The sequence below is a fragment of the Paenibacillus faecis genome (genome assembly GCF_008084145.1).
GTDB lineage: Bacteria > Bacillota > Bacilli > Paenibacillales > Paenibacillaceae > Fontibacillus > Fontibacillus faecis.
In genome coordinates, this window is sequence record NZ_VSDO01000003.1 from 461,374 (window position 1) to 519,044 (window position 57,671).

A 57,671-nucleotide genomic window follows, 5' to 3' on the forward strand; every position below is an offset into this window, starting at 1 on the left:
CTTTCGTTTGCCTACGATGATGTGGATCAGCGCCCCGACGTATGCCTGACCCTGCTGCGAATGGTAATAGCCCGGCTGCAACCCGTCCAAGAACCTGCCAAGCGTGCTCTATTCGCCGAAAAAGAGTTGATCCGCCTGGCGGTGCATTTGGACGGCGAGATTCGGCCGAAGGACGTGGAGCGCCACTTCACCGTGGATCACAAAACCGCGGTACGCATGCTCCGCAAGCTGTGCGACAAAGGCTGGCTACATCCCTGCGCCCGCGGAACCGGCCAACGGCTGGTGCGGTACGGCCTCGTACGCGGGATGCTGGAATACCTGGATTAGGTATTGCGCGAAGGGGCAAACCGCAATTAGCGGGACAAAATCCCGCTAATTTACCCGCCAGGCGCCCCTGAGGGCCAATTAGCTGGAATTTCTCCAGCTAAATTTGCCTCAAAGGAGCGCCTGGGCCGATGGCGAGCTTAAATAACGGGAGATTTTCCCGTTATTTGAGCCCGCAACGGCTTAGGCGCGAAATTAACGGGAGGAAATCCCGTTAATTTCGCTGCCGGCAAGAGCTGCGCGGGGCGGGCGGGCTTCTCCCGCGCAGCATCCGGTGCCGCACGGGCGGGCGGCCAGGCCGGACGCGGTCAGAGCAGGAAGATGGCGACCAACGTGGTCGCCGCCAGCCCGGTCAGCACCGGCACCAGGTTGCGCCGGGCGAGCTCGAACGGGCTGACGCCGCAGATCGCGGCGGCCGGGATCAGCGCCCACGGGATCAGCGTGCCGCCGCCGACCCAGATGGCGGCGATCTGGCCGAGCGCCGTCAGTGTGGCGGCGTCGGTTTGCGTCGCGACCGCGAACAGCTGCGCGACCGACCCGGCCAGGGAGATGCCGGAGAAGCCGGAGCCGTCGAGGCCGGTGATCGCCCCGACCGCCGCCAGGGTGACGGCGCCGGCGGCGCCGTTCAGGGGGACGCTCCCGGCCAGCGCGGCCCCCAGGTCGTTGACGATCCCGTGCGAGCCCGCCGGGAGCGTCTCCCCGAACAGGTCCGTAAACGCGGAATCGCCGAGATAAAAAAACGCGGCGATCGGGATGACCGGACCGAACACCTTAAAACCGAAGACGAAGCCGTCGATGAGGTAGGACGTCGTCTTTTCAAGCCCCCTGCCGCGGTGCGCCAACAGGGCGACCGCGATCAGGATCAGCACGGCGGTGCCGCCAACAAGCGCCGTGGCCTGCCCGCCCTGCAGATCCAGCCAAAACATCGCCACCACATCGGCGAGAAAAAGAAGCGGGATCAGCAGGGCGAGCGTTTTTTTCACGGGTCCCGAAAGCGAGACCTGCTCCGCCTCCTGCCGTTGCCCGCGCTCTCCCTCCCCGCTCCCGGCTTCTCCGCCGCTCAATCCGCCTGCCGCCCCGGGCTCCGCGATCTGTCCGTCGCGCCACGTCCCCCGCTTCTGGTCGCGGCGCATCAGCCAGTAGGCCATGACCGTGGTCACCACGCCCATCACCGCCACCAGCGGCACGCTCGCCGCCATGACCTCGCCGGCCGACAGTCCCGCCGCGTCCGCCGTCAGCTTCGGGGCCCCCTGAATGATGTAGTCCCCCGACAGCGCAATGCCGTGGCCGAACAGATTCATCGCCACCGCGGCCCCCAGCGCGGGGAGGCCGACCCGCAGCGCGACCGGCAGCAGCACGGCCCCGATTAAGGCAACCGCCGGGGAGGGCCAGAAGAAGAACGAAGTGATCATCATGATTAGGCCAATTCCCCAGAACGCGACGGCGGGCGTGCGGATGAAGCGCATCAAGGGCCCCAGCATCGTTTCGTTAATCCCCGTCCGAATCAGCACCCGGCTCATCGCTACCACGATCGAGATAATCATGATCGTTCCCATCAATTCTTTTGTCGCATAAATGAAAGCATCAAAGATCCCGGAAACCGAACCGCCCAGCGTCCCCGTCGCCAACAACCCCAAGAGAAAAATCCCGGCCACGCAGATGATCGTCGTATCCCTTCGCCGAATCAACAGGGCCAATATGCCGGCAATACAAGCCAAATATACGTAGTGAATCGCCGTGAGCTGAATCCCCATCCCGAACCCCATCCCTTCCCGCTCGTCGACTGGTTTTATATGCTATGCAATGGCCCGTTGGCGGGTTCGAAACGCCCGTGGCAACGCCTTAAATTTTCTTATTTAATTTTTAAAGAAAAATAATTACAAACCCAAGGTCATCCATTATGATATAAGTAAATTTTTTCGGAGTTATAACCGGAGAGATCATTCGATGTATAAGGGGAATGGGACAAGGGATGAAAAAGAAATCACTTACCAAGGTCATGACCACCGCCGCTCTGATGAGCGCGCTGTCGCTTCCGGCCTCCGCGGCGGCCGCCACGTTGAGCGACATTAACGGCTCCTTCGCCAAAGATGCGATTTTGGAGCTGGCGGAGAAAGGGATTATCAACGGAAAGGGGGACGGGAAATTCGATCCTACCGGCAACATATCACGCCAGGATTTCGCGATCATTCTCGCCAAAGCCATGAACCTTGATCTGAGCACCGCTCCCGCCACGGCTACCTTCAGCGATGTTCCAAGCTCTCATTACGCCTTTGCGGCCGTGGAAGCCGCGGTCAAAGCCGGATTAATCAAAGGTACGGGCAACGGGGAGTTCGGATTCGGACAGAACCTTTCGCGCCAGGACATGGCGGTTCTTTTCGTTCGGGCCTTGGGCCAGGAAGCCTTCGCAGCGGGGAAAGGATCGGGGCTTAAATTCAGCGATGCCCATCAAATCTCCGATTACGCCAAGGACGCCGTGGCCGCCGCCGTTGAGCTGCGCTTGCTCAATGGGACTCCGAACGGAATGTTTAACCCCACCGGATCGGCGGAACGGCAGCAGGTCGCTTTGGTCGCCTCCAAGTTCCTGAAGAAATCGGACGAGTTGAAAAATCAAACCCCGGCAACTCCTTCACCGGAGGGGACAAAAAATCCGCCCTCGGCCCAACCTCAAACCCCAGAAGCGCCGAAGCCCCAAACACCGGTATCCACCTCGGGAGGATCGAGCAGCGGAGGCAGCAGCGGGGGCGGAACCACGAACCCGGACCCCGTGACCACGGAGATGGCGCAGCCTGCCGTTTCTTTTGCCGATGGCAAAACGATCGTTCTGGCTTACGGCGAAACGCTGGATAGCCGTTATGTTCCGGCAGCGGAAGACTTTCAAATCACCCGCAGCCTGGAGGGGCAAACATCTCCGGTCGGTCTCAAAAACATCCTGATCAAGGATAAGTCCGTGATCCTAACCACGGACACCATCCTGCCGCTCGACCAATCCGCGCAGTTGACATACCGTTCCTTGTCGACCGGACGGACGATTCGCAGCGCTGCCGATAAGGTATCGCCAGCGATTTCCGCCAAGACCGTCACTTACACGGTTGCGGATCCGTCCGCTGTACTGCGGGAGCTCGTTGACAAGGCCAACGCCTTGTTGGATGGAGCTGACGGAAAGTATCCCCAATATGAAATCCAACATCTTTGGACGGCCGCTCAGGAGGCCGATGCCGAGCTGAGAGGACCCGTGACTAGACCGGAAATGGTCAAAAACTACGTGTACACGTTACAAGTTGTCATTGACCGGTTTGAAAGCTCCAAGTTCCAGCCGTTAACGGCGACCCTAAACCCTGAAGTTCCCTTTGTGCTGAACCCCGGCATCATGGGAATGGAGTATGCAATCTATCTGGCGGACGACAACGTTATAGGAAACGATCCGGCAACTTATAAATTGCGTAATATCAACGATTTTCTCAAAGTGTCGCGGGGAACCGATTCGCCAACCGCCCATCTGGTTTTCGACGAAGCGGCCGATAGCGGTCATTTCAAGATCATAATCGATGACTTTGCAGTCGGAAGTGTGAAGATCGAGTCCACCGATCCGAATATTCAAATCAGCAAAGAATCGGACCGGGTCAGACTGAGGTTATTGGCGGCCGACACCGTGACCCAGCCTTCACTCCGGTTTAACATTTACGAAACCGGCAATCCGGAGCCCGTGCAGGTACTCGAGCTTCCGATGACGCTGGATAACACGCCGCCGGCTTTCTCCGTCACCGAGAGTACGTATGGCGACGGCGTGATTACGCTCGTGGCGGACGAGCCGATTTGGGGCCCGGATCCGAACGTGACCCTGCAATATATTCCGGACAGCCTCAACGAAAGCGAATCCGCCGGACATCCTGTTCCATTCGATCGGGTGAATGACTTCACCCATAATTATCCGGCCGGCGGCAACCGGCTCATTCTCACCTTGACGGAGAACGGCAACGCGAAAGTCTCCAACCTGACATCCGGCAAATTTAAAATCGGCGTGAGCGGAATTACGGACTTTGCCAAAAACGGGAAGGATACCTATACCATCGAAATCCCCGTTCTTTCTTTCCCGCCTCGCATCTATAATTAATCGTTTATCGGAGAACGGCCCGTGAAAATTCGGGCCGTTCTTTTTGATGTCCGGACCTCTCGCGCGTTGACATTGATTTCATCGACATATATAGTTATATACATGACTATATAACTATAGAATGTTGGAAGGAGGTGACTCCGCATGAACGGCTCTTTTGACAGCGGTAAACCCTTGTTTTTGCAAATTCGCGACCGGATCGAGGATCAGATCGTCAACGGACAACTCAGAGAGCACGAGCAGATTCCTTCCACGAACCAGCTGGTCCATTTTTATAAAATCAATCACATCACGGTGTCCAAAGGAATTAATTTGCTTGTCGATTCGGGCGTTGTTTACAAAAAAAGGGGGATCGGCTTGTTCGTCGCCGAAGGTGCCCGGGATCAACTGCTGACGCAGCGCAAATCGGCCTTCGCCGAGCAATATGTGTACCCGATGCTGCAGGAAGCCGGCAAATTGGGAGTAACCGAGGAAGACCTCCTCCAAATGATCCGAGAATACAAAGGGATGTGATTGATGTGATATGGGATGTCAAATTTGATCAGGTTTACGTAAAATACGGGGGCTTTGCCGCGCTGGATAACCTCTCTTTTTCCTTGGAAGGCGGTAAAATCTACGGGCTGATCGGGCGGAACGGTGCCGGGAAAACCACGCTCCTCTCCCTGCTCGCCTCTTATATAGAGCCGACGTCGGGCACCGTGTTGGTTGGCGGGGAAGTCCCGTTTGAAAACGAGACGGTGATGGAGCAGGTGACGTTTGTCCACGAGACGGATTACCGCAATGAGACGGATACGGTAAAAGACATGCTGGAAGGCTCCAAGCGCTACCGCCCGCACTTCGATGCGGACTACGCCGCCAAGCTGGTGGAGCGCTTCGGTCTCCCGCTGCACAAAAAGATCGGCCAGTTGTCCAAAGGCATGCAGAGTGCCCTGAGCGTGACGGTCGGTCTCGCGAACCGCTCCCCCGTGACCCTTTACGATGAAGCGTACCAGGGGATGGACGCGCCGACGCGCGAAATTTTTTACCGGGAACTGCTGGAGGACCAGGCGGCCCATCCCCGTACGATCCTGTTCTCTACCCACTTCGTTTCGGAGATGGATTACCTGTTCGACGAGGTGCTCATTTTGGACCGGGGCAAGCTGCTGCTGCAGGAAAGCTATGATTTACTGATTCACCGGGGCGTTTCGGTAACCGGCTCGGCGGAGTCCGTGGATGAATTTACCCGCGGTCTGCAGGTGCTGAATGTGCAGCGGCTGGGCGGTACGAAATCGGCCATGGTTTACGGCGAACTGGACGACGGGCAGCGGCGGGCCGCCAAACAGCTTGGCCTGGAGCTCGGGCCCGTACCGCTTCAGGATTTGTTTATCCATCTTACCCGCGGGGAGGAGGTTCCTCATGAAGACGAAAACCAGCATCTCTAAAATCGGCCTGGACTTGTACCTGAATCAAATGAAATGGACGCTTTGGTATTTTGCCTTCGCTCTCGTGCTCAATGCGGTTGCCCTGTTCGGCACCTCGAGCGAAGCACATGATCCGGTTCTTTTTGCATATCGGCCGACCAAAACCTATCTGCTCATCCTCGGCATCGTCGCCGCAACATCGTTTTTGACCTTTTATGTAAAATCCGGCGTCACCCGCAAAAAGTATTTCTGGGGCACCTTGTCCGCTGCTCTCGGCCTTACTCTGACCATCACGCTGGTGCTCACGGTCGCAACCTTGCTGCTGCAAGCTTTTCCCGGCCTGAACGGCGCGGGATTACAGTCATCACAGTACCTCCTGTTCCAGGAAAACAGCATCGATGCGATTATGACCGCTTGGATCAATCTCCTGACCTTTTATCTCGCCGGTTGGCTGATCAGCGCAGGTTTCTACCGATTTAAGGGCGTCGTCCGCATGGGCTTTATCGTGCTGGCGATCGTCACGATCGGCATCACCGACTTTTTATGGCAGTATGAGTTGCGGGGTCTGATTGACCGGGTCTTCCATTGGGAGCCCTCCCTGGTGCCTGGATACGCATCATTCCTGAGCTCCGCCGTGCTGCTGAGCCTCGTTCTGTGGCTCATCCGGGGAGTCACGAGAAGGGCTCCGGTGAAGCTTAAATAAATTTGGCCCCGACCGGTTGGGAAACCGTGCATTTTTTGTTACAATGATTGAAAATCGTTGAATGCAAAGGGGATCATTATGGAATTCATCAGCACTAGGGGGAAAGTGGCAGGCATCGGTTTCATCGACGCGGTCCTCATGGGATTGGGCGACGACGGCGGCCTGCTCGTTCCGAAGCATATCCCGCATATTTCGGAAGATACGCTGGCGAAGTGGCAGCAGCTCTCTTATCAGGAACTGGCGCTTGAAATTTTCAAGCTGTATATCGACGGAGAAATCCCGCATGACGACCTGAACAAGCTCGTTAACGACAGCTATGCGACGTTCCGCAGCCCGGAGGTAACCCCGCTTCGCCGCGTGAAGGACGGCCTCCACGTGCTGGAGCTGTTCCACGGGCCGACGTTCGCTTTTAAAGATATCGCCCTGCAGTTCCTTGGCAACCTGTACTCCTATATCGCCCGCGAGAGAAATGCGACCATTCATATTTTGGGCGCCACTTCCGGCGATACCGGAGCCTCGGCGATCGAGGGCGTACGCGGCAAGGAAGGGATCAAAATCTGCATTCTGTACCCGCACGGCAAAGTCAGCAAGGTACAGGAATTGCAGATGACCACCGTGGACGACGCCAATGTGCTGAACCTGTCCGTCGAAGGCAATTTCGACGACTGTCAGCGCATTATCAAGGAGCTGTTCGCGGACGTGGCGTTCAAGCAGGAGTCCCATCTGCGCGCGATCAACTCCATTAACATCGCGCGGCTTCTGCCGCAAACCGTCTACTACTTCTATGCCTACTTCCAGTTGGCCAAGCAAGGCCTGACGGCCGGCGCCCAGGTTAACTTCAGCGTGCCGACGGGGAATTTCGGGGATATTTTTGCGGGCTATCTGGCCAAAAAAATGGGCCTCCCGATCGGCAAGCTTATCCTCGCCACCAACGAGAACAACATTCTCGAGCGCTTCGTGAACGAAGGCCTCTACCAGCCGGGTGAATTCCATATGACGTACAGCCCGTCGATGGATATCCAGGTGGCGAGCAACTTCGAGCGCTATCTCTACTACTTGCTGGGCGAGAACGCGGCCGAAGTGGCGGCCCGAATGGACGGCTTCAAGCAGGAAGGCCGAATCGCGGTAACGGATGAACTGCGAGCCCAGGTGCAGCGCGATTTCGTCGCCGCGAGCGTCGAAAATGACGACTGCCTGGCGACGATCGGACAGGTGCATGACGACTTCGGCTACCTGCTGGACCCGCACACCGCTTGCGGCGTGGCCGCTGCGGACCGCCTGGCCGGCAAAGGCGAAGTGACCGTCGCTTTGGCCACGGCGCACCCGGCCAAGTTCAATGAGGCGATCGAGCTGATTCAAATCGAGCAATCGTTCCCGCCGCAAATCCAGGCGCTGTTCGACAAGCCGCAGCACCAAAAGCGGGTCGAAGGCTCGAACGAGGCCGTGAAGGCGGAGCTGCTGAAGTTTTTCTAGCGGCGACGCAATGCGATAAAGCCGGTGACTCCCCCTTCATCTCAGGATGACTGGGGGGCCGCCGGCTTTTTTGTATGACCTGGAGGGCGGAGGCCAGGTTCGCTGCGGGTGAGGGGCCAGAGTCGGTGGGGGGCTCGCCGGTAGGATGGCCAGCGTCGCATCCGCCGGGGGTGCGCGGAGAAATTAGCGGGAAAACCTCCCGTTAATCAAACATGGCCTAGCGGCCACCGCCAGTAATGAAAATGGTACGGTCATTCACCTACTTTTCTGTTACATTTAAAGTGTGAGTCATAGGTCGGCCAAATATTGGGGATCTACCCCGTCCGTTAATCGGACCAACTGCAGCCACGAGGATCGCCGAGTGTTGCCTTGAGCACGTGTATAAATTTTCTCCTCAAAAGGTTGCATGATTCACACCCATACTGCAACTGGAGGGATAATATGGACGCGATACGCGAATGTTGTGCTGGACTGGATGTCCACCAGGAAACTGTAGTAGCTTGCCTGCTGAGCGGGCCGCTTCATAAGAAGCCCAAGTCTGTTATTGAAACATTCGGTACCACTACACGAGAGCTCTTGCGGTTACAAGACTGGCTCGTAAAGCACGAATGCACAGAGGTTGCCATGGAAAGCACAGGAGTTTATTGGAAGCCGGTGTGGAACATACTTGAGGGCACCTGTACTTTAACCTTGGCAAATTCGCAACATATCAAAAACGTTCCTGGCAAGAAGACGGATGTAAACGATGCGGAATGGATTGCGGGATTACACCGTTGTGGGCTCATCGATGGTAGCTTCGTCCCGGATGAATCCATACGAGATTTGCGGGATCTTACTCGCTACCGTCGAAAACTCATTCAAAACCTTACTCAGGAAAAAAACCGAATCCACAAAATTCTTCAGGATGCAAATATCAAACTAACCACGTTCATCTCGGACCTGTTCGGTGTTTCTGGACGTGCCTTACTGGGATCCATCGTCAACGGGGAAGTCCTTGACGTACATGAGGTACGCAAAATGGTACACACCCGGCTGAAGATGAAGGTCCCGTTGCTGGTTGAAGCACTGAATGGTCGCCTGCGCTTGCATCACCGAAACATGATCAAGCGGCACTTGGAACATATACATTATTTAGAAAAGCAGATTCAGGAACTCGAGGCTGAGATTGAATCGGCAGTAGAGCCTCACATGAGGGAAATACAGTTGCTCGATACGATTCCGGGAATTGACTTCGATGCTGCGGCGAGCATCGTAGCGGAAATAGGTACCGATATGGCGCATTTCCCAAGTGAAGCTCACTTAGCCTCTTGGGCAGGCGTTTGTCCAGCCAACCATGAGAGTGCCGGTAAAAAAAAAGAAAAAAGAACAACCGCGGAAACAAGCATATAAAGTCCGTGTTATGCCAAGCGGCATGGGCAGCGATAAAAAAGAAGGATAGCCGGTTTACAGCAGTGTACTCCCGAATTGCAAAGAGGGCAGGCACACAGAAGGCTAACATGGCGATCGCCCATTTGATGATACGAATCATTTATGTAATGCTTCGTGATAAAGTGCCTTATGAAGAATTAGGGCGCGAGTATTTAGTTTCCGACAAAAAAGTAGCAGAGTCCCTTGTGAAGAAGCTACAAAAGCTAGGTTACCACGTCGAACTAACCGAGACTGCTTAAATATTAGTTTTTAAAAAAAGGCAAAAATCATTTAAGGGATGCTTTAAAGTCAATTTTAATTTCGCGCTGTGAAGCAACAAATTCATTTTCGTATAAATTTAGCTTAACGGGCTTGCGTGTAGCAATTAACTGGAAAACCTCCCGCTAATTTGTGGATGCCAGGGCGGTTTCCCCGTATTGGGCAAAATTAGCGGGAGAAATTCCAGCTAAATCGGGCTCCGGAGGGGAAATGGGCTGATTTAACGGGAGGTTTTCCCGTTATTCTCCCGTGCAGGCCGTGAGCAGGCCGGTTGCAGGCTCCGTTCGGGCTGACGGCCTGTCCGGCTTGCAGCCGGGCAACTGACCCTCACATAGCTCACAACCGCACAGCTCGTAACCATGCAGTTTGTAACTATGCAGTTTGTAGCCATACGGTTTGTAGCCATCAGCAGGCTGGCGGTCAAGCCAAGCTAGGATTTTTTTGCCGAATGGGATATGATGGATGGTATCATCTGTTATACAAACAAATGTTCGAGAGGAGTTGGCCTGACGTGACCGTAAATCCAACCGATGCCCTTACGCGCTGTGCCTGGGTGAACGCCGATCCCCTGTATATCGCCTATCATGATGAAGAGTGGGGACGGCCGCTGCGCGACGACCGGAAGCTGTTTGAGCTGTTGATGCTTGAAGGAATGCAGGCCGGGTTGAGCTGGTATACGATTCTGAAAAAACGCGAGAGCTTCCGGGAAGCCTTCGACGGCTTCGATCCGATGAAGATTGTGGAGTATGGACCGGATAAGGTCGAAGAACTGCTGCAGAACCCCGGCATTATCCGGAACCGGCTCAAAGTGCAGGGCGTCATCACCAATGCCCGGGTCTATCTCGACATCGTCAAGGAGCATGGCGGTTTTGCCGATTACTTATGGAGCTTCGTGGACGGTACACCGGTCGTCAACCAATGGGAGAGGATCGACCAGGTCCCCGCCTCCACCCCCCTGTCCGACGCCATGAGCAAAGCGCTGAAGAAGAAGGGCATGAAATTCGTGGGAACGACGATTATCTATGCCTTTATGCAAGCTTCGGGTATGGTGAACGACCACACGCTGAACTGTTTTTGCCGGAGCGGAAACTAAAATCCGATTCCTCCGACCAAACGCAAAAAGAAAGAGGTCGCTCCGAGCGCGGTATCATGTCCGCCCGGAAACAACCTCTTTTTTTATTGGAATTCCCACGCACTGAGGCTCAGGGTTCCCCATTGATAGCTCTGATGCAGCCGCCGGGCCTTTCGCCCGGCATCGCCCGCCCCCATCGCCAGCAGCAGCGGGATGAAGTGTTCGCTGGTCGGCACGGACTGAGCCGCAAAAGGAGCCAATTCACGGTAACGGAACAGTTCGTCCGTGTTCCAGTTCTCCAGCCGACGGGCGATCCAGGCGTCAAATTCCCGCGGCCAGGCCTCCACATGATCCGGCCCGGCGTTCCAGTGAATTTGCCGCAAATTGTGCACGATGCCCCCGCTGCCTATAATCAACACGTCCTGCTTGCGCAATTCTCCTAACGCTTTGCCGATTTCGTACTGCTGTCCGTTGCTCAAAGCGCGGTTCACCGACATCGCGACGACCGGAATATCCGCCTCCGGAAAGAGCAGCTTCAATACCGCCCAGGCTCCGTGGTCCAATCCCCGCTCCGTGTCGCGTTCACTCGTGATTCCCGCGTCGGTGAGCAACGCGGCCACTTTGCCGCTTAATGCCGCATCCCCGGGAGCCGGGTACGTCATTTGGTACATTTCCTCCGGAAATCCGTAGAAGTCATGGATCGTATCGTAAGTGTCCACCAAACAGACCTGCTGCACAGGGGCTTCCCAATGGGCTGAGAATATCACGATTCCTTTGGGCCGACGCGGCAGCGTTTGGGCAAAGTCTTTAAGAAAACGGGTGTATCCGTGATCCTCCAATACCAACGAAGGCGCGCCATGCGCGAAAAAATACGCAGGGAGACTCATGCCCGTTCCCTTTTTCTTGCGGTCAACCAACGGTCCAACGACCAGCCCGCCGTATCCGCCAGCACGAAGAAGATCGCCATGGACAGCAGCGCCAGATCCAGTTCATATCCGTTCAAAAGGCCGGCGGACAGCTTGGCGGTAAAGATTGCCCCCAGCATCACAACGGCAAGCACCGCCGAAACGTACCGCGTAAACAACCCGACGATCAGAAGCAGCCCGCCGATGAGCTCGATCGGACCGACCAGATAAGCTGCAAAACCGGGAAGATGAATGCTCTCAAACCAGGCCGCCACATTGCCCAGTCCCATCTTCATCTTATCCATTCCGTGCGCCAGAAACACGACGCCCAGCACCAACCGCAGAATCGTCATTCCCCAAACTTGCTTCATCTATGTTTCCTCCTCAAAAAAATATTAGTAATATGAATATTTTATTCATGGGAATTAAATTACCTTAGTTCATCTGGATTGTCAACAAAAATATTGTTATTATTAAACTATGTTTTGTATTACTAATATCACATCGTATTAGCGGGCGCCCTGACTTTGAGATCGTTCGCAAGCAGGAGGGATATGCCTATGGATATCGGGTCCACCATCCGGTCGATCCGGAAACGCAAGAACATCACCATCGCTCAAATTTGTGAAAAAACCGGCCTTTCCCAAGGCTTTATGAGCCAGGTCGAGACCAACAAGACCTCGCCGTCCATCGCCACTTTGGAACATATCGCCGGAGCCTTGGACGTGCCCCTGGCCTATTTGCTGCTCAAAAAAGAGGAACGGATGCAAATCGTCCGCAAAGAAGAGCGTATTCTGACCTCGAGCGGACCCGAGCAATTGAGGGTCTTCCATCTCGGATCCACGCAGCATATGCGGATGATGATCGTGGAAATCCCCCCCGGCGCTTCTACCGGTGAAATGCCGCACGCCCATGAGGGAGAGGAAATACATCTCGTTCTGCAAGGTAAAATATATGCCGAACAAGGCGAGGACAGCGCGATCTTCGAGGAAGGGGATTCCTTCAGCTGGAACGCTTGCACCCCGCATCGGGTACGGAATGACGGCGAGCAACCGGCCCTGGTGCTGATCTCCGTTTACCACGACGCGCAGAAAGACACAGGCTGGATGGGGTAATCGATACGAAGATAAGAGATCTCCCGCTTCATTCCGGTCTACCCATTTTCCGGGTTCCCCGGCATTTACCCAGCCCGATCCGCCAATGCCGCATATGTTTAGTTAAAAAGGGAGATGTTCAGGTGAAGGTGAAAGCGAAGGAGAAACCACCGAAATCCCGGCTCACCATTATCCTCGAAAAAGGAAACCGGCGCATCATCACGCGCACCCCTTTACCGGGGGTGGATAAAGTCGTGGTGGTCGTCAACCGCCAGTTTACCAATGCGCCCAATACCACGCAGATCACCAGCGGAGCGGGCCGGAGCAGCGCATCCGGCAACAACGCGGCGATTTTATCGCCGCTGACCCGGCAGCAGCAAAGCGTGGGCGCCGGCGGCCTGGCCAAAAACCTCGAGGCCAAAGGCCGGCGAAAAGGCAAGCCCGCCGCTTCCGTGCTGCCGCTTTACCCCGGCGTCCCCGGCAAAGAGGTCGTGATCATCATCAACGACCAAATCGTCAAGCTGCCGAGGGGCTTTACGAACGCCTCGGCGACGCAGGTGGCCAGCGGAGCCGGGGCGTACAGCACGGGCGGAACGAACTCCGCCATCGAAAGCCCGGGCACCCGGCAGCAGCAGGCCGTAGGCGGAGGGCCGGGCAGCGCCGCGCTCAACAAATGGTTCGGCCGGGAAACCCGGCGGCAGCGAACCGGACGATCGCGGCGGCTCAAACGCAAGCCCTCCCGCGAAGCCAGGGGGCGCCGGCGTTAAGCGCACGACAAACCGCCGCCGGGGAGGAGGGTCCCCCGGCGGCGGTTTGCGTCGGGCGCTGCATCGCCCCGATTATTGCGGCCCCCGCTCCGAAAGCTGCTGCTGGGCTAAGCGGATCATTTCGCGGACCATGGTTCCGCCGATTTTGCCGCCAACCTGTCCGACCGATTCCGTGGTCAGGTTCCCGTTTTGCCCCGGCCGCAGCGGAACGCCCAGCTCCCGGGCGACCTCAAACTTCACGTCATCCGGCCGGTTCGGGTCAACGGCATATCCTTCGCGCCGCATCACTTCGGCCTTGAACCTCTGCATCCCTTGATCGGCTCCGGGCACCGCGTACTTCCGATTTCTTCTGGACAACGAGCTCCACCCCTTCGACTGGTTTTACCCTAAGATGCCCGGGGACAGCGGGAACTATCCCGGTGATGTTTTTACCAGTTGAACATCGTCGTAGCCCGCCCCGGTATTCAGCCAGCGCGCCGACCAGACACCGAGATTACAAAATGTACCTCTCTGTTATTATCGGGAGTCCGCCACCTGATGGACCGTCTAACGGAAACTATAGGCGCTATTTCTGTCAAAAGGGCTGATTTCAATCTCTAACGGAAATAATAGCCGCTATTTAACCGATCTACGATAATGCTCACCCCGAAGGAGCACAATAGGCGCTATTGTGTCCGTTAGAATTTTAAATGGGCGTTTATCACCGAAATAGCAGCTATGGCGTCCGTTAGAAGTTCGGTCCAATCGGTTTAACTTATTCCAGACGGTTCAATCGGTTGAAGAACGATTCAACCGTTGTTAATCCTCCCTATCCCCTTCCAACGTCAGGCTCACTTCAGCGGCCGGCCCGCCCTGCTTTCTGGTTTGCGACGGGGTCATGCCGATGTACCGTTTATACAGCCTCGTGAAATAGTTGGCGTTCCCGCATCCGACCCGAGCGGCGATCTCGGTGACCGACATCCCGCTTTCCTGCAGCAGCCGCCTCGCCTCGTTCATACGGCAAACATGGATGTATTCGACGAAGGTCCGGCCCGTCAATTGCTTGAACAGCCGACAAAAGTAAAAAGGCGTCAAATTCAGAAAACGGGCTGCCTCCTCCACCGACCAGGCCTCCCCCGGATACTCCTCGATCCGGCGGATCAACCGCTTAAAAGGCTCCCGGTTGGGGAAATAGGCCGCATGCGCTGTTTTTTCCGGCCCCTCCTCCATCCCCGCCCTCGCCAGCAGCGTGAAGTACAGATGGAGTTTTGAGGTAACGACCAATTGGTACCCCTGAGGTCTTGCCGACAATTCTTCCACCGCCTCCTCCAGCCAGGCCCGGCTCTGATCTCCCCGGCTAGGATCTTCCGGCTTGACCGGAAAGTGCCGCCGGCCCTCCAAATAGGGCACGATCAGTTGGTTATGAACCGGATCATGCATCCAAGGATTAAACAGCGACGGATTCAAAACGATGCAATCGAAATCCACGTCGCCTTCATCCAACGCATATCCGACATGCAAACTGCCGCCCGGAATCAGGATAATCTCTTCCGCCCCGGCTTCATATGGACGGCTGTCGATATGAAAAACGGCGCGGCCTCTCCGCATCAAAATGATCTCCATGTGCTCATGCCAATGTAAATACAGCACGCAATCCCCCGGATTGACCCGGGAGCACCGATTGGCAAAAAGCTGTACGGGATATATTTTTTGTTCCAGGTAAGTCTCTTCCCTAAGCTCTTTGGGATTGGTCATTGTAAACATCTCACCACCGCAAGATCGGACTAATATTGCACAAGATCGCATAGAGCAGCCGGCGATCCTCCTAGCTATAATGAAGCTGTTAGGACCACTATATGACAATATTGGAGGGATGGGAAGCATGGAACACTTCCTGCGCATCGGCACGTTGGTCGGGGGCGGCGACGCCGACCGCATCATTCCGCAAATCGTCCGGCATGGCTTCGAATCGTTTAATTTGACCTTTTGGCAGACCACCGGGAAAACGAACCTAGAGGAGTTGGCCAAACGGGTGCAAACCCTTGCCGAAGAACATGACTTTGTGATTTCAGCCCTAAGCATATTCGGCAACCCGTTGACCGGAGCAGGCGACAACGCCGATACACTGGCCAGTTGGGAACGGCTCATCGACCATGCCCATTTGTTCGGCACCGATTTGGTAACCGGTTTCACCGGAAGGCTTCCCGGACAGCCGATCGACGAATCGATCCCGAAATTCAAGGAAGTTTTCGGCGAACTATCGCGCCGGGCGGCGGACCGTGGCGTACGCCTCGCTTTTGAGAACTGCGATATGGGCGGGACCTGGCAGAACGGCGATTGGAACATCGCTCACAACCCTACCGCCTGGGAAATGATGTTCAACGCCGTACCGGCGGACAATATCGGACTGGAATGGGAGCCCTGCCACCAGATGGTCAGCCTGATCGATCCGATCCCGCAGCTGAGAAAGTGGGCGAAGAAGGTGTTTCACGTTCACGGCAAGGACGCCACCATCGCCTGGGACGTCGTCAAGGAATACGGGGTACACGGCAAACAGCCTTACGTCTGGCATCGGACGCCCGGTTTCGGAGACTGCAACTGGGCGGATATCATCACGATTTTGCGCCAGAACGGATACCGGGGAACGATCGATATTGAGGGATGGCATGATCCTGTTTACAAGGATGAGCTGGAAATGACCGGGCAGGTTCACGCTCTCCGCTATTTAAAATTTTGCCGGGGCGGCGACATCGTCCCCAACCCGGTTTAGAAAGGGGGCTTAGACGGCCATGATCGGTTTAACGAAAAAGCACCGTGTCCTCGTCGCCGGCTGCGGCGGCATGTCCCACATTTGGGTCGATTACGCGCTAAGCCGCAGCGATACGGAAATCGTGGGGCTTGTGGACCTGAGCCTCGAAGCCGCCGACGCGTTGGCTTCCCGGAAGGGGCTTTCCTGCCCGCGATTTACCGATCTCCGCGAAGCGATTCTCCAGACGGACGCTACCTTGGTATTTGATGTGACCATCCCCGCAAGCCACTATGTCATCGGCAAAACAGCGATGGAAATGGGCTGTCATGTCTTTGCGGAGAAGCCCCTGGCCGAGAACCTTGCGCAGTGCCTGGATCTGCTTGAGCTATCGCGGAAAAGCGGCAAAATCCATGCCGTCATGCAGAACCGCCGCTTTGACCCGAACATCCGCGCGCTCCGCCGCCTCGTCGGCGAGGAAACGATCGGGCGGCTCGGCTTTATCGGCGCGGACTTTTTTATCGGCCCGCATTTCGGCGGATTTCGCGATGCCATGGACAGCCCGCTTCTGCTCGATATGGCGATCCACACCTTCGATCAGGCCCGCTATATTCTGGGCGCCGACCCCGTCTCGGTGTACTGCCATGAGTTTAATCCACCCGGCTCCTGGTATGCCGGAAACGCGATGGCCGTCTGTATTTTTGAAATGTCCGACGGTTCGGTGTTCAACTATCGCGGCTCCTGGTGCGCCGAAGGGGCGTCCACTTCGTGGGAAAGCTCCTGGAGAATCACCGGCGAGTTCGGCACGGCCTTATGGGACGGACAAGGCGAGCCCTATGCGGAAATTGTGGCGGAGGGGAGCTCCGCCGACCGGTTTATCCGCGAAACGAAGCGCGTCGCCGCCGTTCCCGTGAACATGGCCCTGACCGGCCACCAGGCTTGTCTCGCGAACATGTTCGATGGGCTGGAGACCGGGGCCCGGCCGGAGACGGATTGCAGCGACAACATCCACAGTATCGCCATGGTATTAGGGGCGGTGGAGAGCGCCAGGTCGGGGAATAAGGTCCATTTTGCCGAGTTTATGAGAAATGGGTGGGCCTAGTGCCCCGGGCAGGCATCGAAATCGTATTTAGCCCATGGGGGTTAAGGGGCCCCGCGCGGCCTTCCTGCCCCCTCCCAACTCCAAAAAGATGCAAATCTGCAGGCTTTTAGATCGATTTCACGAGCGGATGCGAAAAAGGATGCAAATCTGCAGGTATTTCTAGCGATTTTAGAGTAACAAGCTGGTTTCGTCGAAAATTCCTGCAGATTTGCAGGAATTTTATATTACCAAGCTGGCTGATGGGCCTTATGAAGCAAAACCGCACTCTGCTCTATACCCGATAAGAACCAGGCCTGAGGCAGTGATAAAACTCTATTTTCCATATTTTTCTGCACAACTCTCATCTCCCAGACTCGTCCAACTAAGTGAGCTTTATAATTTATTTTAATTCTTGGGAGGATGACCTCATGAAAAAACCGAAAAAGAAACACGCCCTCCTGCTTCTGCTTAGCGCGGGACTTCTTACCACCGCGGTTCCGGCCTATGCCGCCGAGTCCGCAGCACAGGGTTCGGCACCGCAGCAGACGCCGCCGGTGAACATTGTGTTGGACGGGAAGCGGATCCAACCGGTCGCGGATCCAAAAATCGTGGACGGCGCTGTGCTCGTTCCAATGCGCGGTCTGTTTGAGGCGCAAGGCGCGAAGCTCGCTTGGGACGGCGCCACCAAAACGGTGACAGCCACCAAAGGGGATGCGAAGCTCACCTACCGGTTGGGCGAAAGCTTGGCCGAGCTGAACGGCCGGACGCTGCAGGTGGATGTTCCGGGGCAGGTGGCGGACGGCCACACGCTGGTTCCGCTGCGTATGGTAAGCGAAGCCCTGGGCAGCACCGTCGTTTGGGAAGAGGACGCCCGAACCGTCCGCATTACGTCTGCCGCCCTCATCGGCAAAGAGGCGTCGATCCGCTGGGGCGTGAATCTGCGGAGCGCTCCGGACGCGGAGAGTGAAGCCGCGGAGGAACTGCTTCCGGCCGGCGCCAAGGTCACGGTTCTCCGCGAAGCCTCGCCGTTCTGGCTGGAAGTCAGCACGGAGGACGGGCGGACCGGCTACATATCCGCAAAACCGAAATACACCGACTATACAAGCTCTGCCCTGCGGGACAAGCAGGCGGATGAGCTGCTCGCCTATGGCATGACCTTTGCCGGCACCCCGTATGAATTCGGCGCGTCGCCGGATCAAACCGCCACCTTTGACTGCTCGTCTTTCGTCAAGCGGGTATTTGCGGATACGTTGGGGATCGAGCTCCCCCGGGTATCCTATGACCAAGCCAAAGAAGGACAAGAGGTCAAAATCGAGGATCTCCGCAAAGGCGATCTGCTCTTTTTCGGGGCGCGCGGTTTGGATATCGGCCATGTCGGCATCTATGCGGGGGATAACCAAATTTTGCACACGTACTCGAAAAAATACGGCGTTCGCCTGGAGGCTTTCTCCGACAGCTGGAAAGAGCGGTTCGTGACCGCGCGCAGGGTGTTTTAATGGTGGATGACACGCGGAACAGGCTACGGGGGCGAACAGCGGACGGTGCGTTGGGTGGCGTATCAGGTAGTGCGCCAAGCGGCACGTTAGGCTGGGCATCACGTGGCACGTCAGGCCGCAGGTCATGCTGCGCACCAGGCGTCGTGTCAGTTAGCGGGAGAATATCCCGCTAATTGGGCCGGACCCGCCCAGGGAGCCCAAATAGCTGGAAAATCTCCGGCTAATCCGTGCCCTGCAGCTCCGTTAGCCGCTTTGCGACGAAATAGCGGGAGGAAATCCCGTTAATGTAAGAGGACGACGGGACCGGACACTACACTCAGAAGATCGAGGCACTCAGGTGAAGGATTAGTTAGTTGAGTAATATGATTGGCCTGCGGTGTTTAGTTACGGTAGGAGATAAAGGCAAGTTAGAGCTTGGACATGTTAGGCTGGGCGAGGGCAGGCCTAGCCTTGGGGTCGGGCGCGGCGATGGATGGGCATGGATGGGCTCTGGTTGGGACCTGAGCGGCAGATTAACGGGAAAAACTCCCGTTAAATGACGCGCGAATGGCCAAGTGCGAGGATTACCTGGAAAAAATCCCGCTAATCAAACATGGCCTAGCGGCCACCGCCAGTAATGAAAATGGTACGGTCATTCACCTACTTTTCTGTTACATTTAAAGTGTGAGTCATAGGTCGGCCAAATATTGGGGATCTACCCCGTCCGTTAATCGGACCAACTGCAGCCATGAGGATCGCCGAGTGTTGCCTTGAGCACGTGTATAAATTTTCTCCTCAAAAGGTTGCATGATTCACACCCATACTGCAACTGGAGGGATAATATGGACGCCATACGCGAATGTTGTGCTGGACTGGATGTCCACCAGGAAACTGTAGTAGCTTGCCTGCTGAGCGGGCCGCTTCATAAGAAGCCCAAGTCTGTTATTGAAACATTCGGTACCACTACACGAGAGCTCTTGCGGTTACAAGACTGGCTCGTAAAGCACGAATGCACAGAGGTTGCCATGGAAAGCACAGGAGTTTATTGGAAGCCGGTGTGGAACATACTTGAGGGCACCTGTACTTTAACCTTGGCAAATTCGCAACATATCAAAAACGTTCCTGGCAAGAAGACGGATGTAAACGATGCGGAATGGATTGCGGGATTACACCGTTGTGGGCTCATCGATGGTAGCTTCGTCCCGGATGAATCCATACGAGATTTGCGGGATCTTACTCGCTACCGTCGAAAACTCATTCAAAACCTTACTCAGGAAAAAAACCGAATCCACAAAATTCTTCAGGATGCAAATATCAAACTAACCACGTTCATCTCGGACCTGTTCGGTGTTTCTGGACGTGCCTTACTGGGATCCATCGTCAACGGGGAAGTCCTTGACGTACATGAGGTACGCAAAATGGTACACACCCGGCTGAAGATGAAGGTCCCGTTGCTGGTTGAAGCACTGAATGGTCGCCTGCGCTTGCATCACCGAAACATGATCAAGCGGCACTTGGAACATATACATTATTTAGAAAAGCAGATTCAGGAACTCGAGGCTGAGATTGAATCGGCAGTAGAGCCTCACATGAGGGAAATACAGTTGCTCGATACGATTCCGGGAATTGACTTCGATGCTGCGGCGAGCATCGTAGCGGAAATAGGTACCGATATGGCGCATTTCCCAAGTGAAGCTCACTTAGCCTCTTGGGCAGGCGTTTGTCCAGCCAACCATGAGAGTGCCGGTAAAAAAAAAGAAAAAAGAACAACCGCGGAAACAAGCATATAAAGTCCGTGTTATGCCAAGCGGCATGGGCAGCGATAAAAAAGAAGGATAGCCGGTTTACAGCAGTGTACTCCCGAATTGCAAAGAGGGCAGGCACACAGAAGGCTAACATGGCGATCGCCCATTTGATGATACGAATCATTTATGTAATGCTTCGTGATAAAGTGCCTTATGAAGAATTAGGGCGCGAGTATTTAGTTTCCGACAAAAAAGTAGCAGAGTCCCTTGTGAAGAAGCTACAAAAGCTAGGTTACCACGTCGAACTAACCGAGACTGCTTAAATATTAGTTTTTAAAAAAAGGCAAAAATCATTTAAGGGATGCTTTAAAGTCAATTTTAATTTCGCGCTGTGAAGCAACAAATTCATTTTCGTATAAATTTGCCGTGATTGGGCCGGACTGGCCAAAAGGAGCTGAATTAGCGGGAGGAAATCCAGCTAATTGGGCGATATCCCACCAAATGAGCGATATTAACGGGAGAAAATCCCGTTAATGTGAGCGGACGAATGGACCGGACGCTACACTCGGAAGATCGAGGCACTCAGGTGAAGGATTAGTTAGTTGAGTAATATGATTGGCCTGCGGTGTTTAGTTACGGTAGAAGATAAAGGCAAGTTAGAGCTTGGACATGTTAGGCTGGGCGAGGTTACACCAAATGAGCAATATTAGCGGGAGAATATCCCGCTAATGTAAGCGGACGGCGGGACCGGACACTACACTCAGAAGATCGAGGCACTCAGGTGAAGGATTAGTTAGTTGAGTAATATGATTGGCCTGCGGTGTTTAGTTACGGTAGGAGATAAAGGCAAGTTAGAGCTTGGACATGCTAGGCTGGGCGAGGGCAGGCCTAGCCTTGGGGTCGGGCGCGGCGATGGATGGGCATGGATGGGCTCTGGTTGGGACCTGAGCGGCAGATTAACGGGAAAAACTCCCGTTAAATGACGCGCGAATGGCCAAGGGCGAGGATTACCTGGAAAAAATCCCGCTAATTTGCAGTGATTGGGCCGGATTGGCCAAAAGGAGCTGAATTAGCGGGAGGAAATCCAGCTAATTGGGTGAGGTTACACCAAATGGGGGAAATTAACGGGAGGAAATCCCGTTAATTAGTAGAACAGGATCAAGCGCCATTGAGCTAATGCCTCCCTGGACATCGGAATACGAGAAAAAGACAATGCGCTGCTTAGCGTTGACTTGGCGTGAAACTCCCGATAAGCACGCAGCCCCACGCCTGCCAACATCCCTAATCGTATTTAGCCCACGGCGATCAAGATGACAACGCAGTTCCAATGCTCCAACTCAAAAAAGATGCAAATCTGCAGGCATTTTGTTCGATCCAAGCGCGAATGCGAAAAAAGATGCAAATCTGCAGGCATTTCTAGCGTTTTTAGAAAAACGAGCCGGTTGCTTCGAAAATTCCTGCAGATTTGCAGGAATTTTATTTACCAGTTTGTTTGATGGGGGTACTGGCTTCTTCCTCCTATAAAGATCTGTTAAGTAGCGGCGGTTAAAGCCTCTCCATTTCATCAACGTCCCTCGAAAATGACGATTCCATGAACCGGGAATACCCTGCCCTTCTCTGTCCATACTAATCCCATCCAAAACAACCCGGAGGCGGATCGGAATGGCCATGGAGGCGGAAAAGGAAGTCAGGGCGGGCATGGAAACAGGGCTGCAAACGGAGCTGCAAAAACAAGCGCAACTGCAAAAGGAAGCGGAACTGCAAAAGAATGCGGGGCTGCAAAAGGAAGCCGGCAAGAAGATGAGCCTGCTCATGTTCAGCGGGGAGTACGACAAGGCGATGGCCGGGCTGATTTTGGCCAATGCGGCGCGGGATATCGAGGTCGAGGTAACGATGTTCTTCGCTTTTTGGGGGTTGTTTTTGCTGCGGGATCCCGAACGGATGACGCAGGAGGACAAGACGGTCTATGAGAAGCTGCTCGGCTGGATGTCGCCGAAAGGCGCGGAGGACCTTCCCTTGTCCCGCATGAATTTCAGCGGCTTGGGAAAGTGGATGCTGACGGAGATGATCGAGGATCAGGAAGCCCCCAAGCTGATTCATTTCCTAAAAGGGGCGCGTAAAAAAACCGTCAAATTCTACGGCTGCCGATTGTCTCTGGAAATTATGGGCATCCGGCCCGAAGAGCTGATTCCGGAGCTTGAAGTCGTGGACGCCCAAACGTATCTCCGCGACGCGCTCGCTTCCGATGTGCAGTTGTTTATTTGAATTTCAAATAATGTTCACGGCTCCCTTTGGAACGCCATCGGGCATCCCAGCGTACCCTAAACCGATCAATCGAACGGAGGGCACACGCCTATGCTCAAGGCCAACATGGGGAGCCTTGTTTATGATTTGCCGGGCTCCAGTGAAGCATTCTTCAACCGGTACCGGAAAAATACGATCGGCGAGGGCCATACCTTCCTGTCTCCCTACGGCCGAAAGCCGCTCCTTTATGCCGACTGGGCGGCCAGCGGCCGGCTGTATCGCCCGATCGAAGCGAAGCTCGCGGAGGAGTTCGGCCCCTGGATGGCCAACACGCATACCCGCTCCACCATCACCGGCCGGACCATGACCCTCGCTTACGAGGAAGCCAAAGCGGTCATCAAGCGCCATGTGAACGCAGGTCCACAAGACATGCTGGTGTTTGCGGGAACCGGCATGACCGGGGCGGTAAACAAGCTGCAGCGGCTGCTGGGACTGAAAGTCCCCGAGCGGTTTAAATCCCGCATCCGCTTAACCGAAGCGGAACGGCCCGTCATCTTTATCACCCACATGGAGCATCACTCCAACCAGCTCTCCTGGGCCGAAACGATCGGCGAGGTCGTCGTCGTTCCTCCCGGGCCGGAGGGGAACGTGGAGCCTGAACATTTGGAGCGGTTATTGCGGCTTTACCGGCATAGACGCGTCAAAATCGGCGCCTTCACCGCCTGTTCCAATGTGACAGGCTTCGAAACGCCCTATGACGAACTTGCCCGAACGATGCACCGGCACGGCGGCAGGTGTTTCGTCGATTTCTCCGCTTCCGCGCCGTATGCGCGCATCGACATGCATCCCGCCCCGCCTCGGGAAAGGCTGGACGGCGTCCTGTTCTCCCCCCACAAGTTTCTGGGCGGGCCGGGGACGAACGGCATTCTCGTCGTCGACAAATCCTGCTGCGACAGCGACGTTCCCGACCATCCCGGCGGCGGTACGGTGGTGTGGACCAATCCGTGGGGCGAGTATCACTATGTCAAGGACGCGGACGCGCGGGAGGACGGGGGGACACCGGGGATTTTGCAAGCCATACGAGCAGCTTTATGCATTCGCCTGAAGGAGGAGATGGGCATTTCCCGCATGAGAGCGCGGGAGAAGGAGCTAACCTCCCTTCTGCTGCAGCAACTTGCGCGAATCCCCGGCCTCCGTCTTCTCGGAGGAAGCCACCGTGATCGGCTGGGCATCGTTTCATTCACGTTCGACACCATCCATTACAATTTGGTGGTCCAACTGCTCAATGACCGCTTCGGCATCCAGGCCCGCGGCGGCTGTTCCTGCGCCGGAACCTACGGCCATCACTTGCTGGGCATTGGCCTGGCGGACTCCCGCCATATCGCCGAACAAATCGCGGAAGGCGACCTTTCGGGCAAACCGGGCTGGGTCCGCCTCTCTCTGCATCCGATGATGACGGATCAGGAAATCCGCTACATCGCCGCCGCCATCCGGGATGTGGCCGAACATATCGCGGAATGGAAAAAAGACTACATCTTCGATCCGGGCACCGGCGAATGGCTTCATCGCTCACACAAAGGAACTAGTGCTCCAGGTTTTTAAAATACGTGTAAACCTTGTTCAGCTTTTTCTCATGGCGGCCTTTGGGGCTCTCCATGCTTCCGAACTCAAAGAACTTGACCGGCCGGATGCCGACATAGCGGAGCAGCGCCCTTCCCATCAATACTTTATGGGCGTTATTCAGATAGAACCAGGGGTAAATCCGCTCGGGGCCCTTCATGGTGGAAATGCAGACCGCCGATTTCCCTTTCAAAAGGCCTTCTGGCAGCAGCCGGCCGTTGTCACGGTACCCGAAGCCGGAGGAGAACATCCGGTCGATGTAGCCGAGAAGCATGGCCGGAGGACGACCCCAAAAAATCGGGTACACGAACACGAGCTTATCCGCCCATTGAATCTGCTCGCGGTATTTGGCCAAGCTGGGCTCACGGTGCATATCGCGCCTCCGCTTTTCCTCGTTGTACACCAGGACGGGATCGAAAGACTCCGCGTATAAATCCAACACTTGAATCCCGGAAATTCTCGGATTTTCGCGGCTTCCCTCCAGCACTTTTTGCAAAAAGGCGTAACTCAGGCTTTGATGATTCGGATGAGTATAAATGACCAGCAGGTTCATAGCTCGCACCCCATTTACTTATCATTTGATAAATAAATCCTATACGACATTTAATTAGTTGTCAAATGATAATTGTTTTTTGATAATGAGTTTGCTATTGTCGTTGATGAGGTGGTTTTGTGGACAAAACTGAGCTTTTTCAACAATTCGTAGCCTTTACCACTGCCGTACATGAAGTCAAACACGACATCACCAAGGGCTTGAAACCGGAGGGAATCACCCCGGTCCAATACGACATTCTGGAGTATATCGCGGTTAGCCAGCCGGTAACCCTGAGTCAGATCAGCGGTTGTCATCATATCTCGATGCCTAACGCTAGCCGCGAAATCCGCAAGCTCCGGGAAAAACAGCTGTGCGAGAAAGTGTCCGCCAAAGGGGACCGGCGCGTACAGCTGATTCGTCTGACCGAAGCGGGGCAGCGCCTCATGGACGGGGTGTTCGGACAGATCGAAACCCGGTTTCATCAGCGGGTCGGCCATCTGTCGGAATCCGAAATCAAGGACATCGGCAACGCGCTCCATCTGCTTCACACGAAGGTGTTCTCCTGAACATACAAAAGCCTGGCTTCCCTTTTTACGCAAGGTGATGCCAGGCTTTTTTTCCGCTTGTCTCGATTTTTACCGGTTCAGAATGCTGTCTTCCAAGACGGCGCTCTTATCTCCGTATTCCTTGATGATATGCTTCTCGCCCCAGGCGCATAAGGAATCCAAAATCCCCTTCAAGCTCCACCCGTATTCCGTCAGTTCATACTCGACCCGCGGCGGCACTTCATTGTAGCTGATCCGGTTGACGATCCCGTCCTTCTCCAGCTCTCTCAGTTGTTGGGTCAGCATTTTCTGCGTGATTCCCGGCATCAGGCGTTTCAAATCGCTCGTTCTTCGTTTTCCATACGTGAGATGGCACAAAATGACGCACTTCCATTTCCCCCCGATAACCTCCAGCGTGGCTTCCACCGAGATATTGTATTTTTTCGCCAAAGCGCCTTCCTCCCTTTTTTATGCATTAGGCACTTTTTAGTACCTATATCACTTTAAAGTACGTACTGTTCATGACCGCCTCGATAAATGATAATAGCATATGCCGGCCGGCGGCGACAAATCGCAAGAGGAGTGGAAGAACCTGTGACTATAGAAAAAAAACGAAGTATGCTGGCGCTTCTGGCCCTCGCCGTCAGCGCCTTTGCAATCGGGACAACCGAGTTTATCAGCGTGGGACTGCTTCCCTTAATCGCTGGAGACTTTGATATATCCGTCACTACGGCGGGACTCACCGTCACTCTGTATGCCCTGGGGGTCACGTTCGGCGCTCCGGTGCTGACCTCGTTAACCTCCGGGGTTTCCAAAAAAACGCTGCTGCTCGGCGTGATGATCATCTTCATCATCGGCAACAGCCTGGCCGCCATGGCGGGCAGCATCGGTGTCCTGCTTGCCGCCCGCGTCATCTCGGCCCTCGCGCATGGCGTGTTTATGTCGATCGGATCGACGATCGCCGCGGACCTCGTACCCGAGAACCGGCGGGCCAGCGCGATCTCCATTATGTTCTCGGGTCTGACCGTGGCCACGGTCACGGGCGTGCCGCTGGGCACGATGGTGGGTCAGCAGTGGGGCTGGCGGACGGCCTTCATCGCCATTGCTCTCATCGGCGTGGTCGCTTTCCTCTCAAACCTGGTTCTCGTGTCCGGCGGGAATTTACGCAAAGGCGCAAAAATCCGGTTCAGCGATCAGCTCAAACTGGTCGGCAACGGGCGCCTGCTGCTGGCTTTCGCCATCACCGCGCTGGGATACGGCGGCACCTTCGTCGTCTTTACCTATTTATCCCCGCTGCTTCATGAAATCACCGGATTTCCCGAGAAAACGGCCGCGGTGATTCTGCTGATGTACGGCATCGCCATCGCGATCGGCAATCTCCTTGGGGGGAAAGCGGCCAACCGCAGACCGGTCAGCGCCTTGTTCTACATGTTCGGCGTTCAGTCCCTCGTGCTGTTCGCCCTGGCCTTCACGGCGCCGCTGAAAATCGCGGGGCTGATCACCATTTTCCTGATGGGCCTGTTTGCCTTCATGAACGTGTCGGGACTGCAAATCTATGTCGTCATGCTGGCGGAACGTTTCGCGCCCCAGGCCAAAGACATCGCCTCCGCCGTCAATATCGCCGCCTTTAACGCCGGGATTGCCCTAGGAGCCTACCTTGGCGGCATCGTCACCGACCGGCTCGGCCTTCTCCATACCACCTGGGTGGGAGCGCTGATGGTTCTGGCCGCGGTAATCCTTACCGGCCGGGCCCGGGTGCTCGAGCGAAGGGACGCCGGCCGCGTAAACGAAAGCGCCCCGTCGCCGGAGGGCGGCTTGCATCGGGCCGCGCAAAACGGGTAAGCTATTTTATGGAATGCCATACCAACTAAAAAGAACATCATTCTAGGAGATGACTGAACCTATGATTAAAAATTTGCAGGATACCGTAACTTTGCATAACGGCGTAAAAATGCCGGGCTTCGGTCTGGGCGTTTTTAAAGTCGAAGAAGGACAAGAACTCGTCGCGGCGGTGAAAGCCGCCATCCGCCACGGCTATCGCAGTATCGACACCGCGGCCGTGTACCAGAATGAAGCCGGCGTCGGGACGGCGATCCGCGAAGCGATCGAAGAATCGCTCGTGAAACGCGAGGAGCTGTTCGTGACCTCCAAGCTGTGGAACGCCGATCAGGGGTACGATTCGGCCTTGGCCGCTTTTGAAGCCAGCATGGACAAACTCGGCCTCGAGTACCTGGACCTGTACCTGATCCACTGGCCGGTCAAAGGCAAATACAAAGAGTCCTGGCGCGCCCTGGAAACCCTCTGCCGGGAAGGAAGGGTGAAGGCGATCGGGGTGAGCAACTTCCAAATCCATCATTTGCAGGATGTCATGGAAGGGGCGGAAATCAAGCCGATGGTTAACCAGGTGGAATTCCATCCGCGGCTGACGCAAAAAGAACTGCTGCAATTCTGCCGGGAGCAGGGCATTCAACTGGAAGCCTGGTCCCCGCTGATGCAAGGGGAACTGTTGAACGATCCCGTGCTTCAGGAAATCGGGGCCAAGTACGGCAAGACCGTGGCCCAGGTAATTTTGCGCTGGGACCTGCAGCACGGGGTGATCACCATTCCGAAATCGACCAAAGAAGCGCGGATTATCGAGAACGCCTCGATCTATGATTTCTCGCTGAGCGAAGAAGATATGAACCGGATCGACGCGCTGAATGAAAACCGCCGGGTTGGCCCGGACCCGGATAACTTCAATTTTTAATGAGTTGAGTCGAATTTAACGGGAATATTCCCCGCTTAATTGACCCTGACAGCCTCCTGTCAGGGTCTTTGTTTTTCCCGAAATATCCCCGCCAGAACAGGAATGCAACCTGAAGTTGACAAAGTGCAACGGCGGAATGATAGAATGCCCCGGCCTGTTATGCAATAATTTGGGTATCACAAACAAATAAAGAAAGGGAAGCTGCCCATGACATTCGGTGAAAAACTATTGAAATTAAGAAAAGAAAAGGGACTCTCCCAAGAAGCATTGGCGGAGAAATTAAACACGACGAGGCAGGCGGTCAGCAAATGGGAGAACGGTCAAGGTTACCCCGAAACGGAGAAACTGCTCATGATCGGAAACCTCTTTGAAGTTTCTATGGATTATCTGCTGAAGGAGACGGTTCAGCCCCATCCTAACGAGGAGGAGGCACGAGGGTATTATGTAAATAAGGAAACGGCGGAAGCCTATCTGATGCATGAACGCAGAACATCCAAATTTGTGGCGTTGGGATTTGGTCTGCTTATTTTCTCCACCGTCCCCTACTTGGTTTTTAAGCAGGAACCGGCTATCTATACCTTCCTCATCATTGTTATCGCCGTGCTCGGGATCGGCATGCTCGTGACAGCCATATCGATCGATGGAGACAACACGTATAAAGCGCTAAAAAAGGAGCCTCTGTTATTTGACCCCGGCTATCTTAAAGAGCTGGCCGCGAGATATGAGCAAGCGAAGCGGAGATGCAACCCCGTCATCGTTGTGGGAGTTTGTCTGATTTTAACGGGGGGATTGGCCTTCCTGCTGGAAAAGAAAGAAATAACCTCCGGAATTCTGGTCCCTTACTATCCGGGGTTTGCGGCTATGATCGCCGTGGGCATGTACATTTTCGTCCGAACTCTGGCCGTCTTGGAAGCCTATAAGCTCTTGGTAAAGAATGAGGAGCATGTAAATCGCCTGGGTGCCAAACTTTTGAAGAAGGCGCGGAAAAAAATAGAGGATCTTTAATGTCCCGGCCCTGGTCCGGAGCCGGTTCCCGAAGGAATCGGCTCCGCCACCGGGGACTTTGACGTTCCCTTGAGGGTGAGGGACCGCGGGGTGAGGGGCCGTGGGCCGCGTGTTATTCCTGCGGCTCTCCCGCCGCTTCCCAGCGGGCGATTTCCTCGCGCACCCGCGGCGCCACCTCGGTCCCGAGCAACTCGATGGACCGCATCACCTGCTCATGCGGCATCGTCCCGAGCGGGCAGTGGAGCATAAACCGGGTGATCCCCACGTTTTTGCGCAGGTAAATGATCTTCCGCGCGACCGTATCCGGATCGCCCACATAGAGCGCGCCTTCCAGGCTGCGCGCGGCATCGAGGGAAGCCCGGCCGTAATGGCCCCAGCCGCGCTCCCGCCCGATGACGTTCATGCTGGCCTGGGTCGAAGGGAAGAACAGATCGGCGGCCTGCTCCGCCTCCTCGCCGACGAACCCGTGCGAGTGCGAGGCGACCGGCAGCTTCGCCGGGTCGTGGCCGGCCTGGGCCGCCGCTTTCTTGTACAGCTGCACGAGCGGGGCAAACTGGGTCGGCCGGCCGCCGATGATGGCCAGCACCAGCGGCAGGCCAAGCAGTCCGGCGCGAATGACGGACTCGGTGTTGCCTCCGCTGCCGATCCATACCGGCAGCGGTTCCTGCACCGGGCGCGGATACACGCCGAGGTTGCGGATCGCGGGGCGATGTTTCCCTTCCCAGGTGACTTTCTCCGATGCGCGGATCTTCAGGAGCAAGTCCAGCTTCTCGTCGAATAGCTCGTCATAGTCCTGAAGATCATAGCCAAATAACGGGAAGGATTCGATAAAAGAGCCCCGCCCCGCCATAATCTCCGCCCGCCCGTTCGAGATGCCGTCCAGGGTCGAGAACTCCTGGAACACCCGCACCGGGTCGGCGGACGACAGCACGGTTACCGCGCTGGTGAGGCGGATCCGCTCGGTCTGCGCCGCGGCCGCCGCCAGAACGACGGCCGGGGAAGAGGCCGCATAGTCCTTGCGGTGATGCTCGCCGACACCGAAGACGTCGAGCCCCACCCGGTCCGCCAGGACGATTTCTTCCACGACCTCGCGCAGACGCTGCGCGTGGCTGATCAATTCGCCGGTATGCACATCCGGCGTGGTTTCCACAAAAGTGCTGAGCCCGATTTCCATAGGGATCCTCCTATTTACTTTCATAAATTCATTAACTTAATTTACTGTAGTTCCTATTGTGACGGTTTGCGGCGGATTTTGCAAGTCGTGAATCGCTCTAACGATATCAGTGCCGACTCCAATAAAAACCACCCGTGTGAACGGGATGGTTTGGTCTAAGGCTTATAAGCCTTTATTACCGGCTCGCGTCTAAAGGCGCTTGCTTTCACGACGTTCAAGCTACTATGCCGCTGCCGCGTTTGACTACCCCGGAAGGGGTGCGATTATTGCTAGTCCCCCGTCACACAACCCTGATAATATAGAATTCCTGCATATCTGCATGCTTTTTTCCTGTTTGGACTCAAAATTTCTAAATACCTGCAAATCTGCAGGAATTTTCGACGAAACCGGCTCGTTTCTCTAAAATCGCTGGAAATGCCTGCAGATTTGCATCTTTTTTCGCATTCCCTCGGGAATCGGCCTAAAATACCTGCAGATTTGCATCTTTTGGAGTTGGAAGCTTGGAAACACACTAGGCGCCTCTTTATAATGTGACATATCACTTCGATTAGCCATTAAGCCACCTTTTCTTTTCGTTATACATAGCAGCTTGAACACTCCTATATAGTGAACACATCAGCTGGTTTTGGCTATAAGCATCACTATACCACCCGCATAACTGGTGTTTTTTTGTTTCGCACGCTTCGCCAGCTCAACTGGCTAAAGCCCCAAATCAAAAAGACGGTCCCGAGCCTAACCGCCCGAAACCGTCTTTTGCTAAAATTCAATCCTGCGCTTGCTCGTTTTCAGTTCAACCGGAATCCGATTGGCCCGGCCAGGAGGTGACGCCGAAGTTTGGGAGACTGGAGCCTCTTGCAGATCCAGATGACGGATTTGCGGAAGCGGCTCCTTCCCTGAAGATTTCGGATACTCCAGATGAGGCCGTGGCTTCTGCACCAAGGCCCCCGAACCGGCCGTTCCCGTGTACACACGATCCAGGCCTTTCAACAGCGCTTGGATGAACTGCTCCGGAGAGTCCTGTTGACTCTCTCCTTCCAGCCGCAGATGGATCACGGTATCGTCAGCCAACTTCAAGGTAACGATAACCCCCTGGCCGTACTTTCCTTCGCTGATTATACTGAGTCCGGTTATTTCCCGTAACCGGATTTCATATCTTGCCCCGGCCTGCGCCGAAGCCATGATGATGACGATCAGACGTTCCGGCGTCAAAGCCAACACCTTGGCTTTCCCGGATACGTTGGACCACTTCTCAAAGTCTTTATATAAAGAAGTAATCACTTCCCCCTGCCGGATGATGCCAAGCTCCTCCAGTTCCAACAGGCTGGCCTCGTCAACCTCGATATGCAGCTTGATCCGGCGCTTCACCAACACCTGAAGCACGATGATGCCGCCGACCGTCGTTGCCGCCGTATAGCCGTTAAAATAATCCATCAACCAAAAACCGATGAGCAGCAGTAATAAAACACACTGTGCGGCTGTGATGTAGGCTCTTTTACTCTGCGCTGACATCCTGTAATACCAGAAGCCTTTCCCCGGCCGGTAGGGGGCAAGCGCACCACGAATCAGCTTATTGGCTTTGACGATGGCAAATACGCTGGCTACCAAGAGAAGCAAACTCAGAAATCCCATTATCCATTCTTTTTCGGCGATGGCAAAGTACAATCCCAGCACCCACATCGGCAGGCCCAAAAAAACAATGATTCTCCTTTTTGATTTCAGGTCTTTAAGTTCATCATGGTTGTCCATCTTCACAAACTCCTTCAGTCTAAAGCTTGTACCGGGAGAAACCCTTCTCCGTCACAACATACCCCACCCCGTTGCCGGAATACGTAAACCCTGCATCCTCCGGGAGCCGAATCGTATACTTCGCCTGCAGGGTAACCGGATCAAGCACATAACGGCCGGAACCCGGGAAGTTCAGCTCCACGCTGCCATCCTGAAGCAAGTTCAACGCGATGAAGAAATCGGTTTTGTCCTGGATGGCGGCCGATTTGACCAAACCTTTGGCGTTAAAAAGAGATAGTTTCCCGTTCGCATACACGCCGTACCCACTTCCGAGCGAGGCCACCACCGCGTTCCCGGCGATATCCCGCCCCCACAGGAGCTTACCGGTTGGATCGAACCCAAACAGGCGGTTGCCCGTTTTCGGCAAATTCGCGCGGACCAGAACCGTGCCGTCGGCAAGCACCTCGTTATAGTCAACCTCGGCATAAGATTGTGCCGGCAGTTGGTGCGCAAACACCCGTTTCAGCGAAGCATCCAGGGCCTCGATCCGCGAGCCCTTGCCGCCGCCGTAGTTCGTCTGGATCAGAACCCGGCTGCCTTTGACGGTAACGGTCCCTTTATAGGCTAGGCTTTTAAGCCGTGCACCGTTTTTGCCGATCAGCGTCAGCGAGCCCCCCGTGTAATTGCCGAGCGCGTCCATTTTTCCTCTGGAGACAAACACCAAATTTCCGGTGGCAAGCCTAAACAGATAGCCATCCTTGCTGGAAAAATTCAGGGTCCACTTTCTTTTTCCGTCCGGTCCCACGGCGTAAACTTGGGTTCCTGTGGGTGAAAGATTATCGGTAAACGTCACATATACCGTCCCGTCCGGGGAAACGAGATACGGCTGCGCTTCGCGAACCAGCGAGGTTCCGGGATCGGCAAAGTTGGTCGACCACTTCAATTTCCCGGTCTCGGTATCAAAGGCCTTCAGCGTATCTACGACCCAAATCTTCGTCTGCGTGGGACGCTCCTCTTTAGTATGCAAATATACCGTGTTCAACTTCGGAATCTCGAACGGTCCTTCTTCCAGGCTGCCCAAGTCTCCCACGACGTCCGGTTGGCTCCACTGCGGATCGGGGAGCTTGTTCACCACCCCGGCGGCATTGGCTTCTGCCCCGACCGGCTCGGCTATGCCCGCCAATCCGATGCTTCCCGTCAAGAGCATGGCCGCGAGGCAGCCTTTAAGCAGTTTTTTCGTTTTCATGACAATCCTCTTCCTCTCGTCGATCATCTGTAATCTATGTACTCTATTACCATACTCTCCGGTCCGCGTCTCAACAAGAGGACAAACGCCCATCCACAGCCCTTGTATTTTTTATGTTGACAAATTCTTCCTAAACCTGCTATGTTGGCGTAATACCCTTCTGCAGAGAGGGGTCATATTTAAAGGAGTGTTATGACTTATGTTCAAACCTTTTTTTGAGGGACTTCTTTCCCAAGCCCGGGAAAAAGCCAGTTCAGACCCCCGGTTTGTAGGCCTCCTTGCAGGTGGCTCTCTCATGACCGGAACGTTGGATGAATTCAGCGATTTGGACTTGATTGTGGTTTATGATGCCGCCTATCGGGAAGAAATCCTCGAGGAACGGTTGCATTACGCAAAAAGTTTGGGACCCTTGCTATCCGCCTTCACGGGGGAACATGTCGGTGAGCCCCGGCTTTTGATTTGCCTATACGACTTCAAAGGCCGGCTGCTCCATGTGGACCTGAAGTTCGTCTCCGTCCCCGAGCTGGCGGACCGGATGGAAGACCCGGTCATTCTTTGGGAAAGAAGCGGCGAGGTCAAAAAAGTGTTGCTCGACACAACCTGTCATTCAGAAAACGTAGACATACAGTGGATGGAGGACCGGTTCTGGGTGTGGATTCACTATTGCGCCACCAAGTTGGGGCGAGGCGAGCTTTTCGAGGTAATCGACAGCCTCGCTTTCATCCGAAGCTCCGTCCTTGGTCCGCTCATCCAGGTGAAGAACGGGAAACTCCCCCGAGGAGTGCGGAGATTGGAGCAGTTGAACAGCCAGACTGTGATCCGATTGAAAGACACCCTCCCTGCTCATACTCCAAAAAGCTGCTATCGGGCCATAAAGGAAGCCATTAAGATTTATCGCGAATTACGCCAGGATTATCCGGAATTGGAGCCTCGACTTGACGCGGAGGATAAGGTCGTCCCTTATCTGGACCGCGTCTATGAATCCTTCGCCTTGTAAAAAGCTATATCGTTACACGCGAAAATATCCCCGACTGCAGATGAACAGTCGGGGATATTTTTATGTTGGGGAATTGGATTCCGTCAGCGGACCTTGAATCCGCCGCCGGGAGGCATCCCAACGCCACTCAGGCACCTGCCCTTGCAGATGTACTCCTCCATACCAGCCATCCACACCCCTACGGGCAGCCGCATCCTCATCTCCATTCAGCACGCGATCGCCGAACCCGGTGATCTCCACGGTACCTTCGCGGAGCGCCTCCGCTTTTTGCCCATAGCCGGGGAACGACGCTACTCCACGAAGGTGCAGCAGCGGGCAGGGTTCCAATGACATGCTTCTGAGAATATGCCAAAACTGTAAGTCACCCATCCCGAACAGGGAAAGTCGATCTCCGACCAGCCGGAATAATTCCAAGGGGCGGTTCACGCCGTCTCGAACGAATTGCAGCGTTGTTTCCTCCACAATCCCGAGGCCGTTCTTGACGGAAGGATACCTTTCCAAATGAAGCCGAAAAGCTTCTTTCGCGAACGGCAAGGCGGAAGTGTTCCGGTCCAACAGTTCTTGCAAATACGCGGGATCCACCGAGGTGTAGGCCTCCCAAAACTTCGCGCCCAGTTCCAATTGTTCGGCCCCGACCGGCGTCCAGGTTCCCGACATGGCCCCTAATTGCTGGGGAGTCAGCTGCCCCAACCCCCGAAAGCCCTCGACCCCCGGGTATTCGCCGATACAGAGCAAGTTCAGCTTGGTACGCCCCAAGTCCAGCCCGGAAAACCGGGACAGCAGATAACACAGCATCGTTTGGTCGAAAAGATCATGTTCAAACCACAGGACGACCTCTTCATAATTCCGAACCTCTCCCAAAACCTTTTCCTGCGTTTCGCTGATCCTTATATACTCGGCTCCGGGAATGCCCAAAGTCTCTTCCAAATATTTCGCCCGCCGAGCCCGGCTCCCCGCTTCTTCCGGCTTTGCGAAGATCGGCCCGTGCGTATAGATCTCCCGCCACACCAGAATGTCGCCTTGAACGCCTCCCTGACGCAGCTTTTGTTCCACCACATCGCCATTTACGAGATGAAGCATCTTTCTTCCTCCTTCGTACAGCTGATGATATACGGAGACCAGGTCGGCCACGGGGAGGGAGCCCCTTAGCTTTTTCCGGGCGTCATGGAGCCTTTTTTTCAGCGCGGGCACCGAGGTTCCCGTGAAGGCCGAAATCTCCTGCAAGGTATAGCCCTGAAAATAAAACAGCTCAATCGCCAGACGCATCGGTGCCGTCAAGGTGGCAAGGGAGTCGCGAACCGATCGCTGAAGCTCCCTTTCTATAACCCTTTCCGCCACCCGGTCCGTTTGGCCGGTTTGGCGGATCCCTTCGTCCGCCTCCTCATAAGGCACCGCCCGCTCCCGTTTACGGCGAAGAATCCGGTAACACTGCCGAAGGACGATCGTCTTGAACCAGCCCGGAAACGCCTCGGCGGTCTTCAACCGGTCCAGGTGGAGGAATGCCTCGGTAAAGGCTTCTTGCACCGCATCCTCCGCCAATTGGTGGTCTTTCAATTTCCCGTAGGCAACCGTCTTCGCCATGGCCGTGTAATGCCGGACCACCGTCGCAAAAGCCTCCTTGTTCCCCTGTCTGGCCTTCTCTATATCTTCTAGTCTCAAGGCTGTCCGCTCCTTTATCTCCGTACTCGATATAGAAGTGCCGCCCAGGCTCTCAAAGGTTACTTGGGCTCGTTTGTCCAGACGTCCTCCAGCGGCAGCCCCTTTTCCGCACGAGCGGTATCGATCACTTTCTGAATGAAGCCGGTTTTGGATTTTGTGTACGCCTCAAGTTCGGTGCCGAACCGCAGGGCCGAAGCTTTCTTCACCTCGCCGTATTCACGGACCAGCTCGGGGTGCCGGCGCAAATAATCCCGCAGAAGGATCTCGTTCCTTAAATAAAATTCCTCGTCGTAAGGAAGGACATGAATGTTGTGGGTCCAAGTTCCGTCCGTGTATTTATTGAACAAATATCTTCCGTTCATTCCGGTCGGAACGTACTCGTAAACCTTCGAACCCAGGAGCGATTGGTAGAACGGCCATTCTCTAAAAGGGCGAACCCCCACAAAAATATCGATAATGGGCTTCGCTTCCTGACCGGGAATCGAGGTGCTCCCCACATGCTGGATCGCCTCGGCCTCGGCACCAAGAAGCGATGAGAGCCTGTTCCTCTCCTCTTCAAACTGTTCCGCCCATTCCGGGTTGTAACGGACAACCTGGATTTGACTGTGCATCATCTCTTACCTCCCTTGATTCAGTTCAATTCAATTCGATTCGATAAACAGATGCGCATGCGCCAGCTTATCCGAGTTTCTGACGAGGTACAAATTTCGAATAGCTTGACCTTTATCTTATTTTAACAGCTTGCTAGGTCCCACATGTACTTTCGGGCCTGAATCCGCAGGCGTGTTCCCATGTGAGGCCGCAAGTCAGAAATTCCTGCAAATCTGCAGGCTTTTTTCCCCTTTTGAGGCCGTAAATCAAAAATTCCTGCGAATCTGCAGGCTTTTCCGGAGAATTCTCCCATCAGCCGCCAATATTCAAAAAATTCCTGCAGATTTGCATCCTTTCTGTTCCGCCCCCCGAGAAACGGCAAAAATTCCTGCATTTTTGCATTTATTTGCATCCATCTGCACGCGAACCCAGATCCCAGCAACCTATGACGCCGAAAAAAAAGGCCGGTCCGCAGCCACGCCGCAGATCCAGCCTCTTTTCCATTCTTGCTCCATTATTGCTCCGTCCCCGTTCCACCCGGTGCGGATGTTGTCCCGCCGCCGCCCGGGATCGCCCCGCCTTCGGGCGGAACGCTTCCCTCCGTAGGCGTGCCGTTCTCCGGAGGTGTGCCGCCCTCCGGAGGCGCTGCGCCTCCCGGTCTGGCGCCGTCCGGCCTCATGCCGCGGCCTCCGCCCCCGCCGCCGGGCCCCCGGCCCGCGGTATTGCCGGCCGTCACGCCCGATTCGTTCAGCCAGATGGTCGTGCTGTCGGTGATGTCGAACGCCACGACCTTCGTGCCGCCCGATGCGGTTCCGCCGGTGAGGAGGCCGTCCGTTTCCGTGCCGGCCTTCGTGCCGCCGGTATACAGCGTGTAGGCGCCCTTCTCCATCTCCGGCGTGCTGATGACGACGGTTTGATAATTCTTCGTCGGCGTAAAGCTCATGATCGTCTTTCCGTCGCCATCCTCCAGGCGAACCGGGGTCCCGGCCTGCTGCGCCTGCGAAAAATTCATGGCGATTGAGTACTGGCTGGACGTGTCGGATGGTGCCTGAGCCATGCCCGAACTTCCCGCGACGGCCAGAATCCCGCCGCTGATTTCAAAGCTGCCGTCGTAATCCAACGCCCCGTTGCCGCCGGAGGTCGGCCCGTTCACCACCACCGTACCGCCGCTCATCGCGATCGAACCGTTCGCATCCAAGCCGTCTCCGTCGGCGTCAACAACCAAGTAGCCGCCGCGGATCGTCAGCAAGTTCGATCCCAACCCGGTCTTGCTGAACGAGTCCTGTTCCGGGCGTCCATCCGCCGACGAACTGTCGCTGCCGCCCGCCACGTTGACGCCGTCGTCGGAGGCCTTTACCCGGACTTCGCCGCCGGCCACCGTAATATTCGCCCCTTCGACGCCTTCATAGCTCTTCTCGATCTCCACCTTGCCGCCGGAAACGAACACCAGAGCGTCCGCGTGAATGCCGTCGTCGCCGGCGGCGATCCGCAGCTCGCCGCCGCCCACGCCCACATTGCCGTTGCCGTGCACGGCATCGTCGGCGGAGTCGATCGTGAAGCTGCCGCCGTTCACGCTGATGTCCGTGCCGGCCTTCAGCCCCTTCGCGCTGGCCGACTCCGTCTCCTCCGCCGTCCCGGCGGCGTTGCCCCCCGCGGTGCCGGTCCCAGCTGTCGCCGCGGTGTCCGCTCCGCCGCCGCCTCCTGCCGCCGCTCCGCCTTCCGTACTCGCCGCCGTTTTGCCCCAAGGCCCGCCTGGCCCTTGCTCCGGCGTCTTCACTTCCCCGTTCGCGTTCCCTCCGCCCGTAACGAGATCGAACGTGCCGCCGTCCACAACCAGGGCCGTCTCGGCCTGGATGCCGTCGCTCCCGGCTTCCACCTTGAACGCGCCGCCGGCGATGGCGACGAAGCCTTTGGACGCGTCCTCGTCATTCGTCGACTTGATCCCGTCGCCGCCCGCCTTCACGGTGATGCTGCCGTCCTGAACAGCGACCGCATCGCGGCCCATGATGCCGTCGTCGGCGGCCTTCACGTCCAGGATGCCTCCGGCGATCTTCAGGTCATCCTTCCCGGTGATGCCGTTATTGTAATTCCCCGTCACCGTCAGCTTGCCGGTTCCGTTGATCGTCAAGTCGGCCTTGCTGAACAATGCGGCGTTCGGCTCATCGGTGGAGGCGTCGGGAAAGACGTATTTTTCTCCATCGGTAATGACATTCTCCGAACCGTCCGCCAAAGTAATGATGGCCTTGCCCGCTTGTTTTACATAAATCGGAGCGCTGTCGCTGTCATGGATGTCCACCCCGTTCAGCACCAGGCGGACTTTCCCTTTATCCTGCACATCGACGACAACCTGCCCGTCGCTCAATTGCCCGCTTAGCACATAGGTACCCGCGGCCGTGATCGTCACGGCCCCGTCCCGGAACACCGCACCCGAACCGCCGCTGATCTCCGCGCTCGTTCCGTTCAGCCGGATCGCCGTCGAGCCATCCGCGCTCCATTCCGCCGCCGTGTCTTCCGCCTCAAAGCTCACCAGGTCGGCCGCATGAGCGTTGGTGAATTCCGTTTCAGCGGCCGTACCTTCGGCCGCCGCCGTCCCGCCTGACCCCGCGGCGCCGGTCTGACCCGCGGCGGCCGACCCGCACCCCGACAACAGCGCCAAACTCAACAGCAAGATCCCCAGCTTATTGCTTAACTCAAACTTCCTCATCATCCTTCATCCTTTCGTTTATCATTCTTGCCTCCGCTTCAGTAATCGGCCGCCGTCGGGCTCATCGTCAGTGAAATGTCCAAATTCCCGTTGCGGCAGCGAATCTCGTCCAGAAATTGCTTCTGATTCGTCAAGTGATCGATCGAGATGGCGTACACCAGTTCATACAAACTGCCCAGCTCGGTCGTCCTGATTTTCTTCAACTCGTACGCCACGGCGTATTTGTTGAATACCTCCTCGAACGCTTCCTCGTATCCCAGGTTCTCGGGAATCGTCACCTTCAGCACCTTTTGCAGCGTTTTTCTGGCTCCGAAGTTGAACCGATTCAGAATAAACATCAACAGGCACAAAATCAGGGTGAACAGCACGGCGTAACCGAACGATCCCACGCCGCAGGCCAGGCCCGCCGCCATAGTAAACAGCACGTACGAGATGTCCTTGGGATCGCCGGGGGCGCTTCTGAACCGGATGATGGAAAAAGCTCCGGCCAGACTGAAGGCCCTGGCGACATTGCTGCCGATCAGGAGAATAATAATGGCCACGATCGAGGGCAGCAGCACCATGGTCAGCGTAAAATTTTGCGAGTACCCTTTCGGATTGGTCTTCATGTAGGTCACGCTGATGATACCGCCCAGAACGATGGCGAACAGAATCGTCAGTACCGCATTTGTGAAGCTAAGCTCCGTATTGATGAGTGATGTGTTAAAAATGAAATCAAGCATAAACTTGTCGCTCCTTTTCCGATGATCCGCTTTTCAGCATTTTTTTGTACTCGTTGCCGTATTTGGAGAAGCTGGTCCGGTACATCCCGTGTTCCGAGAGCAGTTTGGCCAACCAAAGCGGAACGGTCTTCTCCGCCTTCACTTCCATCAGCCATAATCCCTCGGCCACTAAGGGCTCTCCATAGGAACCCTGCTCCAGCTTGAGGTCATAACGCCGGCTCCGCATGTTCGTATCGAAGGTGATCCGCAGATCCCGGCTTTTTTTGCAGAATAGCGCCTTCCGCTCATAGGCCAGGTACACTTTCGGTTCCAGTTCATACCGCTGCAGGAAATATGTAATTTCACGCAGAACCTGTTTGTTCATATAATCCCTGTATTCCGGCTCGATTCCGGTGCGGACGAACTCGTAGGCTTCATTCAGCCGGAGCGCCGTCCTCCGTTTGTTGACCAGCCCAAACACCTTTTTCTTGATTTCCAGATAGACCTTGGCGTCCTGCTCGGGAACCCCGTAGGCTCGGAGCCGCAGCTTTTCCTTATATTTCGGCTTCGCCAGGCTCGTGCGGATCAACGAATCCTGCTTCGTATCGAAATACAGGTTGCTGATCGAGTAAAACCCGTGCTGCCGGTTGTACTCGTCCGGTTCCATATAATCAAGCAGCGCGGAGTATATCGTATGGTAGGCTTCCGTATCGAGCAAATATTTGTTCTCATACCGGTTGAAGACTTCAATCGCCAATGCACCCAGTCCTTTCTTTATTGTTCTCAGCGGACAGTCATCCGCCGTTCCGATGTCTGTATCTTAGCCCCCGAACCTTTAATGAATCTTAAACGGGTTTACACAGCGTTAATAAAAGTTAGATTAAGGTTGATTAAAGGTAATCCTGTTATAATGGCTTCATTAAAAAGAACGCTGCGTGCAGGGGATGACAAACCATGAGAATACTGATCGCGGAAGACGAAGTGCATTTGGCGGAAGCCTTGACCCAAATTTTGAAGAAACATAATTATTCGGTCGATGCCGTTCACGACGGCCGTTCGGGGCTGGACTATGCGCTCAGCGGGATCTATGACCTGCTGCTGCTCGACATCATGATGCCCGAGATGGACGGAATCAGCGTCCTGAGAGCCTTGCGGGAGGAGGGCGATTCCACGCCCGTCATTTTGCTTACGGCCAAAGGGGAAATCTCCGACAAGGTGATGGGGCTTGATTGCGGGGCGGACGATTATATCGCCAAACCGTTTTCGACCGAGGAGCTGATGGCGAGAATCCGGGCGGCGCTGAGACGAAAAGGGGAGGTGCTTCCGGAGGATACCATGAAATTCGGGGATATCGAGCTGAGCACGGCCACTCTGAAGCTGACCTGCCAGGGGAAGGAAATCAAGCTGAATTTGAAAGAATTCGAACTGCTGGAACTCCTGATGGCGCGCAAACAGGCGGTGACGTCCAAGGAACAGATCATCGAAAAGCTGTGGGGCTTCGATTCCGAGGTGGAGCACAACAATGTCGAGGTCTACATCTCGTTTTTGCGAAAAAAACTGACCTTCCTGAATTCGGCGGTGCGCATCAGCACCATTCGAGGCGTAGGCTATGTGCTTGAGGTGACGGCCTGATGTTCAAGAAGCTGCGGAATCGGTTTCTGCTCCTGAATTTGATCACCATTTCGGTCATGATGCTTGTAGCCTTCGCTTCGATTTATATGATTACGTACCGGGATGTCCGCAATGATATCCAGATGGAGCTGCATCGGGTTATGGACTTTTCCCAAAAAGAGAACGGAAAAGAAGGCCGCTTCCGCCGGGACGATGCCTCGGGCATGATGCCCCCCGGAAACCGGGGCCCGCTCGATCCGGGGCCCGCGGATGGGCTGCTGCCGGATAACGGCTACGCACAGGCGGAGCGCTCGGTCTCTTTTACGCTGCAGACCGACGCCTCCGGAACACTGATCTCCTGGGAGTCCAAATTCGATTTTGATCAGACGTTCTATGAATCCGCCCTTCGGAAAGCCTTATCCATGCACAAGGGGACCGGACAGTTCAAGCTGGACGAGAGCACCTGGATTTTTACGGCAAGGCCTGTGATGGGTGGTGGACAGAAGCTGGTCTTCCTGGACATTACCTCGCGTCAGGGCATTCTGACCAATTTGATATACACGTTCGCGGTTGTCGGTTCGGTCATGCTGGTCGCCCTGTTCTTTGTCAGCCGCTATTTCGCCAATCGGTCGATTCAGCCCGTTCGGGAGGCCTTTGACAAGCAAAAGCAATTCATTGCCGATGCTTCGCATGAACTGAAAACCCCGCTGTCCATCATCAACACAAATGCCGACGTGCTGCTTGCGGCCGGGGAGGATACGATTTCCAGCCAGGCGAAATGGCTGCATTATATCAAATCGGAAACGGAGCGGATGACCCGGCTGACCAATGATTTGCTGTATTTGACCGAGATGGAAGACTCCCGGGATCATCCGCTGTTCGCCAAATTCGATTTGAGCGAAGCGGTGGAGACGATTATTTTGACGATGGAGGCCGTCATTTTCGAAAAGGAGTTAATCCTGGATTATGACATTGAACCGGCCATCACCGTGTATGGCAACCGGGAGCAGATCAAGCAGGTGGTCATGATCCTTTTGGACAACGCCATCAAATATACGAACGCCAAGGGAAAGATCACCCTGACCTTGAAAAAGCAGCCTCATGAGGCGGTTCTTGCGGTGCATAATACCGGAACCGGCATTGCCCCCGAGCATCTGGGCCGGATTTTCGACCGCTTCTACCGGACCGACCCTTCCCGGGCCCGCAAGCAGGGCGGCTACGGGCTGGGCCTGGCCATCGCCAAGTCGATCGTGGAACAGCACAAGGGGAAGATCTACGCCAAAAGCATCCCGGGCGAATCGGCCTCGTTCTTCGTTCACCTTCCTGAAAAGTAAATAGCACCCCTGTTTCAAACTAGTGGGCTATGACCGGGATGATATCCGCGTCACAGCCCTTTTTCGCTTCCATCCGCCATGCGAATACAATTTCAGGCCATGGGTGCTTACTCCCCCGTAGTTCAAGTTCTTTTGACCCGGGTCGACCGCGCTACTCCCAAAAGGGGACTGTAAGCGGTTCACCAAAAAAAACTTGTGTTTTTTCGGAAAATCGCTTGAAATTTGAACTTCTTCTGCCGATAACAGCTAAGTGGAGTCTTACCGAATACCCAGATATTTTGCATAATAATCCACAGTACATAGGATTCCTGTCCCGTTTTGAACAGAGGACATAGCGCAGAATTCGGAGAGTAACCGAGTAGGGCCCCGGAACTACCATAGGGGAGGAAACTTTTGCATGAGCCTGAAACTTAAGCAAAAAATGATCATTCTGATTTGTCTGCTGCTGCTGTTGAGCTTGGGCGCCGTGTCTTTGATCAGTTATAACAGCGCGTCCTCGCTGCTGCAGAACAGTATCAAGCAGGAAGCCCAGTTAACCGCGTCCAATCTGGCATCGGAAATCAACCATTTCATCGATTCCGAGATCGCTAAAGTCGACTCCATCGGGAAACTGATCACGGGGAACAAAGAGGAAGATCTTAAGCTGATTCAGAAGGCCCAGGAACAAAACAAGGAATTTGAAACCTTCTTTTTTTCCTATGATTTGACCGGCAAGAACGTTATCAATTTCCTTGGCGAGACTACCGATGTCTCCGATCGCGTCCACTATCAGGAAGCGGGCAAAGGGGAAGGAAAGATCGTCGTTTCCGAACCCGTCGTCTCCAAACGCACGAAGAACAACATCGTTACGATGATTCTTCCGCTGATGAAAGACGGCAAGCAGTACGGATATATGGGTTCGACCCTGCCGATCAACGCTGTGCAGGAATCCGTATCGTCGCAGAAATACGGTAAGAGCGGCTATGCTTTTCTCGTTAGTAAAGCCGGTAAGTTCCTATGGCACCCCGAAAAGGAATTGGTGCTGACCAAAACGGTGCAGGAGATAAATAATTCAGATATCGTCAAGGCTTACGAAAACGCCTTGCAGGGAGCCTCCGGGGTTTTTAAATATAGCAAAGACAACGCTGACTATTCCGGTGCCTATGCGGCAACGACGTATAAATGGGGCGTCTTCGTCACCGCTCCGACCAATGAGCTGTTTGCGCCCATTACGGAATTGACCCGTAAATTGCTGATCACCTCCATCATCGTTCTGGCGGTGGCGATTGTGTTCGCCTACCTGTTCACGGTCCAACTGATCCGGCCGATTCAGAAGCTGAATGCGGTGGTCAAAGATGTCGCTCAAGGCGACCTGACGAAGAATATCCTGGTCCACGGCAAAGACGAGATCGCCGTGCTGTCCGCGGATTTCAACCAGACGGTCTCCCATCTCAAACATCTGATCGAAGGGGTTACCGAAACTTCCAATCAGGTTATGAGCGTGACGGAGTCGGTATCCCACGGGATCGACAGAACCAAACAGAGCGTCAACGTCATCGGCAGCTCGATTCGCCAAATCTCCGACGGCGCCACGACGCATGCGGCAAGCGCCGAAGAGATCTCCCAATCCATGCGTGAGATGGCCGGAGGCGTCGTGAAAATCGCCGAGTCTTCCTCGCAGGTTTCGGAAGTGGCTCAGCAAGCGGCCAGCCATGCCGAAGACGGCTCCGCGGTCGTCGAGCAAGCGGTCGATCAAATTCGTAACATCGGTGCCGGGACCGACAAAGTGGGCGAGGCTATCGAGCGCCTTCACGGGCGTTCCCAGCAAATTGTGGAAATCCTCAACATCATTACCGATATTACGAAGCACATCAATCTTCTGTCCCTGAACGCTTCCATCGAGGCGGCCAGAGCGGGCGAGCATGGACGCGGCTTCGCGGTCGTGGCCGAAGAGGTCAAGAAACTGGCGGAGCAATCCAGCAAATCTACGGAAGAAATCGCCGAAATCATTAACGAAATTCGCGATGAAGCGCAAAATGCCGTTCAAGTCATGAACGATAACCGGAACGACGTCAAAACCGGAATCGCGTATATCGAAAATGTTCGCGAGAAGTTCACCAACATCCTGGACGCTTCCCGCAACGTCGCCGAGCATATTTTGGAAGTCACCGCGGCTTCGCAGCAAATGTCGGCCGGGTCGGAAGAGATCAGCGCTTCGGTAGAAGAAATGAAGTCGATCGCCCAAATGACGTCCAAAGACGCTCAGAGTGCGGCGCATGCCGCGGAAGACCAGATTCGCTCCATGGGAGACATCGCTTCGTCCGTTCAACAGCTGCAGAATGTTGCCGAAGAGCTGCGGAACGAATTGTCCAAATTCAAAATCTAATCGTCATCGTCCCTTTCCGAATACCCGGAGGCAAGTACAGCACGAACGACTTGAAAGGGGGGATGCCATACAAGGAACGGTCTAGCTGCTGCAAAGACGCAAGGAGAGGGACTAGTCACCAAGTCACCGGAGGCCCGCTGCAGGCAGGCTTCACCTAAACAACAACCAGACAAGAATCGGAGGAGAATTTTCATGTTGAAAAATTGGAAAAAAGTATTGATCGCCGGCGTAATGACGCTTTCCCTGGTAGGCACCGGCTATGTCGGCCATGACCTGATCGCCGCACAACACGTATCGGCCGCATCCGCTGCGTCCAATGCGCCCGGGCAAGAAAAGAAAGCCGCTGCGTCCCAATTGGATGCCATCATCGAGAGAGGCTATATCCGTGTGGGTATGACCGGGGATTACAAGCCCTTTACATATTTGAACCCAAAAACGAATGAATTTGAAGGTTATGACGTAGACGCCGCCAAAGAACTGGCTAAAGATCTGGGCGTAGAAGTTCGTTTCGTTAAAACGACCTGGTCCGACATGATGAAAGACCTGCAGGCCGACAAATTTGATATCGCCGTAGGCGGCGTAACCCGCAACACAGCGAGACAAAAAACCGCGTATGTTTCCCAAGGTTATGTGACTTTCGGTAAAGCGCCTCTGATCCGCGCCGAAGATAAAGACAAGTACAAAACGCTGGAAGACATCAACAAACCATCGGTCCGCATCGGCGTGAATCCGGGCGGAACCAACGAAGTATTCGTACGTCAACATCTGACAAAAGCGAACGTAACCGTAGTTGAGAACAACCTGGACATCCCGCACCTGGTAGCCGACGGCACTTATGACGTAATGATTACCGATACGGTTGAAGCGATGACTTACGCCAAAGCGGATTCCAGATTGTATGCCGCATTGACGGACAAGCCGTTCACCAAGAGCGAAAAAGGCTTCATGATTCCGCGCGGTGACTTCGTATATGCCAGCTACTTGGAAATGTGGATGGATGAAATGAAGCTGCAAGGCAAATTCGACGCCCTCTTCAAAAAGTGGATGGAGTAACGGATATTTAAAAAAAGAAGCCTCCCTTTGATGAGCTCAATCAAAGGGGAGGCTTTTTCATTTTAAGTTGCTTTACCAGTTGCTCTTTGATTTCTGTCGGCAACTCAAGCCAAGGCAAATCCGATATGGTCGTTTTTAACAAACTATATAGTTTGAACTATTGATTTGCATACCAGGTGCCCCGTCAGATCAGATAACCTTGACTAACAAGAATTCCTGCATATTTGCATCTTTTGGAGTGGAAGCACACCAGGCACCTTGATCGCAGTGGGCATAATACGGATTCGGATGTCTCATGGGGGTATGGGCAGCGGTGGAGAGCATTCTTTTCACATTCTTCACCGGCAGCTCATTGAATTAAAAGGAATTCCTCCCGTTAATTTGGTGCATATGCTCCTGGAGAGGCGAATTAGCTGGAGAACCTCCCGCTAATTCGCCCGAAATTTTGTATATTGGCAATAAGGCCGCGAAATAGATGGAGTTCTTCCAGCTAAATCCGATAGAATCGCCAAGATCGGTACATTAACGGGAAATTTTCCCGTTAATGATGTAAACTCCGATATATCTACAATTGTGGATGTCGGTGACGTATCTCCGAAACCATTTCACATCCTTCCCCAACACCAATTCTATAGTTCACCCTATATAGCGATAACGTATCTTTATGTTCCCGGAAAATTGTGCTAAACTTATAATCAAAGAGTTAGTTATCTGTATAACTTAAAAAAAGGAGGCATTCGAACCTTGGCCAGACCCAATATGGTCACAAAACAGGACCTTATTCTTTCCGCCGAACGGGTCATTCAGGAAAAAGGGCTGGATAAACTCACTTTCAAAGCGGTCGCCGAAGGGGCTCATGTCACTCAAGGGACGGTGTATTATCACTTTAAAACGAAAGAACAGCTGCTGTTCGAAGTCGTTCAATCCCTTTGCGACCGCTCTTGGGAGAACACCAAGCAGCTGCAGTTAAAGCAGGAGCACCCCAAAGAATCGGTGGACCGGCTTTTGGAGGAGGCGCTTCAACGCTGCACGCCCGATTCCATGTACCACACTTTATTCTACTCTCTTGTTGTCCATAGCCTGCAAAACCCGCCGATGCGGGAGCGCTTGGGTGAACTTCTTCAAGCCGAGAACGCCCATGTCGCCGCATTGCTGGAGCTGCTTCTGCCGGCATCCGGCCTCCCGGGCAAATCCCTGGAGTACAGGGCGGTCATGATCAATGCGCTGATCGACGGTTTGGCGCTCCAAGCCTTGGTCGATCCGCAGTTTCCGGCTCGGGAGGTATATGGCGAGCTGTCTCAAGTTCTCCTCGCCATATTCCCCGAAGCTTCCGATAAAAACAAAACGAACGAGTAGGAGGTAGGCTTAATGCGCTTCTATCCTTTTTGCGGGTTTCTGCTGTGGCTGGCCGCCACGCTCCTGTTCCGGTACTGGGGAGGCGAACTCATTCAGCCCGGTACGATCCTGATTTGGTTGTCTTTTGGCCTCATTGTACCCGGCATTCCTTGGCTTATGCTGGCTCTTTTCCGGTTCCGGGGCACGGCTCCCCAGGACCGGCCCAAGGCCGCCCTGCTGGTCGCCGTACCGGGAATGCTGCTCGATTTGCTGACGCTCTCGTTCCACCGTTTCGTGTTTCCCGGCATCTCCGACGCGAATTTCCATCTCTTTTTTGTCTGGCTGATGTGGGCCTACGCCCTGATCCTGCTAGCCGGATTGTATTACTCCCGGCGGACGGCCAAACCGGTTTAGGTTAGCTGCCCCCAGTCAGAACGATATCTTTCCTCCGCCGCGGCATATCCCGGTTCGGCGATGACTTCATCCTCCAGCATCAAGCTTGCAATCGCCCGAAAGTCCGCGGCTTCAATTTCGAGATGACCGAAACGGAGCGCATACCCCCAACGCGGGTTTCCGGCCGTAAAACTTAACCGGTGCAGCAGCCCCGAAATCGGCACCTCCCGGCAAGGATAATAATGAATATCACGCCGGAAGGGAACGAACGAATCCGACATCGGATATTCGTATACCCGGTCGCCAACCACTCGCCCTATGGCGGTGAACGCCTGCAGCTTCTCCCCCTTCCCCAACTCCGTCCGCGGCGAGTAATAAATCAGCCAGTCGCCGGGACGCATGCGGCGCAGCGGGGCGGCCTTGCCGTGACAGAGCTGGGCGAAGCCGCCTTCAACGCCTATTTTGACGTGAGCGGCGGAAACCACTCCGATCCAGTAGCGGCAGTTCTCTTCCGGCTCGATCCTAAGCATGGAAGGCCATCTCCTGCTTTAAGCGGTCCAACTGCCGTAGATGGTGCCGGTAATGCATAGGGACAAGGAGAAACCACTCCTCGGCGTTCAAGACGCCAAACCGGGGATGCGCGATTCCCAGCCGCAAGGATGCGTTCGCGAGCGTCGGCTCCAATTCCTCCATGCGGGCGACCACCCGCTTCAGGCCCTGAATCAAAGCCTCCTTGCTCTCCGGCTCCGCCGGGGTATACTGCGGGGACGGCGGCACTTGGATGCGGATCGGCGGGAACTCGCCTTGTGCGTACACCGCGTTTCCCGCTTCCGTTTTGCCGGCGGGTGCCAGGGCGGGGTCCGAAGAATCCTGCAGACATTTTGCGGCATTGGCCAATTGCATATAGAGCGCCGATTGAATCAAATGCTGATACATCTGCCCGATTGACCACCCGCCATCCCCCGGCTTTTGATGCAATTGCTCCATCGTCAAACCGTCCAGTTCACGAATATAATCGTCGACCAAGGCTTCAAAACGCGGCAGGATTTCTTTTGTGGGTTTTCTATTCAAGTTCATGGGGAAAGCAGCTCCTTTTATTGAGATAGTCCCACTATACAAAAACGCTACTGACAGCAGTATGTCAGTAGCGTTTAAACAGATTTTCGGCCTCCTCGCGCATCCGCTTCCGCAGGGATTCCGGTTCCAGCACGACGATATCGGCTCCAAAGCCAAGCAGCCAATGCAGCATTTCTTCGGGTTGGCGGACCCGGAAGGTCACGTAAAGACCCTCCGGCCGTTCCTCTTCCGCTTCCCAGTAAAAATTCCGGAACTCCCTCACCCTGTCGGCCGCCTCGGGATTCACCCGGATTTCGATCCGTAAATTCCGGTCGTCGGGCGGAGCGTAGACCTGCAGATTAAAATCGGAAGGCTTCTGAAAAAAGTCCGGCAGCACGGTTAGCCCGCTCATCCGGGAAACCCGGAAATGGCGGATTTCCCGCCGCAGCTCACAGTAAGCGACCAACGTCCAGGCCCCTTGGACAAAAACAAGACCATACGGCAAGACCGTCCGCACACTTTGCCGTTCTCCGTCGGGGCCCGGGATTTTTTTCGAGTAGCCGAATCGAACCTTTCGTTCCTCCAAAACGGCCCCGCGCAGCACCTCCACATAGGCCTTTTCGGGATGAATCCCCGCATGCGCCCTGAGCTGCAGCAGCTTGATCGTATTGCCGACCCGGGCCGCTTCGTTTCGCACCCGTTCCGGCAAAATCGCCTCGATCTTCCGGCGCGACATCTCCGCCTTCGTCCCGTATTCGGCGTCAAAGATCCGCTGGACCAAATCCGTTCCGAGCAGCAGCGTCACAGCTTCTTCCGCCGTAAAACTGACCGGAGGGAGAAAATAGCCCTCCATCAAGGAATATCCCCGACCCGGAGCCCCGACCAGCGGCACCCCCGCTTCGCTCAGGGCCTGAATGTCCCGGTAGATCGTCCGCACGCTGGTCTCGAAAATAGCCGCCAGGTCCTCGGCGCGCGTAACCTCTCTTCTCTGCAGCTCCATCAGAATCGCGAGCATCCGGTCCGTTTTATTCATGGCCGCGCCCCCCTATCATCTATAAACTAGTAAGTTCATTATAGCGGAAGCCGGGAAACCGGGCCGTCCCTATTTTTTGAAATCGACCACCTCAAGCGAGTACATCTCGGTATTTGTCTTCTGGAGAAGCGCGCTCTCGCGCCCATTCAAATGCTGCTCAAAGAAAGCGAGCGCCAGCTCATTCACCGTGTCATGCAGCTCCCGGGTATTCCCGCTGCCCAGGAGTGGAGAATAGAGGGCCGTATCGGAAAAATCAAAATGTTCGGCTTTGGGGAAAAGCACGTTATAACCGCCGTTTTGCAGCAGCAAACGATGTCGGTCCGCCTGCTCGCGGGCCATGGCGGCGTACTCCTCCGCAGAGGGAATCGCAAAGGTCTGTTTGCCGCCCCATTCGGCTTCCGTCAGGCCCATGTTCTCAAACCGGTCCGTCAGCCCGGTAAACATATACATAAAGGGCCGGTCCAGGCCGTCGTGCAGTTTTTTTCCGTAAAGAAAACCGTCCATGTTGATCCCCGCCCGGATTCTCGGGTCTGCATCCATCGTCTGGGCCGCCACGGTGCCGCCAAAGGAATGCCCCATCATGCCGAGCCGGGAAAAATCCATCCGGTTGGCAAAGGAGGGGGCCCCGTCCGGCCCGCCGACTTCATCGGCACCCTGATTCAGCCGTTCCAACCGGTCTATGGCGAACCGCACATCCTTTACCAATATGCCTTGGATCAGCTTTTCGGATTGAGTCCAATCCGCCGCGGCCCCGGCATCGAACATTCCTCCGGCAACCCGGCCGTCCGAAAGACGCGTCGGAAACAGCGTAAAATAAGGATGTTGAACGCCGGCTACGATATACCCCCGGCTGGCCAACTCCTCCGCAAAGGCGGCGTACATAAAATTCGATCCCCCGTACCCCGGCGCAAACACCACGACCGGGTAGACCTCTTCCCTCGGAGAGAGGGGCGCGTCCGGGAAGGCTTGGGCCTTCGCGTTCCGGTTGGATTGGGCGATAATGTTCAACAGAAAAGGCGCCTCCTTCGGCTGGCCCCCGGGAACGGATAAGAAACCATAGTCGGCTTTGGCCGCGCCCTGCGAAACTTGAGCCGGATACCAAAGCCGGACCTGGATCTCCCGATGATCGTCCCTTTCCGCGGTATACGTCTCCTCCCGGGAAGCATCTATCCATTGGAACGAGGTAGTACCGACCGCGTAAAGTCCTCCTAGGGGATCCAATGAAATGGCGGGCAGCAAGGAAGCGCCGACGTAAATGCTTAACCCGGCATACCCCAGGCCCGCGATCCCCAGCACCGTCCGCAGCCCGGCGCGTTCCCGCTTTTTTTGCGGCTCGGGCTCCCCGCTGCGGTAAACTCCAAAACTTAGGCCGCAAACGAGGACCAGCAGCAAAACATAAAGCGGCGCCCATTTCCATTTCAGACCGTCCACTCCCCCATGGACGATGAGAAGCCCCAGCATAACCGATACGCCGATGATCCCGGCCGACACCCGCTTTCCCTTCCCCCGCATTCGCGCGAATCTCCAAAGAACCCCAATTCCTCCGACACTCGCCGCAAATAATCCCCACTCCGCCCAAGTCATGAACCGCTTCCTCCTCCATATTCCTCGAATACAAGAAGCTTAGCAGTCAAACTTGAACAAATCATGAACAATCCCCCGTTCCAATACTACCGGGAGATGGACAGCAACTGTTCTACCGCCTCCATCACAGCGCCCGGATGGTGATGGGGAATCATATGCGCCGCTTCCGAGAGCTCGACCAATCGGGCATGGGGCAAATCCCGATATAGTCTGTAGCTGTGATCCCGGGTCGAAAACGGATCTCTTCCGCCCACGACAAGCACGGCCGGAGTTGAGATCCGGGCGTAGTTCCCGCTCATTTGTTCCGCTGCGGGGGCAAACGCCAATACGTCCTCCCGATTGGCCAAAAACTGCGAAGGCCGCAGCCAGAGAGCGAGCGTTTCCTCGCGGTACCCCGCGGGAACCGGTTCGGGAGCAAATGTGGACGCGATCACCCGGTTGGCCAGCACCCGGCCTACGGTGGCCAGCAGCAGGTACATCACCAGCTTGCCCGCCACCGGCAAAGTAACCGCGGCGGAAATCGGGTCGCCCTTTTCGGCCGGATAGCCTTCCTTATACATGCCTCCGCCCAGAATTACCAGCCCTCCGGTATCCTCAGGATACATATAGGCATAAGTAAGCACCAGCAGACCGCTCCAAGAATGGCCGACCAATACGGGCTTTCCGATTCCGAGGGCTTTCAACGCCTGATGGATCAGGACCGCTTGATCGGCAGGGGTTATCCGTTTTTTCTTGCCCCTCTCGCTGTAGCCGTACCCCGGGCGGTCGAAGGCCAATGCCCGGTACCCTTTGGCCGCCGCCCGCGTCAGGACCCGGTCGAAATCGTTAGCCCGGAGCACGCCGCCGTGCAGAAAAACGACCGGTTGGCCTCCCTTTTCCCCACGCTCCAAGTAGTGAAGCCTCACACCGTTCACACTGACAAACTTCCCCTCGGGAGGAAAAAGGCGCTCCGCCCGATGGACCCGAAGCCAGGTGAACACCGAGATTGCAAGCAGAAACGCGGGAACCAACCAAAGCAGCTCATACATCGAAATCCCTCCTATACAAATGCCAATTAGTGTACTTATAAAATACTATAAAGTATGTGTATGTAACAATAGTTTTCGCCTCATTTCCCGATCGTCTGTGGGGATGCCGTTCCTCTCGCATGTCCCTCACATATGGTAACAAGACAAGAGATTCGACGATCATAGAGAAAGGGTGCGATGCTATGGGAACCGGTAAAACCAGCACCACGAAATCCGCGAAAACCCAAGGGGTTTCTGTAATTACCTGCACCAACCGGCGGAGCTACATGAATAACCTGATCAAAAACTATCTGCGGCAGTCCTATCCTTCCAAAGAGCTGATCATCATCATCAATAAAAATAACATCCCGCTTGCGCCCTATGAGAAATTGGCCCGCAAGCACCGGAATATATCCGTGTTCCGCTTGCCGGAGCACTCTACGCTCGGCGCCTGTCTGAACTTTGCCGTCCAAAAGGCCAAATTCCGCTATATCGCCAAGTTCGACGATGACGATTACTACGCCCCCTTTTATCTGACGGAAAGCCTGCAGGCTTTGCACAGAACCAAGGCGGATGTCATCGGCAAGCGGGCCCACTACATGTATTTGCGCGGTTCCCGAACGCTCCTGCTGCGCTTTCCGCAGGACGAGAACCGCCCTGTAACCCGGCTTCCCGGAGCCACGCTGCTTATCAAAAAGGACGTTTTGAACAAGGTGCCTTTTCCCGATCGGAGTGTCGGCGAGGACGACCTTTTTTGCCTGCGCAGCAAAAAACGCGGCTTCAAAGTCTACTCGGCCGGGAGATACAATTTCGTCGCCATCCGCCGGAAGAACTCGGCCAACCATACCTGGATCATCAGCGATAAAGAACTGCTCGCCCATCATCGAAAAATTCCGCACGTCCGCGATTACAAGAAATATGTACAAAAACCGCCGAAGGGGAGACGGTCGTGAAGAAAGCGAAATTGCCCCTGCCCGACCGCCGGAACGCCGTATCGATCATCACCTGCACCAAACGTCCGGAGTGCCTGAAGAACCTTTTTACCAACTATGCCCGGCAAAAGTACGCCAAAAAGGAGCTTATCGTTATCTTAAACAACGACAAGCTCCGAATCGACAGTTATGTAGAGGCCGCGAAGGCCCACAAAAACGTCAGGGTCTACCGCAAACCGGAGCGCTCTCCGCTCGGCGCTTGCTTAAATTATGGCGTCAGCCTTGCCAGCTATGGCCTGATCGCCAAATTTGACGACGACGATTATTACGCGCCCGAATATTTGGCGGACAGCGTCCGTACCATGATAAACACCAAGGCCGATATCGTGGGCAAAAGAGCGCATTACATGTACCTAAGCGGAAAAAGGCGGCTGCTTCTGCGTTACCCGAACAAGGCGAATCAGCAGGTTCCCCTTGTCCAGGGCGCGACCCTTCTCGTCAAGCGAAGCGTGTTCGGCCGGGTGGCCTTTCCCCGCTTAAACCGGGGAGAATGCGTCCAATTTTGCGCGGACAGCCTTGCCAAAGGCTTTCGGATCTTCGCGGGGAGCCCCGCGTATTTTCTGGCCGTTCGCCGGGACCGCTCCAAGGGACACACCTGGAAGGTGAGCGACGAAGCGTTGATGAGCCGGAACGCCAAGGTGCTTAAAGAGAGCCGGCTTCTTCCGGACGCACTGCGCGCGGTGTCGGCACGCCCCCGGCATCCGTAAGTCCCCAATCCCGGCAAGCTACTCCAACCAACTAATCTTATCTCAGCCGAGCAAATCCCCTCTTGGAGACGAATTCGGCTACTCCGAACTTGTATTTGCGCCAAGGGAGCGGGTCAAGGCACATCGTGCGGCTGAGGCGGGACATTAACGGGAATTTTTCCCGTTAATGTTGAGCGTTTCTCCTCCATCGGCCCATTTAGCGGGATTTCCTCCCGCTATTTCCGTCCAAAGAGTGCGATTGGGCCTCTGCCCCTCAAATTAACGGGAGGAAATCCTGCTAATCGCTGCCCGCGAGCCGACTGCCCCGGATTAACGGGAGATTTTCCCGTTAAATACCCAAGCTCCTGCCCTCATAGATCCGCTCCGACTCAAAATGGTCTATCCTTTCGCCGGCAGCTTGACGGTCACCCGGACTTCCGTTCCCGGCTGCAATCCCCGGAGGATGCCGTCTTCCACTTTCATGCCCTCGCTGTAAACTTCCGGTTCCCGTACCCCGGCTTCCCGCTTCATTTCGACACGCAGGCGGGCTCCCCGGAATTCGCGCGTGACCTTCGCCTCGCTCCATTCGGCGGGCAGCTGCGGCCGGATCCGGATCCCGTCCGCCGTCCCCTGCAAGCCGAACAAGCCGTCGATCAGGCAGCGGTACACCCAGGGCACCGTGCCGGTATTGAACAGATGGCTGGACCGCCCCGCCGTCCGAGGAAATTGCCGGTAAGCGCCCCGGTAGTAGTTCGGGATGAAGACCGGCAGCTGTCCGCGCTGAATCACGTCCTGCGGATCCGGCCCGGGCAGCATCTTCCGCAGCAGCCGGTAGGCGTTGTCCTTCTCCCCTACGCTATAGAGCGCGTAGATATAAAAAGCGGCGGCATGGTTGTAGACCGCTCCGTTCTCCGCGGATCCCGGGTGCTTCTGCGTCACCCGGCCCACATCCTCGCGCATGGCTGTATAGGAGGGCGCCAGCTTTTCCACGCCGTACGGCGTCTCCAGTTGCTCCCGCACGGCCCGCAGCAGCTTCTCGCGCTTATCCGCGTCCGCGGCGCCGCTCAGCAGCGACCAGCCCTGCGGATTGATGAAAATCCGCCCCTCTTGGTCCGTGCGGATGCCGAACACCACATTGTCATCGGTAATGCCCCGGGCGTACCACTCGCCGTCCCACAGATATCGATTGACGGTCTCGTTGGTCGCTTCGGCCGCGGCCCGGTATTCCCGGGCCTGGTCCGCCCGTCCGCTGCGCTCGCAAATGTCGGCCCATACCTTAAAAGCGTACGCCGTGGCGATGGTCAGCCAACCCGAAACGCCCTTGCCTTTGTACCCGACCATATTCATCGGATCGCACCAGTCGCCCTGGTTGATATAGTTCAGCCCCCGTTCATCGCGGTCGTTCATCAGCCAGCGCATCGCCCGGTCGACATGCCGGTGAACCGGCTCGGCCTCCCCGCCGTCCGCATAAGGCACCACTTCATCGAGGATCGAGGCATCGCCCGTTTCATCCAGGTAAGTGCTCAGGCAAATCGGCAGCCAGACGCAGTGATCCGTGTGGGGAACCTGGTTAATATATTTGAGTTCGGCGTCCGGGTGCAAAATAATCCCGTCCGGCATCGCACCGCTCGCTTTTTGCTGGCTCATGGCCGTCAAAAAAGCCTCCCGCGCCATTTTCGGTTTAATATAGCTCATGCCCATATGATCCTGAAGGTAGTTCCGGGTTTGCGGGTCGGTCGTTAACCGGTTCGTCTGCCCGTGATAGTAGATTTGCCGCGGGAGCCAGTGGTTCACGAAGTTGTCCAGATCGGGATCCGGCGTGCTGATTTCGATGCAGCCCCGCCCTTCCCGGATGTACTGGTCATACTCCCACTCGGCCGCAATAAAGCCGTCCGCGCCGCATTCGTCCGCATTCAGGAAATAACCGCCGCGGATGCGGGCGATTTCCTCCTCGTCCTTCGCGGGGCCGAACATAAACCGGTAGGCCTCCTCCTCCCCGGCCGCGAGCTCGAGCCGGTATTGCAGCACGGCGGCCGGGGTTTCGTACCGCGCGTCTCCCTTGGACAGTTCCTCTTCCAGGATCATCGACGGCATGACGATACCGCCTTCCCCCTCGAAGGCCTCCTGATTCACTTCCCAGGAGACGGGCGCCCGATCCGCAAGCAGGAAGGTTTTATCCCGGAAGTTTTTGATTTTATCGTAATCCTGATACTTCTGATAGGGCGTGACGGAGGAGCAGACGATGGCCTGCAAATCCTCCCGGTATTCCCCCGACTGGTTCATCCAGGACATATAACCGACGGTAAAGTAAGGATAAACGCTCAGCTTGCGCCGCCGACCCGACAGGTTGTTTACTTTGAGACGCCATAGCTCGATCGGCTCTTCTTTCGGCAGACTCAGACTCATTTCAATCTCCACGTCCTTACAGACCACCGTCCACTTGATCCGGCTCTTTCCCACGGCAAAGACATACCGGTCCGCCGGGCACCGTACGGGCTCATAAGGCGCGGAAAACACTTCCCCGGTCTCCTCATCCTTCACGTAAACAAAACGGCCCGGATGATGCGCGTAATACGGCTGTTCGGGCTGCATGAACGTCTTCGCTTCCAGATTCGGCGCGTGGGAATATTTCGCCGGCTCCGGCTGCATGAACTGGGCCACCGCATAACCGCGGCAGTTCATATGAATCATCATGTTCTCATTCCACAGAAACCCCGAAGCCTTCGGAAGCAGCGTAGGGCTTAAAAGTTCATAGTATTCCTGGTCCTCTGTCGCTCTGAACATCGTCATACCTCTTTTCCATGTAATGTGGATGCGGGAGCGGCTTGCCCCTTTAGTTCATTACGTTTCTTCAAAAAGGCGTTCAGCCGTTCCGAAAACAACAGCATCGCCAGCGCGGAAAGCGCGACATAAAACGGAAACATGCCCATCGTCGTCCGGGAAGCCACGAAACCGAGCAGCGGCGGCATAAACGTACTGCCCGTGTAAGCCACGGCCATTTGATAGCCCATGATGGTTTGGGCGTGTTTTTTCCCGAACCGTACCGGAGTTTCGTGCAGCATGCAGGGGTAAATCGGCGCGAGCCCCAGGCCGATAATCAGAAAGCCCGCCAGGGAAGCGCCCGCCGGCAGAGGCAGAACGAGCAGCACGGCTCCCGCCAAGGCGA

At 55.4% G+C, this 57,671-nt stretch carries 52 protein-coding genes and 2 pseudogenes (2 of these 54 only partly in view); 31 read left to right on the top strand and 23 right to left on the bottom strand.

Going from position 1 to position 57,671, the window contains the following annotated elements; all coding sequences use genetic code 11:
- Positions 1 to 327, top strand: partial view of a DUF559 domain-containing protein gene (locus FRY98_RS15525; RefSeq protein ID WP_148453551.1) — the final stretch only. The gene continues 345 nt to the left of window position 1, outside the view; the window shows 327 of its 672 coding nt (coding positions 346–672); its start codon lies off the left edge, out of view; the stop codon is at positions 325 to 327.
- A 305-nt stretch (positions 328 to 632) separates the two neighbouring features.
- On the opposite strand, the gene FRY98_RS15530 is transcribed toward FRY98_RS15525, so the two are convergent.
- Entirely contained in the window at positions 633 to 2,078 is a 1,446-nt protein-coding gene (locus FRY98_RS15530; RefSeq protein ID WP_148453553.1) for a hypothetical protein, read from the bottom strand.
- A gap of 218 nt (positions 2,079 to 2,296) precedes the next feature.
- Between FRY98_RS15530 and FRY98_RS15535 the strand changes: the two genes are divergently transcribed.
- The 8 genes and pseudogenes from FRY98_RS15535 (at position 2,297) to FRY98_RS15565 (ending at position 10,793) form a co-directional block, all read left to right on the top strand.
- Positions 2,297 to 4,438, top strand: a complete 2,142-nt coding sequence (locus FRY98_RS15535) for an S-layer homology domain-containing protein (protein WP_170287103.1) — start codon at positions 2,297 to 2,299, stop codon at positions 4,436 to 4,438.
- 144 nt (positions 4,439 to 4,582) lie between these two features.
- Positions 4,583 to 4,951, top strand: a complete 369-nt coding sequence (locus FRY98_RS15540) for a GntR family transcriptional regulator (protein WP_148453557.1) — start codon at positions 4,583 to 4,585, stop codon at positions 4,949 to 4,951.
- A gap of 5 nt (positions 4,952 to 4,956) precedes the next feature.
- Entirely contained in the window at positions 4,957 to 5,859 is a 903-nt protein-coding gene (locus tag FRY98_RS15545; protein ID WP_148453559.1) for an ATP-binding cassette domain-containing protein, read from the top strand.
- Positions 5,834 to 6,541 (top strand): hypothetical protein, encoded by a 708-nt coding sequence (locus tag FRY98_RS15550; RefSeq protein ID WP_148453561.1) that lies wholly within the window; start codon positions 5,834 to 5,836, stop codon positions 6,539 to 6,541. The genes FRY98_RS15545 and FRY98_RS15550 overlap by 26 nt, the downstream gene beginning before the upstream one ends.
- Before the next feature lie 78 nt (positions 6,542 to 6,619).
- Positions 6,620 to 8,014 (top strand): threonine synthase, encoded by a 1,395-nt coding sequence (thrC, locus tag FRY98_RS15555; protein WP_148453563.1) that lies wholly within the window; start codon positions 6,620 to 6,622, stop codon positions 8,012 to 8,014.
- A gap of 441 nt (positions 8,015 to 8,455) precedes the next feature.
- Positions 8,456 to 9,411 (top strand): annotated as a pseudogene (locus FRY98_RS15560) (IS110 family RNA-guided transposase); the annotation flags it as partial.
- 99 nt (positions 9,412 to 9,510) lie between these two features.
- Positions 9,511 to 9,681 carry a hypothetical protein gene (locus FRY98_RS28955; RefSeq protein WP_249043370.1) on the top strand — a complete coding sequence of 57 codons (171 nt, stop codon included), beginning with the start codon at positions 9,511 to 9,513 and terminating at the stop codon, positions 9,679 to 9,681.
- Between the two features lie 530 nt (positions 9,682 to 10,211).
- The gene (locus tag FRY98_RS15565; RefSeq protein ID WP_225039143.1) at positions 10,212 to 10,793 is read left to right on the top strand and encodes a DNA-3-methyladenine glycosylase I; all 582 of its coding nucleotides are present in this window, start codon (positions 10,212 to 10,214) and stop codon (positions 10,791 to 10,793) included.
- 83 nt (positions 10,794 to 10,876) lie between these two features.
- On the opposite strand, the gene FRY98_RS15570 is transcribed toward FRY98_RS15565, so the two are convergent.
- Complete coding sequence (locus tag FRY98_RS15570; RefSeq protein WP_148453565.1) at positions 10,877 to 11,659, bottom strand: DODA-type extradiol aromatic ring-opening family dioxygenase; 783 nt, start codon at positions 11,657 to 11,659, stop codon at positions 10,877 to 10,879.
- On the bottom strand, positions 11,656 to 12,048 hold the full coding sequence (locus tag FRY98_RS15575; RefSeq protein ID WP_148453567.1) for a DoxX family protein: 393 nt from the start codon (positions 12,046 to 12,048) through the stop codon (positions 11,656 to 11,658). The genes FRY98_RS15570 and FRY98_RS15575 overlap by 4 nt, the downstream gene beginning before the upstream one ends.
- A gap of 189 nt (positions 12,049 to 12,237) precedes the next feature.
- Here FRY98_RS15575 and FRY98_RS15580 point away from each other — a divergent pair, with 189 nt between their 5' ends.
- The gene (locus FRY98_RS15580) at positions 12,238 to 12,792 is read left to right on the top strand and encodes a helix-turn-helix domain-containing protein (protein ID WP_148453569.1); all 555 of its coding nucleotides are present in this window, start codon (positions 12,238 to 12,240) and stop codon (positions 12,790 to 12,792) included.
- 167 nt (positions 12,793 to 12,959) lie between these two features.
- Positions 12,960 to 13,538 (top strand): hypothetical protein, encoded by a 579-nt coding sequence (locus tag FRY98_RS15585; RefSeq protein WP_420819705.1) that lies wholly within the window; start codon positions 12,960 to 12,962, stop codon positions 13,536 to 13,538.
- Positions 13,539 to 13,610: 72 nt separating this feature from the next.
- On the opposite strand, the gene FRY98_RS15590 is transcribed toward FRY98_RS15585, so the two are convergent.
- Both FRY98_RS15590 and FRY98_RS15595 read right to left on the bottom strand, forming a co-directional pair.
- Complete coding sequence (locus FRY98_RS15590) at positions 13,611 to 13,895, bottom strand: alpha/beta-type small acid-soluble spore protein (protein ID WP_148453571.1); 285 nt, start codon at positions 13,893 to 13,895, stop codon at positions 13,611 to 13,613.
- A 441-nt stretch (positions 13,896 to 14,336) separates the two neighbouring features.
- Complete coding sequence (locus tag FRY98_RS15595) at positions 14,337 to 15,272, bottom strand: helix-turn-helix transcriptional regulator (protein WP_148453573.1); 936 nt, start codon at positions 15,270 to 15,272, stop codon at positions 14,337 to 14,339.
- A 127-nt stretch (positions 15,273 to 15,399) separates the two neighbouring features.
- Between FRY98_RS15595 and FRY98_RS15600 the strand changes: the two genes are divergently transcribed.
- The 5 genes and pseudogenes from FRY98_RS15600 (at position 15,400) to FRY98_RS28960 (ending at position 20,887) form a co-directional block, all read left to right on the top strand.
- Positions 15,400 to 16,287, top strand: a complete 888-nt coding sequence (locus tag FRY98_RS15600; protein WP_148453575.1) for a sugar phosphate isomerase/epimerase family protein — start codon at positions 15,400 to 15,402, stop codon at positions 16,285 to 16,287.
- A 19-nt stretch (positions 16,288 to 16,306) separates the two neighbouring features.
- On the top strand, positions 16,307 to 17,365 hold the full coding sequence (locus FRY98_RS15605) for a Gfo/Idh/MocA family protein (RefSeq protein WP_148453577.1): 1,059 nt from the start codon (positions 16,307 to 16,309) through the stop codon (positions 17,363 to 17,365).
- A 407-nt stretch (positions 17,366 to 17,772) separates the two neighbouring features.
- On the top strand, positions 17,773 to 18,840 hold the full coding sequence (locus tag FRY98_RS15610) for a C40 family peptidase (RefSeq protein WP_148453579.1): 1,068 nt from the start codon (positions 17,773 to 17,775) through the stop codon (positions 18,838 to 18,840).
- Between the two features lie 821 nt (positions 18,841 to 19,661).
- Positions 19,662 to 20,617 (top strand): annotated as a pseudogene (locus FRY98_RS15615) (IS110 family RNA-guided transposase); the annotation flags it as partial.
- A 99-nt stretch (positions 20,618 to 20,716) separates the two neighbouring features.
- The gene (locus FRY98_RS28960; protein ID WP_249043370.1) at positions 20,717 to 20,887 is read left to right on the top strand and encodes a hypothetical protein; all 171 of its coding nucleotides are present in this window, start codon (positions 20,717 to 20,719) and stop codon (positions 20,885 to 20,887) included.
- A gap of 1,014 nt (positions 20,888 to 21,901) precedes the next feature.
- Here FRY98_RS28960 and FRY98_RS15620 read toward each other — a convergent pair.
- Positions 21,902 to 22,189, bottom strand: a complete 288-nt coding sequence (locus tag FRY98_RS15620; RefSeq protein WP_148453581.1) for a hypothetical protein — start codon at positions 22,187 to 22,189, stop codon at positions 21,902 to 21,904.
- A gap of 175 nt (positions 22,190 to 22,364) precedes the next feature.
- On the opposite strand from FRY98_RS15620, the gene FRY98_RS15625 reads away from it, so the two are divergent.
- Together FRY98_RS15625 and FRY98_RS15630 are read left to right on the top strand one after the other, a co-directional pair.
- Positions 22,365 to 22,829: a DsrE/DsrF/DrsH-like family protein gene (locus FRY98_RS15625; protein WP_249043447.1), complete on the top strand. Its 465-nt coding sequence runs from the start codon at positions 22,365 to 22,367 to the stop codon at positions 22,827 to 22,829.
- A gap of 90 nt (positions 22,830 to 22,919) precedes the next feature.
- The gene (locus FRY98_RS15630) at positions 22,920 to 24,410 is read left to right on the top strand and encodes an aminotransferase class V-fold PLP-dependent enzyme (RefSeq protein WP_148453583.1); all 1,491 of its coding nucleotides are present in this window, start codon (positions 22,920 to 22,922) and stop codon (positions 24,408 to 24,410) included.
- Here the strand turns inward: FRY98_RS15630 and FRY98_RS15635 are convergent.
- Positions 24,391 to 24,981 carry an NAD(P)H-dependent oxidoreductase gene (locus FRY98_RS15635; RefSeq protein WP_148453585.1) on the bottom strand — a complete coding sequence of 197 codons (591 nt, stop codon included), beginning with the start codon at positions 24,979 to 24,981 and terminating at the stop codon, positions 24,391 to 24,393. The genes FRY98_RS15630 and FRY98_RS15635 overlap by 20 nt on opposite strands.
- Positions 24,982 to 25,100: 119 nt before the next feature.
- On the opposite strand from FRY98_RS15635, the gene FRY98_RS15640 reads away from it, so the two are divergent.
- Complete coding sequence (locus FRY98_RS15640) at positions 25,101 to 25,529, top strand: MarR family winged helix-turn-helix transcriptional regulator (RefSeq protein ID WP_148453587.1); 429 nt, start codon at positions 25,101 to 25,103, stop codon at positions 25,527 to 25,529.
- Positions 25,530 to 25,598: 69 nt separating this feature from the next.
- On the opposite strand, the gene FRY98_RS15645 is transcribed toward FRY98_RS15640, so the two are convergent.
- Entirely contained in the window at positions 25,599 to 25,958 is a 360-nt protein-coding gene (locus FRY98_RS15645) for a winged helix-turn-helix transcriptional regulator (RefSeq protein ID WP_148453590.1), read from the bottom strand.
- Positions 25,959 to 26,102: 144 nt separating this feature from the next.
- Here FRY98_RS15645 and FRY98_RS15650 point away from each other — a divergent pair, with 144 nt between their 5' ends.
- The 3 genes from FRY98_RS15650 (at position 26,103) to FRY98_RS15660 (ending at position 29,259) form a co-directional block, all read left to right on the top strand.
- On the top strand, positions 26,103 to 27,350 hold the full coding sequence (locus FRY98_RS15650; RefSeq protein ID WP_148453591.1) for an MFS transporter: 1,248 nt from the start codon (positions 26,103 to 26,105) through the stop codon (positions 27,348 to 27,350).
- A 61-nt stretch (positions 27,351 to 27,411) separates the two neighbouring features.
- On the top strand, positions 27,412 to 28,254 hold the full coding sequence (locus FRY98_RS15655; RefSeq protein ID WP_148453593.1) for an aldo/keto reductase: 843 nt from the start codon (positions 27,412 to 27,414) through the stop codon (positions 28,252 to 28,254).
- A 207-nt stretch (positions 28,255 to 28,461) separates the two neighbouring features.
- Positions 28,462 to 29,259 carry a helix-turn-helix domain-containing protein gene (locus FRY98_RS15660; protein ID WP_148453595.1) on the top strand — a complete coding sequence of 266 codons (798 nt, stop codon included), beginning with the start codon at positions 28,462 to 28,464 and terminating at the stop codon, positions 29,257 to 29,259.
- 112 nt (positions 29,260 to 29,371) lie between these two features.
- On the opposite strand, the gene FRY98_RS15665 is transcribed toward FRY98_RS15660, so the two are convergent.
- From FRY98_RS15665 to FRY98_RS15675, 3 genes are all read right to left on the bottom strand, one after another.
- The gene (locus FRY98_RS15665; RefSeq protein ID WP_148454531.1) at positions 29,372 to 30,433 is read right to left on the bottom strand and encodes an LLM class flavin-dependent oxidoreductase; all 1,062 of its coding nucleotides are present in this window, start codon (positions 30,431 to 30,433) and stop codon (positions 29,372 to 29,374) included.
- A 756-nt stretch (positions 30,434 to 31,189) separates the two neighbouring features.
- Positions 31,190 to 32,179 (bottom strand): hypothetical protein, encoded by a 990-nt coding sequence (locus tag FRY98_RS15670; protein WP_148453598.1) that lies wholly within the window; start codon positions 32,177 to 32,179, stop codon positions 31,190 to 31,192.
- A 19-nt stretch (positions 32,180 to 32,198) separates the two neighbouring features.
- Entirely contained in the window at positions 32,199 to 33,404 is a 1,206-nt protein-coding gene (locus FRY98_RS15675) for a PQQ-binding-like beta-propeller repeat protein (protein WP_148453600.1), read from the bottom strand.
- Between the two features lie 199 nt (positions 33,405 to 33,603).
- Here FRY98_RS15675 and FRY98_RS15680 point away from each other — a divergent pair, with 199 nt between their 5' ends.
- On the top strand, positions 33,604 to 34,401 hold the full coding sequence (locus tag FRY98_RS15680; protein ID WP_148453602.1) for a nucleotidyltransferase domain-containing protein: 798 nt from the start codon (positions 33,604 to 33,606) through the stop codon (positions 34,399 to 34,401).
- Positions 34,402 to 34,461: 60 nt separating this feature from the next.
- Here FRY98_RS15680 and FRY98_RS15685 read toward each other — a convergent pair whose 3' ends face one another.
- The 5 genes from FRY98_RS15685 to FRY98_RS15705 form a co-directional block, all read right to left on the bottom strand.
- On the bottom strand, positions 34,462 to 36,060 hold the full coding sequence (locus tag FRY98_RS15685; protein ID WP_249043427.1) for a sigma-70 family RNA polymerase sigma factor: 1,599 nt from the start codon (positions 36,058 to 36,060) through the stop codon (positions 34,462 to 34,464).
- A 59-nt stretch (positions 36,061 to 36,119) separates the two neighbouring features.
- The gene (locus tag FRY98_RS15690; RefSeq protein ID WP_211373308.1) at positions 36,120 to 36,674 is read right to left on the bottom strand and encodes a GrpB family protein; all 555 of its coding nucleotides are present in this window, start codon (positions 36,672 to 36,674) and stop codon (positions 36,120 to 36,122) included.
- Between the two features lie 491 nt (positions 36,675 to 37,165).
- Positions 37,166 to 39,355 (bottom strand): carbohydrate-binding domain-containing protein, encoded by a 2,190-nt coding sequence (locus FRY98_RS15695; protein ID WP_148453604.1) that lies wholly within the window; start codon positions 39,353 to 39,355, stop codon positions 37,166 to 37,168.
- A gap of 38 nt (positions 39,356 to 39,393) precedes the next feature.
- Positions 39,394 to 40,077 carry a DUF4956 domain-containing protein gene (locus FRY98_RS15700; protein WP_148453606.1) on the bottom strand — a complete coding sequence of 228 codons (684 nt, stop codon included), beginning with the start codon at positions 40,075 to 40,077 and terminating at the stop codon, positions 39,394 to 39,396.
- Entirely contained in the window at positions 40,070 to 40,813 is a 744-nt protein-coding gene (locus FRY98_RS15705) for a polyphosphate polymerase domain-containing protein (protein WP_148453608.1), read from the bottom strand. Before FRY98_RS15705 ends, FRY98_RS15700 begins: the two co-directional genes overlap by 8 nt.
- A 197-nt stretch (positions 40,814 to 41,010) precedes the next feature.
- Between FRY98_RS15705 and FRY98_RS15710 the strand changes: the two genes are divergently transcribed.
- The 6 genes from FRY98_RS15710 (at position 41,011) to FRY98_RS15735 (ending at position 48,168) form a co-directional block, all read left to right on the top strand.
- Entirely contained in the window at positions 41,011 to 41,688 is a 678-nt protein-coding gene (locus FRY98_RS15710) for a response regulator transcription factor (protein ID WP_148453610.1), read from the top strand.
- Entirely contained in the window at positions 41,688 to 43,001 is a 1,314-nt protein-coding gene (locus FRY98_RS15715; protein WP_148453612.1) for a sensor histidine kinase, read from the top strand. Before FRY98_RS15710 ends, FRY98_RS15715 begins: the two co-directional genes overlap by 1 nt.
- A 397-nt stretch (positions 43,002 to 43,398) precedes the next feature.
- Complete coding sequence (locus FRY98_RS15720; RefSeq protein WP_148453614.1) at positions 43,399 to 45,366, top strand: methyl-accepting chemotaxis protein; 1,968 nt, start codon at positions 43,399 to 43,401, stop codon at positions 45,364 to 45,366.
- Positions 45,367 to 45,558: 192 nt separating this feature from the next.
- The gene (locus FRY98_RS15725; protein ID WP_148453616.1) at positions 45,559 to 46,419 is read left to right on the top strand and encodes a transporter substrate-binding domain-containing protein; all 861 of its coding nucleotides are present in this window, start codon (positions 45,559 to 45,561) and stop codon (positions 46,417 to 46,419) included.
- A gap of 744 nt (positions 46,420 to 47,163) precedes the next feature.
- Complete coding sequence (locus tag FRY98_RS15730) at positions 47,164 to 47,775, top strand: TetR/AcrR family transcriptional regulator (protein WP_148453618.1); 612 nt, start codon at positions 47,164 to 47,166, stop codon at positions 47,773 to 47,775.
- Positions 47,776 to 47,787: 12 nt separating this feature from the next.
- The gene (locus FRY98_RS15735; RefSeq protein ID WP_148453620.1) at positions 47,788 to 48,168 is read left to right on the top strand and encodes a DUF5367 family protein; all 381 of its coding nucleotides are present in this window, start codon (positions 47,788 to 47,790) and stop codon (positions 48,166 to 48,168) included.
- Here FRY98_RS15735 and FRY98_RS15740 read toward each other — a convergent pair.
- The 5 genes from FRY98_RS15740 to FRY98_RS15760 all read right to left on the bottom strand — a co-directional run bounded on the left by FRY98_RS15740 (position 48,165) and on the right by FRY98_RS15760 (position 52,848).
- On the bottom strand, positions 48,165 to 48,677 hold the full coding sequence (locus tag FRY98_RS15740; RefSeq protein WP_148453622.1) for an EVE domain-containing protein: 513 nt from the start codon (positions 48,675 to 48,677) through the stop codon (positions 48,165 to 48,167). The genes FRY98_RS15735 and FRY98_RS15740 overlap by 4 nt on opposite strands.
- The gene (locus FRY98_RS15745; protein WP_148453624.1) at positions 48,670 to 49,224 is read right to left on the bottom strand and encodes a DinB family protein; all 555 of its coding nucleotides are present in this window, start codon (positions 49,222 to 49,224) and stop codon (positions 48,670 to 48,672) included. Before FRY98_RS15745 ends, FRY98_RS15740 begins: the two co-directional genes overlap by 8 nt.
- A 64-nt stretch (positions 49,225 to 49,288) precedes the next feature.
- Positions 49,289 to 50,236 (bottom strand): helix-turn-helix transcriptional regulator, encoded by a 948-nt coding sequence (locus tag FRY98_RS15750; RefSeq protein ID WP_148453626.1) that lies wholly within the window; start codon positions 50,234 to 50,236, stop codon positions 49,289 to 49,291.
- A gap of 69 nt (positions 50,237 to 50,305) precedes the next feature.
- Positions 50,306 to 51,820 carry an alpha/beta hydrolase family protein gene (locus FRY98_RS15755; RefSeq protein WP_148453628.1) on the bottom strand — a complete coding sequence of 505 codons (1,515 nt, stop codon included), beginning with the start codon at positions 51,818 to 51,820 and terminating at the stop codon, positions 50,306 to 50,308.
- A gap of 86 nt (positions 51,821 to 51,906) precedes the next feature.
- On the bottom strand, positions 51,907 to 52,848 hold the full coding sequence (locus tag FRY98_RS15760; protein ID WP_148453630.1) for an alpha/beta fold hydrolase: 942 nt from the start codon (positions 52,846 to 52,848) through the stop codon (positions 51,907 to 51,909).
- 182 nt (positions 52,849 to 53,030) lie between these two features.
- Here FRY98_RS15760 and FRY98_RS15765 point away from each other — a divergent pair, with 182 nt between their 5' ends.
- Positions 53,031 to 53,780, top strand: a complete 750-nt coding sequence (locus FRY98_RS15765; protein ID WP_148453632.1) for a glycosyltransferase family 2 protein — start codon at positions 53,031 to 53,033, stop codon at positions 53,778 to 53,780.
- Positions 53,777 to 54,526: a glycosyltransferase family 2 protein gene (locus tag FRY98_RS15770; RefSeq protein WP_249043428.1), complete on the top strand. Its 750-nt coding sequence runs from the start codon at positions 53,777 to 53,779 to the stop codon at positions 54,524 to 54,526. The genes FRY98_RS15765 and FRY98_RS15770 overlap by 4 nt, the downstream gene beginning before the upstream one ends.
- Positions 54,527 to 54,904: 378 nt before the next feature.
- Here the strand turns inward: FRY98_RS15770 and FRY98_RS15775 are convergent, their stop codons facing one another.
- Together FRY98_RS15775 and FRY98_RS15780 are read right to left on the bottom strand one after the other, a co-directional pair.
- Positions 54,905 to 57,289, bottom strand: a complete 2,385-nt coding sequence (locus FRY98_RS15775; protein ID WP_148453634.1) for a GH36-type glycosyl hydrolase domain-containing protein — start codon at positions 57,287 to 57,289, stop codon at positions 54,905 to 54,907.
- A 2-nt stretch (positions 57,290 to 57,291) separates the two neighbouring features.
- Positions 57,292 to 57,671, bottom strand: the 3' portion of a protein-coding gene (locus FRY98_RS15780) for an MFS transporter (protein ID WP_148453636.1). Its footprint extends 877 nt past the window's final position; the window shows 380 of its 1,257 coding nt (coding positions 878–1,257); its start codon lies off the right edge, out of view; the stop codon is at positions 57,292 to 57,294.

Bases quoted from the DNA above. Each gene is read 5' to 3' on its own strand.
- FRY98_RS15610 (WP_148453579.1), top strand. From the start codon at position 17,773: ATGAAAAAACCGAAAAAGAAACACGCCCTCCTGCTTCTGCTTAGCGCG.
- FRY98_RS15715 (WP_148453612.1), top strand. From the start codon at position 41,688: ATGTTCAAGAAGCTGCGGAATCGGTTTCTGCTCCTGAATTTGATCACC.
- FRY98_RS15535 (WP_170287103.1), top strand. From the start codon at position 2,297: ATGAAAAAGAAATCACTTACCAAGGTCATGACCACCGCCGCTCTGATG.
- FRY98_RS15700 (WP_148453606.1), bottom strand. From the start codon at position 40,077: ATGCTTGATTTCATTTTTAACACATCACTCATCAATACGGAGCTTAGC.
- FRY98_RS15540 (WP_148453557.1), top strand. From the start codon at position 4,583: ATGAACGGCTCTTTTGACAGCGGTAAACCCTTGTTTTTGCAAATTCGC.
- FRY98_RS15605 (WP_148453577.1), top strand. From the start codon at position 16,307: ATGATCGGTTTAACGAAAAAGCACCGTGTCCTCGTCGCCGGCTGCGGC.
- FRY98_RS15575 (WP_148453567.1), bottom strand. From the start codon at position 12,048: ATGAAGCAAGTTTGGGGAATGACGATTCTGCGGTTGGTGCTGGGCGTC.
- FRY98_RS15695 (WP_148453604.1), bottom strand. From the start codon at position 39,355: ATGAGGAAGTTTGAGTTAAGCAATAAGCTGGGGATCTTGCTGTTGAGT.
- FRY98_RS15670 (WP_148453598.1), bottom strand. From the start codon at position 32,179: ATGGACAACCATGATGAACTTAAAGACCTGAAATCAAAAAGGAGAATC.
- FRY98_RS15680 (WP_148453602.1), top strand. From the start codon at position 33,604: ATGTTCAAACCTTTTTTTGAGGGACTTCTTTCCCAAGCCCGGGAAAAA.
- FRY98_RS15655 (WP_148453593.1), top strand. From the start codon at position 27,412: ATGATTAAAAATTTGCAGGATACCGTAACTTTGCATAACGGCGTAAAA.
- FRY98_RS15635 (WP_148453585.1), bottom strand. From the start codon at position 24,981: ATGAACCTGCTGGTCATTTATACTCATCCGAATCATCAAAGCCTGAGT.
- FRY98_RS15625 (WP_249043447.1), top strand. From the start codon at position 22,365: ATGAGCCTGCTCATGTTCAGCGGGGAGTACGACAAGGCGATGGCCGGG.
- FRY98_RS15600 (WP_148453575.1), top strand. From the start codon at position 15,400: ATGGAACACTTCCTGCGCATCGGCACGTTGGTCGGGGGCGGCGACGCC.
- FRY98_RS15530 (WP_148453553.1), bottom strand. From the start codon at position 2,078: ATGGGGATTCAGCTCACGGCGATTCACTACGTATATTTGGCTTGTATT.
- FRY98_RS15710 (WP_148453610.1), top strand. From the start codon at position 41,011: ATGAGAATACTGATCGCGGAAGACGAAGTGCATTTGGCGGAAGCCTTG.
- FRY98_RS15745 (WP_148453624.1), bottom strand. From the start codon at position 49,224: ATGAACTTGAATAGAAAACCCACAAAAGAAATCCTGCCGCGTTTTGAA.
- FRY98_RS15620 (WP_148453581.1), bottom strand. From the start codon at position 22,189: ATGGACAGAGAAGGGCAGGGTATTCCCGGTTCATGGAATCGTCATTTT.
- FRY98_RS15775 (WP_148453634.1), bottom strand. From the start codon at position 57,289: ATGTTCAGAGCGACAGAGGACCAGGAATACTATGAACTTTTAAGCCCT.
- FRY98_RS15675 (WP_148453600.1), bottom strand. From the start codon at position 33,404: ATGAAAACGAAAAAACTGCTTAAAGGCTGCCTCGCGGCCATGCTCTTG.
- FRY98_RS15750 (WP_148453626.1), bottom strand. From the start codon at position 50,236: ATGAATAAAACGGACCGGATGCTCGCGATTCTGATGGAGCTGCAGAGA.
- thrC (WP_148453563.1), top strand. From the start codon at position 6,620: ATGGAATTCATCAGCACTAGGGGGAAAGTGGCAGGCATCGGTTTCATC.
- FRY98_RS28960 (WP_249043370.1), top strand. From the start codon at position 20,717: ATGGCGATCGCCCATTTGATGATACGAATCATTTATGTAATGCTTCGT.
- FRY98_RS15755 (WP_148453628.1), bottom strand. From the start codon at position 51,820: ATGACTTGGGCGGAGTGGGGATTATTTGCGGCGAGTGTCGGAGGAATT.
- FRY98_RS15725 (WP_148453616.1), top strand. From the start codon at position 45,559: ATGTTGAAAAATTGGAAAAAAGTATTGATCGCCGGCGTAATGACGCTT.
- FRY98_RS15550 (WP_148453561.1), top strand. From the start codon at position 5,834: ATGAAGACGAAAACCAGCATCTCTAAAATCGGCCTGGACTTGTACCTG.
- FRY98_RS15760 (WP_148453630.1), bottom strand. From the start codon at position 52,848: ATGTATGAGCTGCTTTGGTTGGTTCCCGCGTTTCTGCTTGCAATCTCG.
- FRY98_RS15765 (WP_148453632.1), top strand. From the start codon at position 53,031: ATGGGAACCGGTAAAACCAGCACCACGAAATCCGCGAAAACCCAAGGG.
- FRY98_RS15630 (WP_148453583.1), top strand. From the start codon at position 22,920: ATGCTCAAGGCCAACATGGGGAGCCTTGTTTATGATTTGCCGGGCTCC.
- FRY98_RS15690 (WP_211373308.1), bottom strand. From the start codon at position 36,674: ATGATGCACAGTCAAATCCAGGTTGTCCGTTACAACCCGGAATGGGCG.
- FRY98_RS15740 (WP_148453622.1), bottom strand. From the start codon at position 48,677: ATGCTTAGGATCGAGCCGGAAGAGAACTGCCGCTACTGGATCGGAGTG.
- FRY98_RS15595 (WP_148453573.1), bottom strand. From the start codon at position 15,272: ATGACCAATCCCAAAGAGCTTAGGGAAGAGACTTACCTGGAACAAAAA.
- FRY98_RS15660 (WP_148453595.1), top strand. From the start codon at position 28,462: ATGACATTCGGTGAAAAACTATTGAAATTAAGAAAAGAAAAGGGACTC.
- FRY98_RS15735 (WP_148453620.1), top strand. From the start codon at position 47,788: ATGCGCTTCTATCCTTTTTGCGGGTTTCTGCTGTGGCTGGCCGCCACG.
- FRY98_RS15720 (WP_148453614.1), top strand. From the start codon at position 43,399: ATGAGCCTGAAACTTAAGCAAAAAATGATCATTCTGATTTGTCTGCTG.
- FRY98_RS28955 (WP_249043370.1), top strand. From the start codon at position 9,511: ATGGCGATCGCCCATTTGATGATACGAATCATTTATGTAATGCTTCGT.
- FRY98_RS15665 (WP_148454531.1), bottom strand. From the start codon at position 30,433: ATGGAAATCGGGCTCAGCACTTTTGTGGAAACCACGCCGGATGTGCAT.
- FRY98_RS15570 (WP_148453565.1), bottom strand. From the start codon at position 11,659: ATGAGTCTCCCTGCGTATTTTTTCGCGCATGGCGCGCCTTCGTTGGTA.
- FRY98_RS15580 (WP_148453569.1), top strand. From the start codon at position 12,238: ATGGATATCGGGTCCACCATCCGGTCGATCCGGAAACGCAAGAACATC.